This window comes from Haemophilus sp. SZY H56, assembly GCF_054332415.1.
Genome location: NZ_JBTGNX010000003.1, coordinates 115,344 through 173,014, shown reverse-complemented (window position 1 = coordinate 173,014; position 57,671 = coordinate 115,344). Strand labels below are relative to the sequence as shown.

The window sequence follows — 57,671 nt, the reverse complement described above, 5'->3', positions numbered from 1 at the left end:
CCGAAATTTGATCCACAAAACGATCTTCAAAGCCTTCTAAGTCAACCAACTCTAAGGCTTCTTTTACACGTTTAGTGCGCTCTTCTTTTCCCACACCTTGCATACGTAAACCATAGCCTACGTTATCACCGATACTCATATGCGGGAACAACGCATAAGATTGGAATACGATACAAATATCACGGTTTTGAATAGAGGATTTAGTTACATCTTCACCATCGATAAAAATCTGACCTGAAGTTGGATTTTCTAAGCCTGCCACTAAACGTAACACAGTGGTTTTACCACAACCGGATGGACCTAATAAGGTCACCATAGTGCCACGTTTAATGGTTAAATCTAAATTATCAATGACTGTGGATTTACCAAAAGATTTAGTGATATTTTTTAATACTAAGAAATCATTATTACTCATACTATTTACCTACAACTTAACGAGTTAATTCATTTTTTTCGCTTTAGAACGGGAAATTCGGGTATCACCCACAATCCAGTCAAAGAATAAAATAATGGCCATCATCACGATGATTAAAATCGAACCGTATGCAATCGCAACACCATATTCACCATCTTCTACACGGTTTAAAATATAGGCTGTTGCCACACGTGTATCAGCGGTGACTAAGAAGATAATCGCACTCACGGTAGTCATCGCACGAACGAAGCTGGTGACCAATGCAGAAAGTAAAGCTGGTTTTAACAATGGTAAAACGATAAACCACAAGGTTTTCCATGAGCTACCTTTTAAAGAAAGAGACGCTTCATCGAGTGATTTATCTAATTGACCAAGACCTGCAATGGCTGCACGCATACCGATTGGTAAATCACGCATGACCATTGAGATGATCACGATGATGCTAGTACCCGTAATGTAAAGCGGTGCATTGTTAAAGGCTAAAATATAAGATACCCCAGCTACTGTTCCTGGTACGGCAAAGCAAAGCATGGTTAAGAACTCAAGAGATTTTTTACCTTGGAAATCTTTACGCACCACAATATACGCAATTAATAAACCGAAAAGTGCGGTCAATGGCGCGGCAATTCCTGCGTAAATTAAGGTATTAATCAATGATGGCCATGCCCCATCACTTAAGCCTTGTCCGAATAACATCGCATAGTTTTTGAAGGTTAAAGTGTAATCCACGCCCCAGTTCACAGTAAAACTACCATAGAAAATACTGCCGTATAACGCTAAGTTAAAGAGTACCCAGAAACCAAGCATACCGATGATGGTGTATTTCAAGCCGGTTGGTAAATCTTGCACGTCACCACGATAGGATTTGCCTGAAACGGTCACATAAGAGCGGTTACCAATCCAAATATATTGGATGATAAATACCGCTAATGAGAAGATTAAAAGCATCGAACCTAAGGTACTTGCTGAAGCATAATCTAATTGTGAGCCTGCGATATAGAAGTAGATTTGTGTCGCGATGACGTCAAAGCTACCACCTAATACTAATGGGTTACTAAAGTCCGCTAAGGATTGGATAAATACGATTAAGAATGAGTTTGCCAATGCCGGACGTAGTAATGGGAAGATGATATTGAAGAAAGTTTGGTAACGATTTGCACGTAAGGTATAAGACGCTTCTTCAATTGATGGGTGAACAGATTTTAATGCCCCATCTAAAATCATGAATGAAATCGGCGCAAAAGCAAGAATCTGCGCAATGGCAATTCCGTTAAAACCATATAACCAGTTGTGGTTCTCAAATCCAAATGTGGAGGATAAAAACTCAGTCACATAACCAGAACGACCAAGCATCAATGTTACCCCTAAGCCCACAACAAATGGTGGTGTAACGATTGGTAAAATAGAGAAAATTTTACCAATAAATGCCGTTCTACGAGCAATACGGGTGGTATAAAGTGCAAAAGCCAAACCGAAAATTGTTGATACGATACCCACAAAGCCAGATAAGAATAACGAGTTACTAATCACACGTACAATATAGCTTTGAGTTAAAATTCGCATCACTTGTTGTGGCGCAAAGGTATCACCGTCATAGAACATTGAAACAAAGATGGCCAATGTTGGATAAACGATGAAGAAGAAAATTAATAAGATAATGCAAAGTAAAGAGGCAATAATAAATTTATCCCCTTGCATTACTTTCAATTTCGCGAAAGAAAACGTCGCCAATGCGGTTAAACTCGCGATTAATACAACCACAGAATAACCCATGCTGATTTTATAAATTGTCGCACTGATAAAGATAAACAACGTCGCAGTGGCAATAAGATAAAGCTCAGCTTTCGCTTGCGTATCCTTCGGTAATTTAAGAAGTGGCATCAATCCGTATAAAATAACCGGTAAAAACCATAATGCCGTAATATTTAACGAAGACCAACCCATTGCACCTAGGTATTCATCGCTTGTGCTTTCAAACAAGCCATAATCTAAAGCGTGGGAAGGCAGAAGAAGAAATGCAATAACAGCAAGAATTATCCAAAAATTGGCTGATTGGATAATAGGACGTTTATTTGCGTTCATACAACCTCGCATAAAAGAAAAAAGCGAAATAATATAATAGCTATTATTTCGCTATGTATACATCATTATTTTGCTAATTTAACATCATCAACCCATTTGGTGATCAAACGTTTACGTAAATCACTTGAGCCATATTTGTCAAAATCATAATTAATTAAATTAATGGATTTAAAATCGAGCGCATAAGGCGATTGCTCAGCGGTGCTATTGGTTAAAATAGAATACGCTTCCCCTTTTTTCCAGGTTAACTCTTGGGCTTCTTTTGATAACGCCCAATCCACAAATAATTTCGCATTTTCAAGGTTTCTTGCACCTTTAATCACGCTCACGCCGCCGATTTCATAACCGGTACCTTCACAAGGTACGACTAATTCTACAGGGGCACCTTTTGCTTTCTCTAAAGAATATTCATGTAAAAAACCAATTCCGATTGCGGTTTCGCCACGTGCCGTATTACGGGTTGCGGTATTACCTGATTTGGTATATTGGGAAACGTTTTTATTGAGTTCTTTGAGATATTTGAACGCTTCATCTTCACCCCAAAGTTGGATATAGGTCGCTAACTGAGTATAACCTGTTCCAGAACTTTGTGGATCGGCTGCTTGGATCTCATTACGATACGCAGGATTGGCGAGATCTTTCCAACATTTTGGTGTCGGTAAATTGAGTTTTTTCAAACGTTCTGGATTGATACCAAAGCCTAATGCACCGAGATAAATCGCGGAGGAATAGTTTCCTTTAATTTTAGCGGGGTCTCTAAACTGTTCAGGAATTTGTGCAAGATTTGGTGACTTATACGCTTCAAGTAAGCCCATTTCACCCGCTTGAGAATGAGGATCAAGCGTACCGCCATACCACACATCCCCTTGAGGGTTGTCTTTTTCTGCATCAATTTTGGCTAAAATTGTGCCCGTACCGCCACGAATAAAACTGGTTTTGATACCATATTTTTTCTCAAAAGCCATGGTCTCTTGCTCACACATCGTATTTTGCGCACTGCAATAAACCACTAAACGCCCTTCTGCAGCAGATGCGTGAGAGCTCAGTAACACGCCACCAAATACAACACCAGAAAGTGCTAAAGCAACGTTAGACATTTTCATTGATTCACTCCTGTGTCTTTATAAGAATAAGATGAGTTGGCACTCATCGTAGTAACCCATCTTGTGGGTTTAAAATGCAAAGTGCGGTCAAAAAATCTCATGTTTTTCAACCGCACTTTAAGTACTATTTCGCTAATTTAACGTCTTGAACCCATTTTTCAATTAAGGCTTTGCGTTGTTCGGTCGCACCGTATTTTTCAAAGTCATAATTGATCAGGTTAAGTTTGTTTGGATCAAACGCTGTTGGAGATTGTTCCGCGGTGGTGTTAGTTAAGATTTGCAAAGAGTCACCTTGTTTCCATGCTAACTCTTGACCTTCTTTAGATAATGCCCAATCCACGAATAATTTTGCGTTATCAATGTTACGCGCACCTTTTAAGATACTTACGCCACCTAACTCATAGCCGGTACCTTCACAAGGCACCACTAATTCCAACGGCGCACCTTGACGTTTTTCAAGTGCATAATCGTGTAAAAAACCAACCCCTATAGTGGCTTCTCCACGTGCTGTATTACGAGATGGCGTGATACCTGATTTTGTATATTGAGAGACATTTGGATGTAATGCTTTTAAGAAATCAAAGGCTTTATCTTCGCCCCAAAGTTGAACGAAAGTCGCTAATGCGGTGTATGCTGTACCCGCACTTTGTGGATCAGCAATTTGGACTTCGCCTTTTAAGCGAGGATCGGTTAAATCTTTCCAGCATTTTGGTACTTCTTTAATCCCTAATTTTGCTAAACGCTCAGTATTCACACCAAAGCCTAAGATACCCATGTAGATAGATGACACATAGTGACCTTTGGTTTTCGCTGGATCACGAAAACGTTCCACGATTTCATCAATGTGTTTAGATTTATAAGGTTCGATTAAACCCAACTCTGCAGCTTGTGCTTGAGGGTCAAACGTACCGCCAAACCACACGTCTGCTTGTGGGTTATTTTTTTCTGCTTCAACTTTTGCAAAAGTACTACCTGAACCATTACGAATAAATGAAGTTTTCACATCATATTTTTCGCCAAAGGCTTTCGTTGTCGTTTCACACAGAATATTGGTTGCACTACAATATACCACCAAACGCCCTTGAGCATTAACAGCGGATGATGTTATGAAACCTGCAGCTAAAAGTGCGGTTGAAATAGAGAGAGAAATTTTATTCTTTTTCATCTTACACTCCTTATAAATAACACAGATGAAATAAGGGAAGCGAATGAATGTTAAATGAAAATGGAAAAAATTTCCGTGAAGCGCTTCACAAATTTGAAAAAATATAAGAAAAAGAAAGATGAATTTAAACGGATTTTTCTTTATAATTTCCTTTAGTTCTTACCTTTCTAAATTTTAGTTTTTTTTATGTCAAACTCATCTTGCATCATTATTGCCATTACCGGCGCATCGGCTTCAGGCAAAAGTTCTATTGCTTCTACTGTTCATAAAGAGCTTTGTAACGATTTAGGTTGCGAAGAAATCGGAATTATTGCTGAAGACAGCTACTATAAAGATCAAAGCCATTTGGAGATGAGTGTTCGAGTCAAAACCAACTATGACCACCCCAATTCAATGGATAGAGAGTTACTCATTCAACACTTAAAAGATTTAAAAAATGGAAAGGCTGTCGATATTCCGGTCTATAGTTATGTTGATCACACTAGAACAGACGAAGCCAAACACTTCACCCCGAAAAAAATTGTGATTTTAGAAGGGATTTTATTGCTCACTGATGAGCGAGTTCGCCAATTGGCTGATATTTCTGTTTTCGTAGATACCCCATTAGACATTTGTTTTATCCGTCGTTTACAACGGGATATGGAAGAACGTGGTCGTTCATTACAATCTGTAATTGACCAATACCGCGCAACCGTTCGTCCAATGTTCTTACAATTTATTGAGCCATCCAAACAATATGCGGATATCGTGATTCCTCGTGGCGGCAAGAACCGTATTGCGATTAATATGTTAAAAGCTCAAATTCTGCATTTATTAAACGAAAAATAGGAAAAATCATGCGTCTTTGCGATACCGATATCGAACGCTATTTGGATAATGGTCTTATTTCGTTAACGCCTCGTCCTGATAACGACAAAATCAATGGTGCAACCATTGATGTGCGTTTAGGCAATTCATTTCGCGTATTTCGTGAACATTCTGCCCCTTACATTGATTTAAGTGGCCCGAAAGAAGAAGTCTCAGCTCAACTTGAATCAGTCATGAGTGATGAAATTATTATTGGAGATGATGAGGCCTTCTTCTTACACCCTGGTGTATTAGCCTTAGCAACCACATTAGAGTCGGTGAAACTCCCTGCCAATATTATCGGTTGGTTAGATGGTCGTTCCTCTCTTGCCCGTTTAGGCTTAATGGTGCATGTTACCGCTCATCGTATCGACCCAGGTTGGGAAGGTAAAATTGTGTTGGAATTCTACAATTCTGGCAAATTACCTTTAGCATTGCGTCCTAATATGGTGATTGGCGCATTGAGTTTCGAAGTGTTAAGCGGCTCGGCAGCGCGCCCTTACACTAGCCGTAAAGATGCCAAATATAAACATCAGCAAAATGCGGTAGCGAGTCGAATTAATGAGGACTAATCAATGAAAAAGATCGCAATTAGCCTGTCGATCGTACTGTTTGCGATCTTTTTCTTTTTTTATCTTCAACTTCAACAAGCAAAAACACTGGTTGTCGAACAATTTGCAAGACGTGATATAAAACTTGAAGCAGTTAGTCTTAGCTTCTTTCCTCATCTCTCTATTTCCTTAGAACAAGTTAAATACCACGCTGTTTCTGCAAAAAAAATTGAAGGAAAATTATCCTTTTTTTCATTTATTTTTGGCAATCCGATGCTTGATGAAATTCAAATTCAGCAAGCTAGTTTTACCGAGAATGCGCTAAATTCAGCCAATATTCGCATGGCATTTTCGGATTTTCCACTCAAACAATTTTTAAGAAAAGATCTTATTTTAAATGGTACCCATCACGTTTGGGTAACACTTGAAAAGCCAGTTTATGGCAATGCCACCACATTTGATTTTATTTTTAACAAAGGCAATATAGCCCTTCGTCAAAAAGGGGAATCTCTTATTCAATTTGATGATGTTCAACTTAATCAGCAAAAATTGGGTTATATTGAAATTCATGCAGATCTAACAAAACCACAAAAACTGGCCATTGCTTACATTCGACCGATATGCGCCACGAATTGCCTTGCCATACTTAAATTTAATAGCTATCTACAAAAAAGCGTGGTTAATTTTTCTGGTAAAAATTTTCCTTTAAAGCAGTTGTTAGCTTTACTCAATTTTCCACAAACCATGACAGGCACGAGTGATTTTAACACTCAATTAGCCTTTACAAATTCAGAATTAATCGAAGGGAAATTTGATTTTAATGCACGTGATGGCGAGCTTTTAGGATTGAATTTATTAGATATGGCAGCACAGTATTTACCAATTAATTATAACAGTGATTTAACTGCGAGCAGAAATATGAATACGCCTTACGAGCGTTTTGAATCAAATCTTTCGCTTGAAAACCACTTACTCAAAGTAGATAAAATAAGCTTAAAAACAACCGCACTTTTAGGTGAAGGTTCTGGAGCCATTGATTTAGATAATGTACAATGCGACGTCAATTTAACTTTAAGATCGACTAACGAAAAATACAAAAAACTTGCGTTACCTATTCGTTTTTTCGATAGCTGTTACGCCCCACAATATAAGTTAAATATTGATAAAAATTTCCGCCATCAACTTAAGGAATTAATTAAAGAGAAATTAAAATAATGTCGTTTTACCAAAAAGCAGAAAAAACTCAATTTTGGCGCGTAGTTATCATGGCTTGCGCCGCTTTTATTTTTAATACTACGGAATTTGTGCCCGTTGCGTTACTCACCGATATTGGGCAAAGCTTTAATATGCAAACCTCTGATGTCGGATTAATGATGACCATTTATGCGTGGACTGTTCTCATCATGTCCCTGCCCGCAATGCTCGCCACAGGAAAAATGGAACGTAAAAGCTTACTCGTTAAGCTTTTCATCATTTTTATCATCGGGCATATTCTTTCTGTAATTGCATGGAATTATTGGATTCTTCTTATTGCCCGTATGTGTATTGCGTTGGCCCATTCCGTATTCTGGTCCATCACTGCCTCTTTAGTGATGCGCGTTGCGCCTAAAAATAAAAAGACACAAGCCATTGGTATGTTAGCCATTGGTACATCACTGGCTACGATTCTCGGTTTGCCACTGGGACGACTAGTCGGTCAACTTGTGGGATGGCGCGTTACCTTTGCGATTATTGGTATATTAGCTTTGATGATAATGTTCTTGATTATTCGTTTATTACCAATGTTACCGAGTAAAAATGCCGGCTCACTCTCTAGTCTGCCGATTTTGGCAAAACGTCCATTACTTATTGGACTTTATGCAACCACGGTAATTATTATTTCGGCCCACTTTACAGCCTACACCTACATTGAGCCATTTATGATTCAAATTGGACAGATGGATCCTAATCTAGCCACAATGATTCTCTTGGTCTTTGGTATTTCAGGTGTAACAGCGAGTGTGATTTTTAATCGATTATACCGTTTAGGTGCCGCACAATTTATTATCCATGCGATACTGTTATTAGCGCTTTCTTTAGGATTTATGCTTACTTCAGCTGGCTATACCGCAACAATGTTTGCCTTATCCTTTATTTGGGGAATTGGCATCTCCTGCATTGGTTTAGCACTACAAATGCGTGTATTGCAACTTGCCCCCGATGCCACTGATGTAGCAACAGCCATTTTCTCGGGTATTTTTAATGCGGGGATTGGTGCGGGAGCGCTCTTCGGGAATCAAATTATGCGACATGTAGGACTTGAATACATTGGCTTTAGTGGTGCAGCGTTAGCCATTATTGCACTCGGTATCTTCGTCTTCTTTAATTTCCGCTATCGTTCTCAAAATATCTAAAAAAATGACCGCACTTACTCAAGTGCGGTCATTTTCTTTTATCTTTTCTAATCGAGATGGAAGCAAGCAATGAGCTTATCATCAGGATATTTTTCCAATTTAGGCTGCTCATTTCGACATTTATCCGTTGCTTTCCAACAACGCGGATTAAATGCACAACCTTTTGGCGGATTAATTGGACTTGGCAATTCTCCGGTTAATTTAATCCGTTGACGACGTAATTCAGGTGACAATCTTGGCGTTGCCGAAAGTAACGCTTGCGTATAAGGATGCTGTGGATTTTTAAAGATCTGCTCTTTTGTGCCCATTTCAACACAACGACCTAAATACATCACCATCACTTCATCAGCAATATGTTCAACCACCGAAAGATCATGGGAAATAAACACATAAGATAAACCAAGCTCAACTTGTAAATCCATCATCAAATTCAGCACTTGCGCACGAACAGATACGTCTAACGCTGAAACTGGTTCATCCGCTACAACCACGTCAGGATCAAGCATTAAACCTCGAGCAATCGCAATACGCTGGCGTTGTCCGCCCGAAAACATATGTGGATAGCGATCATAAAACTCTGCTCGCAATCCTACTTTTTCCATCATGGACAATACTTTTTCTTTACGTTCTTTAGCCGATAGATTGGTATTAATGACTAAAGGTTCTTCCAAAATTGTGCCGATTTTCTTACGCGGATTTAGTGATGCATAAGGGTTTTGAAACACGATTTGGATTTTCTGACGGCGCAATGCTTTCGTTTCGTGATCATTCTCTAAGAAATTTTGTCCGTTATAATATAACTCGCCTTCTGTCGGTTCTTCTATCATCGTCAAAAGACGACCAAGTGTCGATTTACCACAACCAGACTCACCCACTACGGCAAGGGTTTTACCTCGCTCTAAGGAAAAAGACACGCCATCTAATGCTTTCACTTGCTGTGTTTTCGCAAACATGCCTCTTTTCACAGGATAATATTTTTTCAGCCCAATGGCATTGAGCAATGGTGCATTTTCTTGTGCGACATCAAACATTGCTTGGTTCTCCTTGAGCATTTAATGGGGTGTGACATTTAACTTGTCGATTTCCTACTTGGCGTAATTCAGGTTCCACACTTCGACAAAGATCCGTTGCATACGGACAACGTGGATTTAACAAACAGCCTTGTGGGCGATCGTATTTACCTGGCACCACTCCGGGTAAAGATTGCAAACGAGATTTACCTTCTGCAAACTCCGGTAAAGAACGCAATAACGCTTGAGTGTAAGGATGTTTTGGTTCACGGAAAATATCTTCTGCTCGTCCTTCTTCCACTACTTGTCCTGCATACATCACAATAATACGATGCGCCGCTTCTGCGACTAACGCAAGATCGTGCGTAATCAGAATCAACGACATACATTCTTTTTGCTGTAACTCAAGCAACAAATCTACAATTTGAGCTTGAATGGTCACATCCAGTGCGGTGGTTGGTTCATCTGCAATGAGCAATCTCGGTTTACATGCAATCGCCATAGCAATCATAACGCGTTGGCTCATCCCGCCAGAAAGCTGATGCGGATAGACATCAATACGTGATTCAGGATCAGGAATACCGACTAAACGTAATAGCTCTAAGGTGCGCTCACGGCGCTCTTTTTTGCTGCCACCCTGATGCGCTTTAATGGCTTCCATAATCTGGAAACCCACCGTATAAGCCGGATTTAAGCTTGTCATTGGATCTTGGAAGATCATGGCAATATCTGCGCCAACTAATTTCCGCTTTTCTTTTGGCGGTAAGCTTAAAAGATCTTTTCCTCCAAATTCTAGGCCTTTCGCTGAAACACGCCCTGGAAAATCAATTAAGCCCATCACAGCAAGGGAACTTACTGATTTTCCTGAACCTGACTCGCCGACAATACCTAACACTTCGCCTTGATTAACTTGGTAGCTAATACGATCCACCGCTTTAAAAGGTGCTTTTTCATCACCAAAATGAACAGAAAGCTCTTTTACATCTAATAATGCCATTCTGCCCCCTATTGTTTTAATTTTGGATCGAGCGCATCACGCAACCCGTCGCCCATTAAGTTAAATGCTAAAACAAGCGATAAAATCACTAAACCCGGAATGGTAACCAACCAGTTTGCAGCCTGCATAAAGCTACGTGATTCAGATAACATAGTACCCAATTCTGGTGTGGGTGGTTTTGCGCCGATACCTAAGAAACCTAAAGTCGCTAATTCTAAAATGGCGTTAGAAATCCCCATCGTCATTTGTACAATGAGAGGTGCTAGGCAATTCGGCAAAATGACAATAAACATTAAACGTAATACGCTTGCTCCCGCTACGCGAGAAGAGGTGACATAATCTCTGTTTTTCTCATTTAATACTGCCGCACGTGTTAAGCGCACATAACTTGGAATCGAAACCACGGCAATCGCCAACGTCGCATTCGTTAAAGAAGGCTCTAAAATTGACACCACCACAATGGTTAAAAGCAAGTTTGGGATAGCCAACATAATGTCAATAAAACGAACAATTAATGTATCTAATGCCCCGCCATAATAGCCGGCAAGTAAGCCAAGACTCGTCCCTAAAATGCAAGATAAAATCACAATAATGAAACCCGCAAAAACAGAAATGCGCGTACCATAAATAATGCGAGAAAGAATATCTCGACCAATGTCATCTGTACCCAGTAAATAAGCAGAATTACCACCGTCATACCAAGCTGGTGGTAGCAATAAAGCTGAACGATTTTGTTCGATAGGATCAAAAGGTGCTATCCAAGGGGCAAAAATACTGATTAATGCCAAAGCAAGGATAAAAGTGAGTCCAATCACCGCCCCTTTATTTTGTTTGAAATAAAACCAAAACTCCTGCAACGGTGTTCGAGGAGCAAAGGTTTCAATAGATAAAGTTTGTTCCGTCATTAATAAGGCTCCTTATTGATGGCGAATACGTGGGTTTACCACGCCATAAAGTAAATCGATCGTCAAATTAACCACAATAATAATTGTAGCAATAATCAACACGGCGCCTTGTAAGACGGGATAATCGCGATTGGTAATCGCATCAATGATCCATTTACCAATGCCCGGCCATGAGAAAATCGTTTCGGTTAAAACCGCACCAGATAATAACTGTCCTACAATCAAGCCCACAACGGTCACTACGGGAATAAGTGCATTGCGTAGCGCATGAAAAATGACAATTCGGGTATAACTTAAGCCTTTCGCTTTTGCAGTGCGAATATAATCTTCGCCTAACACTTCCAACATTGAAGAACGTGTCATTCGAGTAATTACTGCAAGTGGAATAGTACCTAATACAATAGCGGGTAGAATCAATGACTTAACTGCATTTTCAAAAGCGCCTGGCACACCTGAAAGCCAAGTATCGATTAACATAAAACCGGTTGGTGTATCGATCCAGAAACTATCTTCTAAACGTCCCCCTTGTGGCAAACCAAACCAAGGTGAAACATATAAGATCAAAATCAATCCCCACCAGAAAATTGGCATGGAATAACCGGTTAAGGACATCGCTGTTACGGTATGAGAAATCCAGCTATCTTTCTTGACGGCAGCAATCGTTCCGAGCGTAATACCCGCAATTAACGACCAAAATAGCGCAAAGAAAGCTAATTCAAACGTCGCAGGAAAGAGTGTGAAAAACTCAGTCAGTACAGGTTGTCGAGTACGGAATGATTCACCAAAGTCGCCTTGTATCACATTGCCAATATAGTTGAAATATTGCTGATACAACGGTAAATCCAGACCAAGTTGCTTCATCATTTGTTGATGAACTTCGGGCGTTAAACCTCGCTCTCCCATCATAATCTCCACAGGATCACCCGGAATAAAATGAATGAGAGCAAAAGTCACAAAAGTAATGGCGATAAAGGTAGGAATCACCATTAAAATACGTTTTAAAATAAATTTAAACATCTACTTCCCACATGATAAAAGTGCGGTCGTTTCTGCGAACGTTTTCGCACTGGCATATTGAATATGAACACTAATATTCATACTCGTTGCAATAAAATCCTCCCGATTCTACCGCACTTTTTCTAATTTTGCCAAATGCGCAATCAGCCACTTAATGCCTTGAGCTTGGAAAGCAATTTGTAAACGAGTGTTATTATCTGAGCCTTCAACGTTTATGACAGTGCCAAAACCAAACTTTTCATGTTTCACTTTTTGCCCCATTTTCCATTCATTTTCTGGCAAACTCATGCTTAAACTCCCTACTTTCGCTTGGTTTAATACTCGAGTCACCGTTCCTCGCAAACGGATTTCTTGAATACACTCTGGTGGCAATTCTGTGATAAATCGTGAAGGCAAATGGCGTTCTTCTTTCGTGTAAACACGACGACTTTCAGCATAACAAATGGTGAGTTTTTGCTTAGCTCGAGTAATGCCCACATAAGCAAGACGACGTTCCTCCTCCAAACGACCAGGCTCTTCAAATGAACGGAAACTTGGGAATACCCCCTCTTCTACCCCCACCATAAATACGCGCGGGAACTCCAAGCCTTTTGCAGAGTGTAAGGTCATCATTTCTACACAAGATTGATGCGGCGAAGCCTGCTCTTCTCCCGCTTCTAAAGAAGCATGAGTTAAAAAGGCGGTAAGTTCGGTCATATCCTCTGCTTCATCAGGTTTGATAAATTCTCGGGTTGCCGTCACCAATTCTTCTAAGTTTTCAATACGCACTTCACCTTTCTCGCCTTTTTCTTGTTTATACATATCGTATAAACCAGAATGTTTAATCACGAAATCAGTCTTTGCAAACAGTGGCATCTCGGCTGTATCCACCTGTAAAGAATTAATCAACTCTTGGAAGCGTAACAAGGCGGTTGAAGCACGTCCCGTTAGCATATTTTCTTGTGTGGCCACTTGCACAGCTTGCCATAAGGTAATTTGACGTTCACGGGTTAAATTTCGTAACACATCTAAAGTACGATCACCAATACCGCGTGTAGGCGTATTAATCACACGTTCAAACGCGGCATCATCTTGACGATTATTAATTAAACGTAAATATGCCAATGCATCTTTAATTTCTTGGCGCTCGAAGAATCGCATCCCACCGTAAATACGATAAGGAATTTGACAACGAATCAACGCTTCTTCAATGACACGAGATTGGCTATTACTACGATATAAAACAGCACAATCATCTAATTTCCCACCTTCATCTACCCAATTTTGGATTTGAGAAGCCACAAATTTCGCCTCATCTAACTCATTAAATGCCGCATAAATACCCACTGGCTCACCCATTTCACCGTCGGTCCATAAATTCTTACCGAGGCGATCACTATTATTCGAAATAAGTTGGTTGGCACTTTTTAGAATATTGCCGGTAGAACGATAGTTTTGCTCCAAACGAATAGTTTCAGCGTTGAAATCTTTTAGGAATTTTTGAATATTTTCGATCTGTGCACCACGCCAACCATAAATGGATTGGTCATCATCGCCCACAATCATCACTTTGCTCGTATTACCAGCAAGAATTTTGATCCAGGCATATTGGATTTTATTGGTATCTTGAAACTCATCCACCAAAATATGCTGAAAACGTTGCTGATAGCGTTGCAAAATCACAGGCTTTTTAGCAAATAATTCATACGCACGAATTAACAATTCAGCAAAATCCACCAAGCCCGCACGATCACAAGTATCTTGATAAATTTGATAAATCTTAATCCACTCTTTTTCCTGGCGATCACCAAAATCATTAATATCTTGCGGTCTTAAACCTTCATCTTTTTTATTATTGATATACCAGCACGCTTGTTTCGGTGGAAATGCTTTATCATCATAATTGTGCAATTTCATCAAGCGTTTTACTAAACGAAGTTGGTCTTCAGAATCCAAAATCTGGAAATCTTGTGGCAAGTTTACATCTAAATGGTGAGCGCGTAATAATCGATGGGCAATGCTATGGAATGTGCCAATCCACATACCAAATAGATTCGATTGAGCATGTTTGGATAAGGTATCTTGAATACGATGGCGCATTTCAGCAGCGGCTTTATTCGTAAAAGTAACTGCCATAATGCTGCCTTCAGAAATATTTTCTACAGCAATCAACCAAGCAATACGATGAGTCAAGACGCGAGTTTTACCACTTCCTGCACCTGCAAGCACAAGGTAATTGTCAAGCGGTGCAGCCACTGCTTCACGTTGTTTATCATTCAAGCCATCAAGTAATTCTGAAATATCCATTGCTCTATTTTAATCTGGTTAAATTTACAGGGATTATAGTGGGAATTATATTTTTAAACAACCTAATATTTACAAATTTACTCCGCCCCTTTATATTAGCAATATCAAATAATTACTAAACATTGACGAAGTTAAAGGAGACACAATGTCAATTAAAACAACGCTAAAATTAACCGCACTTTCAGCCCTAACCGCCCTCGCGTACACTTCTCACGCACAGGCTGAAGGAAAACTCACTGTTTATTGCAGCGTACAAAACGTTGTATGCGAAAAAGTCACGCAAGCCTTTAGTAAAAAATACAATGTAGATACACAATTTGTACGTAATAGTACAGGCGTCGTATTAGGCAAAATTAAAGCTGAAAAAGAAAACCCACAAGCTGACTTCTGGTTTGGTGGCACAATTGAACCCCATCTTCAAGCTGCAGAATTAGGCTTACTTGAATCCTATCGCTCCCCATTACAAAAAGACATCATGCCGCAGTTTAAATCTTTAATGGAGCAACGCGGCAATTTCACCTCTGCAATTTACTTAATGGAACTTGGCATTGGGGTCAATACTAAAAAATTAAAAGAATTGAATATTCCTGCACCAAAATGTTATGCAGATCTACTAAAACCTGAATATCAAGGGCAAATTCAATATCCGGATCCACGTGTTTCCGGCACGGGTTACTCACTTATCAGTACTTTTTCCACATTATGGGGAGAAGAAAAAGCCTTTGATTATCTGAAAAAACTAGAACCCAATCTCATGCAACATACCAAAACAGGCCTAGCAAGCAATTATTTGGCTAACGGTACCGTGGCGATTGATTTAGGTTTTATGCTGGTTTACCCGCGTGAGAAGAAAAATGGTGCGCCAGTTGAAGGCATTTTACCATGCGAAGGCGTAGGCTATTCTTTAGGCGGGGCAAGCATCATTAAAGGATCGAGAAACCTTGATAATGCCAAACTGTTTATGGATTTCGTGCTAAGCAAAGAAGCACAAGAAATTCCGTGGAAAGAATCAGACTCTTATCAACTTCCAACCAATATCCATGCAGAACCTGCACCTGGTTTCTTACCAGCTAGCAAATTAAAATTGGTGGATATTGATTTTATGAAATTTGGTACAGATCAAGAAGGCAAACGCCTTACCCAACGTTGGGTTGCTGAAGTACTCTTAGAGGGTAAATCGCCAAAAGAATAACAGAAATACACAAAGTGCGATCAAAAATTATGATATTTTGACCGCACTTGTTTTCAACATATGAAACTAAACTAAAACCAACCGCTCTTTCCCTGCATAGATATTCGCTTTTCCAGGGCGAGCAAAGCCGATAAGGGAGAGATTGTGTTGTTCGGCCATATTGACAGCAAGATCTGTTGCGGCAGAAATCGCGACAAGTAATTCGATACCACAAGCCACCGATTTTTGCACCATTTCATAACTGGCTCGACTTGAAACAAGGATGAATCCCTGAGGTTGGTTCTGTTTAGCATGCCAACCGATTAATTTATCTAGCGCTACATGCCGCCCGACATCCTCTCGAATCGCCAGTAAATGACCAGATAAATCAAAAAAGGCGGCTGCATGCGTTGCTCCCGTTTCTTTTCCGAGTGCTTGATTAGCTTGTAATTGTTCTAAACAGCCATCTAATAAATTTAAATTAAACTGGAAAGTATGGTCTAATTTCGGCAATTTTTTATAGACTTGTGAGATTTGTTCTGTGCCGCAAATACCACATCCTGTTCTTCCCGTTAAAGTACGACGATGATCTTTTAATGCCACAAATTGACGGCTAGATAATTCAATTTGCACTTCAATGCCATTGCATACTTCCACCACATCAATACCATAAATGTCTGCTTTGTTCTCAATAATACCTTCTGCGAGTGAAAAACCTAAAGCAAAATCCTCTAAATCTTGCGGAGAGCACATCATGACGGTATGTGCAATACCATTATAAACAAGTGAAACGGGGACTTCAGCAGCTAAATTATCTTGTTTTTCGCAACAAAGTGCGGTCTGATTTTCTGATGTTTTTTTAAAGAAACTGATCGTTTTTTGAATTACCCAGTGCATGATGTTATTCCAATAAAATGGCCTCATCAAAAATGTTACGTTTTCTTAACAAATAACGTTCATTTTGTGATCTAGCTCAATTTTTTAAGCCATTATAACAAGGATTGATTATAGCTTTTCGGTTAAAAAATAGTTAAAATTATCTCCGTTTAAATTGGTCATTGTTATAACCGATTTAATGGCTGATACGTTATTTTAACAAAATCAAATAAATTATCTATACGAATTTATACTATCAAAATATCTTAACGGTTCGCCGTTATGAAGGAGTGATTATGCAGGTCTCTAGACGTAAGTTCTTTAAGATCTGTGCAGGTGGTATGGCGGGGACGTCTGCGGCAATGTTGGGGTTTGCCCCTTCATCGGTTTTGGCAGCGCCACGCGAATATAAACTATTACGAGCATTTGAATCTCGTAACACCTGTACATATTGTGCTGTAAGCTGTGGTATGTTGTTATATAGCACAGGTAAACCTTACGATTCCTTAAGTAGCCATACAGGCACCAATACCCGTTCTAAATTATTCCACCTTGAAGGTGACCCAGACCATCCGGTAAGCCGTGGGGCATTATGTCCTAAAGGTGCTGGCGCGTTGGACTATGTTAATAGTGAAAGCCGTGCATTATACCCTGAATACCGCGCACCGGGTTCTGACAAATGGGTTCGTCTTTCTTGGGAAGAAGCAATCAAACGCGTTTCTCGTTTACTTAAAGATGACCGTGATGCTAACTTTGTTGAAAAAGATGCAAGTGGCAAAACCGTTAACCGTTGGACATCTACAGGTATTATGACCGCCTCCGCCATGAGCAACGAGGCCGCACTTCTTACTCATAAATGGGTGCGGATGTTGGGCATGGTGCCGATGTGTAACCAAGCGAATACTTGACACGGACCAACGGTAGCAAGTCTTGCTCCATCATTTGGTCGCGGTGCCATGACAAACAACTGGGTTGACATCAAAAACGCCAATCTTATTATTGTTCAAGGTGGTAACCCTGCTGAAGCTCACCCTGTTGGCTTCCGTTGGGCGATCGAAGCGAAGAAAAACGGTGCAAAAATCATCGTAGTTGACCCTCGCTTTAACCGTACAGCATCTGTAGCTGACCTTCATGCGCCAATTCGTTCCGGTTCTGATATCGCATTCTTAATGGGTGTGATCCATTATTTATTGGAAACGAATCAAATTCAACACGAATACGTTAAACACTATACCAATGCTTCATTCTTAGTTGATGAAGGCTTCAAATTTGAAGATGGTTTATTCGTAGGTTTTGATGAAGAAAAACGTGCTTACGATAAATCAAAATGGAATTATCAATTTGATGAGAATGGTTTTGCTAAACGTGATATGACTTTACAAAATCCACGTTGTGTGATTAATATCTTGAAAGATCATGTTTCTCGCTATACCCCAGAAATGGTTGAACGTATCACAGGCGTCAAACAAAAAACCTTCTTACAAATCTGTGAAGAAATTGGTAAAACCTCTGCACCGAATAAAACCATGACGCACTTATATGCGTTAGGCTTTACCGAGCATACAATTGGTACACAAAACATCCGCTCAATGGCAATGATCCAATTACTCTTAGGTAACATGGGTATGCCAGGCGGTGGTATTAATGCATTGCGTGGACACTCAAACGTACAAGGTACAACAGATATGGGCTTATTGCCGATGTCTTTACCGGGTTATATGCGTTTACCGAATGACAAAGATACGTCTTACGAGCAATACATTAATGCGATTACGCCAAAAGATATCGTACCAAACCAAACAAACTACTATCGTCATACATCGAAATTCTTCGTCAGTATGATGAAAACGTTCTATGGCGATAAAGCAACCAAAGAGAATGGTTGGGGTTTCGATTTCTTACCAAAAGCAGATCGTTTATACGATCCTATCACTCATGTTAAGTTAATGAATGATGGCAAATTGAACGGTTGGATTTTACAAGGTTTCAACGTATTAAACTCATTACCGAACAAAAACAAAACTGTTGCAGGTATGAGTAAATTGAAATTCTTAATCGTAATGGATCCGCTTCAAACTGAATCTTCTGAATTCTGGAAAAACTTTGGGGAATCAAACGATGTAAACCCAGCAGATATTCAAACTGAAGTATTCCGTTTACCAACTACTTGTTTCGCAGAAGAAGATGGCTCTATTGCCAACTCTGGTCGTTGGGCACAATGGCACTGGAAAGGCTGTGACCAACCAGGTGAAGCACTACCAGATGTTGAAATTCTTTCTATGATTCGTGAAGAAATGCACCATCTTTATCAAAAAGAAAGTGGTCGTGGTATTGAATCTTTCGAAGCGATGACTTGGAACTATGCACAACCGCATGCACCAAGCTCCACAGAGTTAGCAAAAGAATTAAATGGTTATGCCCTTGAAGATCTTTTAGATGCAAACGGTAATGTGGTTTATAAGAAAGGTCAATTACTTAACGGATTCGCTCACTTACGTGATGATGGTACAACCTCTGCAGGTAACTGGATATACGTAGGCCAATGGACTGAAAAAGGTAACCAAATGGCAAACCGTGACAATTCTGACCCTTCAGGTTTAGGTTGTACATTAGGTTGGGGCTTCGCATGGCCAGCAAACCGCCGTGTCCTTTATAGCCGTGCTTCACTTGATATTAACGGTAATCCTTGGGATAAACACCGTCAATTAATCAAATGGAACGGTAAAAACTGGAACTGGCATGATGTGGCTGACTATGGTACACAACCACCAGGTTCTGATGCGGGTCCATTCATTATGTCTGCAGAAGGTGTAGGCCGTTTATTTGCAGTAGATAAAATTGCAAATGGTCCAGTGCCTGAGCACTATGAACCAATTGAAAGCCCAATTGATACTAACCCACTGCATCCAAAAGTAGTCTCTGATCCGACAATTCGTATCTATAAAGAAGACCGCGAATTTATCGGCTCAAACAAAGACTTCCCGTATGTGGCAACGACCTATCGTTTGACCGAGCACTTCCACAGTTGGACAGCTCAATCTGCGTTAAATATCATCGCTCAACCACAACAATTCGTGGAAATCGGTGAAAAATTAGCGGCAGAAAAAGGCATCCAAAAAGGTGATATGGTGAAAATTACTTCTCGCCGTGGCTATATTAAAGCTGTTGCTGTCGTAACGAAACGTTTGAAAGATTTAGAAATCGACGGACGTACTGTACACCATGTGGGTCTTCCAATTCACTGGAATATGAAAGCCTTAAATGGTAAAGGTAACCGTGGTTTCTCCACTAATACCTTAACACCATCCTGGGGTGAATCGGTTACACAAACACCAGAATATAAAACATTCTTGGTAAATATCGAGAAGGCGGAGGCATAATATGGCAGGAAATGGTCAAGGCGTTCAATCGCAAGACATTATCAAGGTCTCCGCTACGTCTGGCTTTACGCCGGCACCTCAAGCGCGAGATCATAAAGTTGAAGTAGCAAAATTAATCGACGTATCCACCTGTATCGGTTGTAAAGCCTGTCAGGTGGGCTGTTCAGAATGGAATGATATCCGCTCTGACGTCAATGCAAAATGTGTGGGGATCTACGATAACCCTGTAGATCTCAATGCAAAAGCGTGGACGGTAATGCGCTTTAACGAAGTAGAAGAAAATGATCGTTTAGAATGGTTAATCCGTAAAGATGGTTGTATGCACTGTTCAGAACCAGGCTGTTTAAAAGCTTGTCCTGCACCAGGTGCAATCATCCAATATGCGAACGGTATCGTGGATTTCCAATCTGATAAATGTATCGGTTGTGGTTACTGTATTGCAGGTTGTCCGTTCAACATTCCACGTATGAACCCAGACGACAACCGCGTGTACAAATGTACCCTTTGTGTGGATCGTGTTTCTGTAGGCCAAGAACCGGCTTGCGTGAAAACATGTCCAACTGGTGCAATTCGTTTTGGTTCTAAAGAAGAAATGAAACTCTACGCAGAACAACGTGTTGCTGACTTAAAATCACGTGGTTACGAAAACGCAGGTATCTACGACCCTGAAGGCGTGGGCGGTACACACGTAATGTATGTATTACACCATGCTGATAAACCTGAGCTTTATTCCGGTCTTCCTAAAGATCCACAAATTGACCTCTCTGTCACTGTGTGGAAAGATATCTTGAAACCGGTAGCAGCTGTGGCAATGGGTGGTTTAGCACTTGCTGAAATTGGCCACTACTTAACTGTAGGTCCAAACGTAGAAGAAGATGTGGAAGATCATCACCACGAATTTGAAGAAGAAGATAGAAAAGGGGGCAAAGATGAGTAAGATTGAGATTAGCAATGATACTCGAATCATTCGTCATAGAACGCCTGCTCGTTTTAGCCACTGGCTACTCGTAATCTGCTTCTTTATGACGATGTTCACTGGTGTGGCTTTCTTCTTCCCAGATTTTGCGTGGTTAACTGAGATTTTAGGTACTCCGCAACTAGCGCGAGCAATTCACCCGTTCACCGGTATCATTATGTTCGTAGCCTTTATTTTCCTTGGCTATCTTTACTGGGATCACAATATTCCAGAGAAAAACGATATCCGCTGGTTAAAAGGCATGCTTGAAGTATTGAAAGGAAATGAACACGCTGTTGCTTATAACGGTAAGTATAACCTTGGTCAAAAAATGTTATTCTGGACATTGAACTTGGCGATGGTTACCTTGCTTGTAACAGGCATCATTATGTGGCGTCAATATTTCTCACTCTACTTCTCTATCCCAGTGTTGCGTTTTGCGATTTTACTTCACTCACTAAGTGCATTCATGTTGTTCACCGGTATCTTGGTACACATGTACATGGCATTCTGGGTGAAAGGCTCCATTCGTGGTATCGTGGAAGGTTGGGTAACCGTTCGCTGGGCGAAAAAACACCACCCTAAATGGTATAACGACGAAGTACTTCCTAAGCTAGAAGAAGATCTTAAAAACGAAGCTGAAGGTAAAAAAGTAAAAACCAAGGCATTGTTCAAAGGTATCAATGGCTAAAATCAAAAAGTGCGGTTAAAATGACCGCACTTTTTCTTATCAATACTTAAGAGACTATTATGAGTATCAAAATCTTATCTGCAGACGAAATCAAACAAAAAACGAATTCATACGATATTCCGCCTGTGCTATTTGCTAACCCTAAAAATCTTTATCAACGTCGTGCAAAACGTTTAAGAGAATTAGCAAAAGATCATCCATTGGCTGATTATTTACTCTTTGCTGCAGATGTTGTGGAAAGCCAATTAAGCGTATTTGAAAAAAATCCATTAGAAAAACAGCATTTCGATAATTTAGATGAACTTGAACCGTTAAATACTAAAACGTTTAAACGCTCAAGCATTTGGATTGAATATCTCAAAGAAATTTTACATAACATTAAACCCAAAGCAAATGAACAGGTTCTTGCTACCATTGAAAATCTTGAAAAAGCCTCAGAGAAAGAGCTTGAAGAGATGGCTAGCCATCTTTTAAGCCAAGAATTTAATTTGGTGAGCACCGATAAAGCTGTCTTTATCTGGGCGGCACTTTCTCTTTATTGGTTACAATTGGCTCAACAAATTCCGCATAACAGCCGCCAAGAAGGCACAGATAACCTACATTACTGCCCTGTTTGTGGTTCTGCACCTGTGTCAAGTGTTGTTCATATCGGTACTTCACAAGGTTTACGCTATTTGCACTGCAATCTCTGTGAAAGTGAATGGAATTTAGTGCGCGCACAATGCACAAACTGCAATGAACACAAAAATCTTGAAATGTGGTCATTAAATGAAGAGCTTGCTCTTGTTCGTGCTGAAACCTGTGGCGATTGCCAAAGCTATTTAAAAATCATGTTCCAAGAAAAAGATCCGAATGTTGAAGCGGTAGCGGATGATTTAGCATCAATTTTCTTAGATATTGAAATGGAAGAAAAAGGCTTTGCTCGCAGTGGATTAAATCCATTTGTCTTCCCTGCAGAAGAAGTGTAACGTCTTATTTTTCAGATAAACAAAGTGCGGTCAACATTGACCGCACTTTTGCATTCTAGAGATAACATGCCATCACGACAGCATTTTCTCGTCCACCATCTGGTTTGGGATAATAATTCTTACGAATATCAACCTCATTAAACCCTAACTTTTCATAAAGAAAACGAGCAGGATTCGATTCACGTACTTCAAGCCAAAGCGTTTGAATGCCTTTCTCTTTAAGTTTATCCATTAAACCTTGCAATAAAAACGAACCGTAGCCCTTTCCTTGTTGAGCGGGGTCAATCGCAATATTAAATAATGTGGCTTCATCTAATACCATTTGGCAAATAGCAAAACCAAGCACTCGCTCTTTCTCCACTAATTTCAAATTGAAATAACGCTCGCCGACATTATTTTTCAATGTTCCCAAGGACCAAGGCACTAAATGTGCAGCTTGTTCAATTTCATATAAGCGATCCATATCGCATTCTTCAATAGGAAAAAGAGAAGGCATAATGATTAAATTTGTTGGATTTGTTGCCAAAGCTCACGCTTAGCTTGGCTATCTTGTTGGAATTGTTGCCAATCAACAGAGCGATAAACACGCTCTGCGTTTAAGCAATAAGGCAAAGTGCGGTCGATTTCATCAGTATTTTCAGCCAATAACCAATACCGCACCGAATGCTGTAATGTGATATGTTGAATTTGATCAAAACTCAAGCAAAGGCAATCTTCTTTTTTGAGCTCTAGCGCAAGTCGAATATCTGCAAAAAGCGGTGAACTCGAGAGATTATCATTAGTCACCACAATAAATTTCACTTGTTCAGACACTCTCACACCAACCGCCCCTTGCAATACTTCGGGGCGATAGAGCTGCCAACGGGTTATCCCCATTTCATTTAAAAGAAGATTGCGTCTATCCATAGATTAACGAGCGATAGTATCTAACGGATAATCTCTTAAACCTTTAACAATCGCTTTTTCTTGCGCTTCGGTTGGTTTTTCTTGATACGCTCTTAAACTACGGAAAGAAAGAATGTTTTTCGCTTGATAAATCACGGCGATAAAACGTTGGAAATCTTTACCATCACAAGCATAGTAAACATCTGAAGCGTTACCAATTGTTTTTAACTCACATACTTTTTTGTTTGCATCAAGATATTTTGTCGTTAATGCAGGAACATGAGAAACATCTTTTAAATAATAGGTTTCGCTCATAATGAATTTACGATTGCTACGATCTACATTCGCCGCTCCACTTAAGAAACGCGGATCTTCTGATTTATCAAAGGCTTTCGTTTGTTTATAGAATTTCTCGCCGTTGAATGTCACTTCTTGGTTACCTTTTTTAATGCGCTCAAACTGCGCATCTAAGCTTTGCGCTTGTGCAGCAGGTAATTCAACTTTTGAGCTTGTTGTTGGTAAGGTTGAAGTTTTTTGTTTGCTACCTTGAAGTTGTTCGATTAATTGACAGCCAGACAATAAACTTGCCATTGCGACTGCGGTGATGATTTTTTTCATAAATAATTCCTTAATAAATACGTTTAAATCGTTTTCTTTTGTTAGAATAACACGTAATTTTAACCAATAAACCACAGGATTTAAAGCGTGATTTCTCTCGAAAGCGAAGTTTTACAACGCCATCTTCCCCTTTTTAGCGGTAAATCAATTCTTCTTGCCGGCGGCATTAATGATGATTTTCCTCAAATATTGCAAAAACATTGCCAATCTGTGCAGGTTTGGAGTTGGTATTTTGATTATGCCAAAACCCAAAGTGCGGTCAATTTTGAGGTTGAATTTCAGCCGCAATCTGATTTGATTATTTATTATTGGACGAAGAATAAACAAGAAGTGAATTTTCAGCTGATGCAACTACTCGCCAAAAGTAAAATTGGTCAAGAAGTGTTGATTATCGGTGAAAATCGTTGTGGCGTCCGTTCAGCTGAAAAATTGCTTGAACCTTATGGTGAAATTGGCAAAATCGACTCAGCGCGTCGTTGCGGTTTATACCATTTTTCCTTACAAAAACAACCGCACTTTGATCTTCAATCTTATTGGAAATGCTACCAAAATGATGCGTTAGGTGATCTCCGTATTTTCAGTTTGCCAGGTGTATTCAGTGCTAATGAACTTGATAGTGGCACGTCACTTCTACTTTCTACCTTAACGTCACCAATTCAAGGCAAAGTGTTAGATATTGGTTGTGGGGCGGGTGTCATTGGTTCCATGATCAAAAAACATCATCCTAAAGCGGATGTTACAATGACTGATATTCATGCAATGGCAATTCAATCTGCTCGTCAAACGCTTGCTGAAAATCAGCTTGAAGGTCAGGTTATCGCAAGCGATATTTTTTCCCATATTGAAGGGAAATTTAATCTGATTATTTCAAACCCGCCTTTCCACGATGGAATCGACACTGCTTATCGTGCGGTGAAAGAACTTATTCAACAGGCTAAATGGCATTTGACGGCAGGTGGAGAACTGCGTATCGTTGCTAATGCATTTCTTCCCTATCCCGATTTATTAGCACAACATTTCGGGAAATTTGAAGTCCTTGCTCAAACCACCAAATTTAAAGTGTATTCCGTGAGAAATTAAGGAGAAAACAATGTTTGTAACCAGTTCAGCCATTCAAAATGGTGCCTTTGAAGATAAATATGGTAAACGCGGCACACAATTTAGCCCAAATGGTATGCCAACCTACTCTATCCCGTTTGAAATTCATGATGCACCTCAAGGCACTAAATCCTTTGCAGTTGTCTTAGAAGATAAAGACGCAATTACGGCGAGTGGCTTTGTGTGGATTCATTGGCTTATTGCAGATCTTGAACGTACAGTTATTCAAGAAAATGAAAGCCAAACCGCAACAGATTATGTGCAAGGTGCAAACACTTGGGCGAGTAAATTAGGTCAATTTGATATTGAAGAAGCCTCATTCTATGGCGGTATGGCACCACCAAACTGTTTACATCGTTACGAACTTATTGTGTATGCGCTCGATACTAAACTAAACCTCAAACCAGGATTCCGTTTTAATGATCTACATTTTGCGATGCAAGGGCATATTTTAGATCAAGCTGTAGTAATAGGCACCTATGATGTTTAATCATTTATAGATCATCCTAAAAATGCCATAAAAAATGACCGCACTTCGATAAAGTGCGGTCATTTCTTTTAGGATTTTATAATGTAATTTTATTTGTATCTTTTACTAATTTCGCATGCGCTTTTTTCTGCTCTTTCATTTTCGCGCTCACTTCTCGACGTTGAGTAGAAAGATCCGCATTACGAATATTATAGTCATCAACACGGCCTTCATAGTCATCACGCATATTTTCGATAATCGCACGAACATCTTCAATGCTCATATCATCATGGATATATTGATTTAAGTTATCTAACAATAAGACACGTTTTTGGTTATCACGAATTTTGCGGTTGTTGTCTTCTATGTCGCGTTTAAGTTTATTTTTTAAACGATATAAACGCACATACTCTAATACTTCTTGGAAGGATTTATTTACATTTCCCATGATTAACTCTCTAAAAATTAAAAAACAAACTCAACGTAATGTATCGTTTTTTTTTCTGTCCGTCAAAAGCTTAACGTAAAATTGATGGGTTAGATCAAAAAACACTGTGATTTAGTTGATTATCCTATTTGGTAGTGGTAAAAAAGAAAAATACATTTCAATAAAATAAGGAAACACAATGTCAAAAGTCTTTAATTTTAGCGCGGGTCCAGCCATGATTTTTCCTGAGGTACTACAAAAAGCACAAGCTGAGTTAACCAACTGGCTTGGTCAAGGTGTATCGGTAATGGAAGTCAGTCACCGTGGCAAATACTTTATGGAATTGATTGCTCAAGCAGAAAAAGATCTACGTGAGGTATATCACATTCCAGATAACTATCGTGTGTTATTCCTACAAGGTGGGGCTCGTGGTCAATTCGCGGCATTACCAATGAACCTAATTGGTGAGAAAGGCAAAGCACTTTACTTAAATAGCGGTCACTGGTCTGCAACTGCAGCGAAAGAAGCACGTAATTTTGCTGAAATTGATGAAATTACCATTGTGGAAAATGGTGAGCACACACACATCACCAATCTTGATTTCAGCGAAATCGCTGAACAATACGATTACGTTCACTATTGTCCAAATGAAACCATCAGTGGTGTGGAAATTTTTGATGTACCAAATGTGGGTGATGCTATTCTCGTGGCAGATATGTCATCTAATATTCTTTCTCGTGAAATTGATATTAGCAAATTTGGTGTCATTTATGCGGGTGCGCAAAAAAATCTTGGTCCGGCAGGAATTACGCTTGTGATTATTCGCGATGATTTGATTGGTCATGCTCGCCAAGCTACCCCATCAATTTGGAATTATGCCACGCAGCGTGATGCGGATTCTATGATCAATACCCCACCAACATTTGCTTGGTATCTCTGTTCATTGGTCTTTAAACATATTCAAGCAATCGGCGGCTTAAAAGAAATTGCAAAACGTAACGCAGTGAAAGCACAAACCCTTTATGACTACATTGATAGTAGCAAACTCTATCGTAACGTAGTGGCTAAAGAAAACCGTTCAACCATGAATGTGACATTCGTAACAGGTAATCCAGAGCTTGATGCTAAATTTGTCGCAGAATCTACAGCTGCCGGTCTTCAAGCTTTAAAAGGTCACAAAGTGCTAGGTGGTATGCGCGCCTCTATCTATAACGCGATGCCATTAGAAGGCGTGCAAGCGCTTATTGAATTCATGAAAAAATTTGAAGCTGAAAATAGCTAATTATCTGATTCATTAAACTCAACGTGCGGGCTGAAAGGCCCGCTCGTTTTTATAAGGAAAGCATATGCAATATATCAACGTCGCCAATCAAGGCGTAAAATCTCTGTCGCCTTACCAAGCAGGAAAACCGCTCGAAGAACTTGAACGCGAATTAGGTATTACAAGTATCGTTAAACTTGCCTCGAATGAAAACCCTTTTGGGTTTCCTGAATGTGCGAAAAAAGCCATTCAAGCCCAACTTGATCATTTAACTCGCTACCCTGATGCGAATGGTTTTGAACTTAAAGCAGCTATTGCGAAAAAATTTGGTGTGCAACCAAACCAAATCACCCTTGGCAATGGTTCTAACGATTTATTAGAGCTCTTTGCCCACACCTTTGCGGGTGAACACGATGAAGTGATTTATTCCCAATATGCTTTTATTGTTTACCCTTTAGTGACCAAAGCCATTAACGCCATTGCTAAAGAAATTCCAGCTAAAGACTGGGGACATGATTTGGACGGATTTTTGACCGCACTTTCAGATAAAACCAAGCTGATTTTTATTGCCAATCCAAACAATCCAACGGGGAATTTCTTAACGGAAGCAGAATTAGATGCTTTCTTGGCCAAAGTACCTGAAAATGTGATTGTGGTACTAGATGAAGCTTATACTGAATTTACTCATCCAAGCGAACGCGTTAATTCTTTTGCATTACTGGAAAAATACCCGAACCTTATCGTTTCTCGTTCTCTATCAAAAGCTTATGGATTGGCGGGGTTACGTATTGGCTACGCAGTCTCTAATTCTGAAATTGCAGATTTATTAAACCGTGTTCGTCAACCGTTTAACTGTAATAGTCTAGCTTTAACCAGTGCGGTTGCGGTGATGAACGATGATACTTTTATTGAAAAAGTAGCTGAGAATAATCGCCAAGAAATGAAACGTTATGAAGCCTTCTGTCAGCAATATGGTTTAGACTTTATTCCGTCTAAAGGTAACTTTATTACCATTAATTTTAAACAACCTGCCAAACCAATTTATGATACATTATTGCACGAAGGCATTATTGTTCGCCCGATTGTAGGTTATGGCATGCCAAATCACTTACGTATCAGCATTGGCTTGCCACAAGAAAATGACAAATTTTTTACTGCACTTAAAAAAGTGCTTAATTTAAGCAATAAAAAATAGGAGCTTTTATGACCCAAGTAACAATGATGGGTAATCCCATTGAAGTAAGCGGCAACTTTCCCCAAAAAGGAGAGAAAGTGACCGCACTTACACTCACCAATAAAGAACTCGCTGACGTCACGCTTGATACTTATGCAGGAAAACGCAAAGTTTTAAATATTTTTCCAAGTATTGATACAGGTGTATGTGCAACTTCGGTTCGCAAATTCAATCAACAAGCAGCTAATTTAAAAAATGCTGTGGTACTTTGCATTTCAGCTGATTTACCTTTTGCACAAACACGATTCTGCGGTGCAGAAGGTATTGGGAACGTAGAAACGCTTTCTACTTTCCGTCATAAAGAAGTCCATGAAAACTTAGGGGTAAACATCACAACAGGTCCAATCGCAGGTTTAACTGCTCGTTCAGTGATTGTCTTAGATGAAAACAATAACGTGTTATATAGTGAATTGGTGTCTGAAATTAAAGATGAGCCAAATTATGAAGCTGCGCTAGCCGCACTATAATGAATAAGGCGCTTTTTCATAAAAAGCGCCTTTTATTTATTCAGGAAAGATTTCATTCAATATCAATGCAATCCCATCATCATTATGCGAAGCGGTGACACGATTGGCGGCCCGTTTAATCTCATCCGGTGCATTGCCCATTGCCACGCCTAATCCCACGCTTTCTAGCATATCTAAATCGTTAAAGTTATCACCGAAAGCGACACATTCTTCCATCTTCACATGAAAGTAATCTTCGAGAAAACGTACTGCATTACCTTTTGTCGCCGATTTATGCATCACTTCAAGGAAATTCGCATGAGAACGGCAAATACTTAAATGTGGGAATTTCTCTTTCAAGATTTGCTCAATAGCAATCACTTCATCTGTTTCACCAATGATTTGAATTTTATGTGGAGAATAGACCGCACTTTCATCATAAGGATCAATCTGAATGCCTGTTACGCTACGCTCATAAATCACCCATTTATTATCCAAATCGCGAGCGACGCAATCATCATAAGTATAATAATTGACACCCAACGCAGGATGATCTGCTAATACTTGATTAATGGCTTGGATATCAGCGGAATCAATTTGTACCGAATAAATAGGTGTAGCTTTTTTATCTAAAATCAAGGCGCCACTAAATGCCACAATGATGTTGTAATTTTCAATGAGTTTTGCATAAGGCCAAATACCAAGCGGCGAACGAGCAGAGATTGGTATAAATGGAATACCTTGTTTTGTAATGCGTTGAATTGCATCTAAGGTTTTAGGCGAAATTCGATGATCCGACGTTAATAAAGTACCATCAAAATCGCTGAATACGGCTTTATACATAATTGCTCCAAATCGTCATTATTTTTCGGAAAGGTAAGGATCGGCAAAGCCTAAACTCTGCATAATTTCAGTTTCTAAACTTTCCATTTCTTCAGCTTCATCATCTTCAATATGATCATAACCAAGTAAATGTAAGCTACCATGCACTATCATGTGCGCCCAATGCTCCATTAAAGGCTTTTCTTGCTCGATAGCTTCACGCTCCACTACCTGGCGACAAATCACCAAATCGCCCAACAGCGGTAATTCCACTTCATCAGGACATTCAAAAGGGAAAGACAATACATTGGTTGGACGATCTTTTCCACGATAAGTCAAATTCAAGTCATGGCTTTCTGCTTCATCCACAATACGTACCGTCATTTCGACATTATCACTTTCTGGTTGCACTGCGGTGGTTGCCCATTGCAGAATTTGCGCTTCTGATGGCAAACCTTCTGTATTTTCACAGGCCAGTTGTAAATCGATAATCATATTGCCCATATTATTCTCCTAAATTCGTTTCATTTTCTGACCGCACTTTTTGCTCACGTTCAGCTCGACGCTGCGCTGCGATTCCTTGGCGACGAATTTCATCTTGAGCTTCCCATTCTTCGTAAGCTTGTACCACTTTTGCCACCACAGGATGTCGTACAATATCTTTACTTTCAAAGTAGTTAAAACTTAATTCAGACACTTTGCTTAACACTTCCATGGCGTGGCGTAAACCCGATTTTGTGCTGCGCGGTAAATCGATTTGGGTTACATCCCCTGTAATCACGGCTTTGGAATTAAACCCAATACGGGTTAAAAACATTTTCATTTGTTCGACCGTCGTATTTTGGCTTTCATCTAGAATGATAAAGCTATCATTGAGTGTACGCCCACGCATATAAGCTAATGGCGCAATTTCAATCACATTACGCTCCATCAATTTTTGTACGCGTTCAAAGCCAAGCATTTCAAATAACGCATCATAAAGTGGTCGTAAATAAGGTTCAATTTTCTGTCCTAAATCACCAGGCAGGAAACCTAATTTTTCGCCCGCTTCCACCGCAGGACGAGTCAGCAAAATGCGACGAATTTCTTGGCGTTCTAATGCCTCAACAGCCGCTGCTACGGCTAAAAAGGTTTTCCCCGTTCCAGCGGGTCCAATCCCAAAACTAATATCGTGCGTAAGAATATTGTGTAAATACTGAATTTGATTTTCACCACGCGGTTTAATCAAACCTCGCTTGGTTTTAATTGTGGTGCTATAGACGTGATTTTCACTGCATGACTCACTGCCTTCTTGCGATAACATTCTGCTCTCTTGCAAGGCAATATGCACATCTTCCAAATCAAGTTCTTTCACTTTCCCCTTAATTGGTGCTGTCTCTACATATAATGCCTGGATTAATTTAACCGCACGCTCAATTAATTGCTCATAATGAGGTTTCGGACTTTCATCGTTAGATTTCACCGTGAAAGTAAAATTATTGCGGGAAATATTGAGGTTAAATTCTTTCTCAATCAGTTTGATATTTTCATCGAATGCACCGCAAAGGGATTGCAGACAATCATTTTCTTGAGGTTCTAAGGTAAAAGCTGTCATTAAATTTCATTTTAGAATTGTTAATACTGTTTCCATTTTAGCCTAATTACGATGAATGTAAAACGGGCTTCACCAACTGATGAAGCCCGATAACTAAATTAAGGCAATTCAGGGAAAAGCATCTTAATTACATTCATTGTCAATCGTCGAGATTGTCCACTAAATGGGAAAATATGCATCATCATCATAGGATTAAAGTTTGCCTCAATCACACCCCACGAACGTAAACTCGGTTCTGCCGGCTGTTTCAAATCAGGAATGATTAAATCTACACCACAAACTGCCGCCCCCATTGCCTTGCTAATCCCTACCGCAATTTCTTTGTAACTGGCATGCATTTCATCCGTCATATCAATAGAATCACCGCCTGTACTAATATTAGAATTCGCACGTAATTGAACAAGTTGATCTTTTGCAGGAATAGAATTCACGGTTAATCCTTGCTCCTTAAGCTGCAACTGCTCAATATCTCCCAATGCAATTTTTTTCAATGGTGTACGACTGCCATCGCCCCGTAAAGGATGATCATTTTTAGCTGCAACTAATTCAGCAACGGTGTGTACACCATCTCCAATTACATTTGCAGGAACGCGTAATAAGACAGCTAACGTTTGATCACCCAACACAAAGAAACGATATTCGGTGCCAAGTAGATAATCTTCAACCATGATCTCTTTATCTTCACGGAAAGCAATTTCTACTGCTTTTGTAAAATCTTCTCTATTCGTTACACCCTGTTGGAAAATGCTGATCCCTAAACCAAAATTCGTTGATTTTGGCTTAATCACGACGGCTCGATTCTCAAAAAGTGGGAAATTTTCGACCGCACTTTTCACATCGGTAAATTCGATACTTTGCGGTACGTTAAAACCTGCTTTTGCTAACACTTTCTTCGTCACTACTTTATTTTCCATAATGAGTGGAGAAATATAGCTATCATGAGAAGTCATATTACCATTTTTCACATACTCCAAATGTTCGCCAAATTGAAGACTAATAAATTGATCACGTTCATCCAAAATCTCAATGTTTAATCCTTTTTGGATTGCATCAAACAATAACGCCTGTGTTGACAGTTCCATATTATCAAACGCACTTAATGCATAAAAACATTCAAAGGCTTTTGCTTTATTGGATTGCGCGATATCAGCCCCTAATTGTTGGTAACTGCCGACCTGTTCAATTGCCGAGACAACTTTTGCACAAAGCGTTTGGCTTGGATCAGCAAATTGTCCTAATTTGTCTTTAACAATGGTTTTAATCTCATCACTTACATTGAGTTGCTCAAGCATTTTAAGCATTTCAAGGAGGACTAATTCCCCTTCTACCGCATAAACACTTTGCTTTTTTGGATCTTCCCATGCCACTTCAGCAAGACGTGCTTTGCCTAATTTTACACCCTCTTGATCAGCGGTATCATCAAGCCATGCCATTAATAAAATAAAATAATGAATGAATTTCGCATCACTAAGTTCTATTCCGTAAGGTGCAAACGGATTGAGATCAAACAAGCGGAATTCCAAATATTGAATTCCATTTTTGAGTAAATCTCGCGCTTTTTTCGCACCGCGTAAACGTACGCTCGAGTAAAACTCTTTTTCAGCAATCAGATCACCTGATTTCACCCAGTGTTCTAACGTCTCAACATAGTCTTGCAAACTGTCATAAGAGACGTGGATCTTCGGATCATTCACATAACCATATTTTCCTGACCGTAAACTGCGCACATATTGATGCAATTTAAGGGGGGAATTACCTCTGAAATATTTTTCCTCTACCGTCGGTGTCGCAGAAAACAGATAAAGCAGAATCCATTGATAGCGTAAGAAGTTCTTCGCTATTTTTAGGTAAAAATCATTTCTAAAATCAACCGCACTTTGTGTTTCATTTTGCGCATAAAATAAGGCATCAATAAACTTAGGTTCAATCTGAAAATTATAATGAATACCACTGACCATTTGCTTGTATTTACCATAAGATTGAACTAAATGCTCACGATAAGCCACATCCTCTGAATTATCTAATTGAGCGACCTTAATCTGATCTTCCGGCGGTAAACCGGCTGGCATACTGAAAGGAAAAATAAATTCATTGTCGGGTAATGTTCGCAAGGTGACTTCATGAATTGCCGAGAGCCAACGTAATGTGTCCTCTAATTTTTTCATAGGCGGAGTCACCAGTTCCAACTGGCTTTCCGCAAAATCCGTTTGAATATAAGGATGAAAGCGACGATTACCAAAGGCTTTCGGATGTGGTGTTGTCACAATTGAGCCATTAGCATGTACACGTTGACTTTCCTTCTCTATGCCGAAAGAACCTTGTTGAAATAAGAGTTCCAAATGATGTTGCTTAATAATTTGCTGAATATTCATAGCCGTCCTTATTAGATATTTCTACTTCACATTATGTAAAAAAATCACTATAGAACAAAGGAAGAAAATGGAATGGGATATGAAATTTTGATATAAGAAAAAATACCTGATAATTATTTGCATTATCTATTTTAAGTGATTAGAATAGGGCAACTTTTATTTTCAGAAAATGGGCGATTTGCCCAATAACATAAGGAGTTTTCATGAAAATTAAGCACTTCCAAATTGCCGCACTAACTGGCTTAATGGCGTTTGCAGGATTCGCTTCTGCAGATATTACCGTTTACAACGGCCAACACAAAGAAGGTTCTCAAGCCGTTGCTGATGCATTTACAAAAGCAACGGGCATTAAAGTGACCTTAAACAGTGCGAAAAGCGATCAACTTGCAGGTCAATTAAAAGAAGAGGGCGATAAAACCCCTGCTGACGTATTCTTTTCTGAACAAACTGCACCTTTCGCTGCCCTGTCTGATGCAGGCTTATTAGAACCGCTTTCTGCAGATACTATTAAACAAACTGCACACAATGGCGTGCCTGTTGCACCGAAAAAAGACTGGGTCGCATTAAGCGGTCGTTCTCGTGTTGTGGTTTACGATCACACTAAATTATCTGAAAAAGACATGGAAAAATCCGTATTAGATTATGCAACACCAAAATGGAAAGATAAAATTGGTTACGTTCCAACTTCAGGCGCATTCTTAGAGCAAGTGGTTGCGATTACCAAATTGAAAGGTAAAGATGCCGCTCTTAAATGGTTAAAAGGCTTAAAAGAAAACGGTAAACTTTATGCGAAAAACAGCGTTGCTCTTCAAGCGGTTGAAAATGGTGAAGTACCCGCAGCGTTAATTAATAACTATTACTGGTATGCGATGGCAAAAGAAAAAGGTGCTGAAAACCTCAAAACTCGTCTTTACTTTATTCGTCATAAAGATCCTGGTGCGTTAGTAACTTATTCAGGGGCAGCTGTATTAAAAGGCTCTAAAAATAAAGAAGAAGCGAAAAAATTTGTCGATTTCTTAGCAAGTAAAGAAGGACAAGAAGCATTTGTTTCCGTACGTGCAGAATACCCACTTCGTACCGACGTAGTTTCTCCATTCAAAATGGAACCTTACTCAAAATTAGAAGCACCAGTTGTTTCAGCAACGACTTCTGAAGACAAAAACAATGCAAACAAACTTATTGAAGAAGCTGGCCTGAAATAATTTTTGATTTGCTATACAATATAGGGCGTGTAATACACGCCCTTTTACTATTTACTCTACTCTGATATTTTTTAAAGGATTTTTCTGTGTCTAATCGCCCACCTCGCTGGCTTATTGCCTTAATCGTGCTGATTAGTTTGCCATTATTACTCCCTTTTTTATATGTTATTGAGCGAGCAGCAAATGTCGGATTGGCTCGCAGCATTGAATTACTTTGGCGTCCAAGAATGTGGGAATTGCTCAGTAATACCTTACTTTTAATGGTATTTGTCACGCTTTTTGCCATTATCCTCGGCACGGCATGTGCTTTTTTATTGGAACGTTATCGCTTCTGGGGAAAAGGCTTTTTCCAAGTCGCCATGACGCTCCCCCTTTGTATCCCCGCTTTTGTGAGTTGTTTTACTTGGATCAGTCTCACTTTTAAAGTGGAAGGCTTTTGGGGAACGATTGGGATTATGACGCTAAGTTCTTTCCCGCTTGCCTATCTTCCCGTCGCTGCTACCTTAAAAAGACTTGACCGCTCTTTAGAAGAAGTGAGCCTTTCATTGGCTAAAAGCTATGCTTACACATTTTGGCATGCGATTTTTCCACAACTCAAACCCGCCATCGGTAGCAGCATATTATTAATTGCGCTTCATATGTTGGTAGAGTTTGGGGCAGTTTCTATTTTAAATTATCAAACCTTCACCACAGCTATTTTCCAAGAATATGAAATGGCCTTTAATAACAACACCGCTGCCTTACTTTCTGGTGTGTTAATGGTGATCTGTATCCTTGTTGTAATGGGTGAAATTCGTTTTAGAGGCACACAAACGCTCTATCAAAGCGGCAAAGGTGTAATACGTCCCTATCCGTTGAAAACGCTATCCGTAGGAAAACAAATTTTAATCGTGGGCTTCTTTACAACCATTTTTATGCTCAGTATTGGTGTACCGATTACTATGCTGATTTATTGGCTAAAAGTAGGAAGCTCTATTAAAAGTGCGGTCGATTTTGGAGAATTTTTTACCGCCTTCACAAATTCATTGACCATATCTATCCTTGGTGCAGCACTTACCGTTATTTGTGCTTTGCCGTTGGTATGGGCCGCAGTACGCTATCGCAGTAAATTAACAATTTGGCTTGATCGAATCCCTTATCTACTTCATGCTGTGCCAGGGCTTGTTATCGCATTATCGTTAGTTTTCTTTACCATCAACTATGCGTATTCCCTTTACCAAACCTTTGCCATGGTTATCGTCGCCTACTTTATGCTTTATCTTCCAATGGCACAAACGACCTTGCGTAGCTCACTTGAACAAATGTCTAGCAACATTGAAAAGGTAGGACAAAGTTTAGGCCGTAGCAACTTTTATATTTTCCGTACCTTAGTTATTCCAGCCATGTTGCCAGGGATTGCAGCCGCCTTTGCTTTAGTGTTCTTAAACTTAATGAAAGAACTCACCGCGACCCTATTGCTGACTCCAAATGACATTAAAACGCTTTCAACTGCGGTGTGGGAATATACGTCCGATGCACAATATGCGGCCGCTACCCCTTATGCCATTATGTTAGTGCTATTTTCAGGGATTCCTGTATTTTTACTGAAACGATACGGTTTTAAATAACGAAAGATAAAAATGACAATATTACTCGATATTAAAAATTTAAATAAATCCTTTAATGGGCACCAGGTTCTACATAACATCTCGCTACAATTAGAGAAAGGTGAAATTCTCTTTCTTCTTGGTGCATCTGGTTGTGGGAAGACAACCTTATTGCGTAGCATTGCTGGTTTTGAACAACCTACAAGTGGGGAGATTTGGTTAAAGAATCAACCTATTTTTAAAGAAAATCTGAATGTGCCAACTCAGCAACGCAAATTAGGCTATGTGGTACAAGAAGGCGTATTATTCCCTCATTTAAATGTTTACCGCAATATTGCTTATGGCTTAGGTGATGGTAAAGGGAAAACTGAAGAGGAAAAACAACGCATACAGGAAGTGATGAAACTGACGGGCATTAGCAGTTTAGCTGACCGTTTCCCTCATCAGCTTTCTGGTGGTCAACAGCAACGTGTTGCACTTGCTCGAGCTCTTGCACCAAGCCCTGAGTTAATCCTGTTTGATGAGCCATTTAGTGCATTAGATGAACATCTAAGAAATCAAATTCGTTACGATATGTTGCAAGTATTAAGAGAAAGTGGTTCCGCTGCCGTATTCGTGACCCATGATCGTGATGAAGCGCTATGCCATGCGGATAAAATTGCAGTGATTCAAGAAGGGAAAATTCTCCAGATTGCGACACCTAAAACGCTCTATTGGTCACCTCAGTATTTGTCTATTGCTAAATTTATTGGGGAAAACATTATTCTTCCTGCAACATTAAAAAACGAAGGCATCGCGACCTGTCAATTAGGTGAAATTGCCATCGAAAATAAAGGAAATAGCCATACGCAAGGTAAAGTTCTATTTCGCCCAGAGCAATTCTCTCTTGCGAAAAAAATCCAAGATCCGAGCGCTTCTTTTAACGGTGAGATTAAACGGATTGAATCAAGAGGACGAGCTATCAATATTTGTATTGATGTTAGCGGTTATAAATTGAATATCAATGAAGAGCTCATTAACGAATATCATACTGGCGAACAAGTCACGCTGTATTTATATGGGAAAGGCGTGTTCTATAATGACTAAAAAAGGCGGAACACATTGTTCCGCCTTTTTATATGATTTAATGACCAAGTGATTTTCGCATTTTGATGTTGAGCATTTCAACTACTGCTGAGAAGCCCATTGCAAAGTAAATGTAGCCTTTTGGAATATGAATATCCAAACTTTCAGCCATTAAACTTACGCCAACCAAAATTAAGAAGGCTAAGGCTAAAATCTTTAATGTTGGATGGGTATCAACAAAATCACCAATTGGTTTGGCCGCACACATCATTACACCTACTGCAATCATAATTGCCAATATCATCACTGGAAGGTGATTTGCCATCCCTACAGCTGTGATTACAGAGTCTAAAGAAAATACGATATCTAAAATCGCAATTTGGATTAGCACACCTAAATAGCTGACTTTCTTCTTATTATTCTCTTCTTCATGATGTGATTCAGGATGCATCGCTTCTTTGATTTCACCTGTACTTTTCACAATCAGAAATAAGCCCCCGAGGAATAAAATCAAATCACGACCTGAAATTTCCTGACCGACTAAAGTGAATAGCGGTTCCGTTAATTTCATCATCCAAGAAAGAGAAATAAGAAGTAAAATACGGGTAATCATCGCTAATCCAAGACCGATAATGCGACCAGATTGGCGTTGATTCGCCGGTAAACGTCCCACTAAAATACTAATAAAAATAATGTTATCGATACCCAAGACGATTTCAAGTGCGGTCAAAGTAAGCAATGAAATCCATGCTTCAGGATCAACAAGCCATTCAAACATAATATGTTCCTATAATAAAATCCGAAAGGTTGGATCATAGACAGTTCGCATAGAAAATCAAGGTTTTTCCTAACTTTTTAAGGTCTCGAAAATCTTTTCTGCTAACGCTTTAGAAATACCGGGTACAGAGGCGATCTCATCCAACGTGGCATTTTTCACACCTTGCAATCCCCCTAAATATTTCAGCAAGGCTTGACGTCGTTTAGCGCCCACCCCTTCAATGGTTTCTAATCCACTTTGGGTAAAGGCTTTTTGGCGTTTTTGACGATGACCGCTAATCGCATGATTATGGCTTTCATCTCGAATATGTTGGATTAAATGCAGCGCAAGACTATCATCCGGCAAATGGATTTCACGATCTTGTTTGCTGATAATCAACACCTCTTGTCCTGCTCGACGATCCACTCCTTTTGCCACACCAATTAAGTGCGGTCGATTTTTATCCCATTTTACGTTGAGGTGATGAAAAACCGCTAAGGCACGATTAAGCTGCCCTTTACCACCATCAATAAAAATAATATCGGGGATTTTATCTTCCTCAAGATCGCGGTCGTAACGTTTCTTTAAGGCTTGCTCCATCGCGGCATAATCATCGCCACCAGTAATGCCTTCAATATTAAAACGGCGATAATCTGATTTCAGTGGGCCTTCTTGATTAAATACCACGCAAGATGCGACGGTTTGATTCCCCATCGTATGACTAATATCAAAACATTCCATACGTTTAATTTCAGGCATATCGAGCAATTCACAAAGCGCCTGATAACGTTCATGCATTCTGGAAGATTGTTTAAGTTGAGTCGCTAAAGCCGCTTTGGCATTAATTTGTGCGAGTTGTAGATATTTACCTTTATCACCTTTAGCAGATTCTTGTATCACAACTTTTCGGCCAGCTTGTTCAGTTAATAAGGCCTCAAGCTCCGCTTTTTCATCTAATTTATGATCCACAATAATACTATTAGGAATACTTCTGCCCTGATGACCTTGCAAATAGAATTGCCCAACAAAAGTGGCTGCGAGTTCAGATAAATCTGTATTAGCAGGCACTTTCGGAAAATAACTGCGATTGCCTAATACTTTACCTTGACGAATAAACATCACTTGAACACAAGCTAAACCGTGCTGATACGCAATAGACATAATATCCATATCGTCCAAACGTTCATTGGAAACAAATTGTTTTTCGATAACCGCACGAACCGCTTGAATTTGATCACGATAGCGTGCAGCTCCTTCAAAATCTAAATCTCGGCTCGCCTGTTCCATTTTACCAATGAGATAATCTAATACTTGCTGATCTTTTCCTTGTAAAAATAGTCGTGCTAATTCAACTTGTTGGTTATATTCTTCATCGCTCACATAACCTGCCACACAAGGTGCAGAACAACGCCCGATTTGATATTGCAAACAAGGGCGGGAACGATTGTTATAAACTGAATTTTCACATTGACGAACAGGGAATAATTTTTGCATTAACGACAAGGTTTCACGCACGGCACCCGCATGAGGATAAGGTCCGAAATACTCGCCTGCAATTTTTTTTGTTCCACGATAAGAAGTTATACGAGGATGACGTTCTTTCGTCAATAAAATAAAAGGATAGGATTTATCATCTCGCAATAATACGTTATAACGAGGTTGATAAAGCTTAATGAAATTATGCTCAAGCAATAATGCTTCTGTTTCTGAAGAGGTAATCGTCGTATCAATATGATGAATTGACGACACCAAGGCTTCTGTTTTTTTGCTGCTTAAGTTTTTTCGGAAATAGCTGGAAAGGCGCTTTTTAAGATCTTTCGCTTTACCCACATAAATAACCTGATCTTTATCGTCATACATACGATACACACCAGGTTTATGAGAAACATCGGATAGAAACTTTTTGGAATCAAACATGAATAAGATTTTTGAAATAAGATGAATCCATAACCTCAAGAAAATTCACTATAAATTATACTGAGTTTAACAATTCAACACTGAAAGAATATTGTAAGAACAACCAAATCAATCTCTACAAGGAAGAGTCAATTTATCATTTCATGACATATGACTCCATAATAGTTAATGTTATTATTGCTAGAAAATTGCTTCTAATCGTACAAATGCACCAAGATGATGATTACGACCCTGACTTCGGTCATTATAGTAATTTAGTTCAGGTTGAATAAACAGCCATTTTCGCCAAATTGGCTGACGCCAGCTTATAAATGGTCCGTATTGGTTTATATCAAATTTATTATGATCTAAATCACCACCAATAAAAATACCGTAACTTAAGCGTTTATCATTTGCAAAATCATGCTGTTGATAAATACTATTTCCCCATGAAATATCTTCGTCGATGTCATGCTCATATTGCAGGTATAAGTTGTTGCCGATAAATGTGTTTACTGAACGGCTATAAGTTGTTTCAAAATTAGTACGAACGTAATGTTTACTATTGCTGCCATAGCGGTAAATTTGTTCTAGCCTAGTCGCAAGATCATCATTAATCTGCCATCCTTTTTCAGCTTTAAAGCGAACATAAACATCCGCTCCTGAGCGAATACCAAGATCCAGATGAGTATCAATGCCTAATTTTTTAATACCATCAGACCAGCGTAAACCAATAGAGGCATTATCGTTACGTGCCTGACTACGATTGTAACTTTTATTGTTATCTAAGGGTTTTTTATACACATTGCCGACATGGTTTTTATCACTAGCCTGGTTTTCCAAATCTTCATCCCCGAATACTAAACTTAATCGCTTCTTCAAACTCGGTAAACGAATTTTACCACGGACCCGCGGTTTAAATGAAAAATGGTCATAATGATTCCATTGGCTATCCATTATTACACGTAATCCTGCCTTAGCTGAATGTTCTGGATCAGGATCGCTTATCCAGCTGTCAATACTTTTTGCCCAACTATTCAACGTAGTTTTAACATTAATATGTTGTTTATCAACCCAAGTATTTTCCTGTTCTTCCGCTTGAGCAAGTTGAGGTATCTGAGTCATACAGAGACATGTCATCAATAAGTTAAATTTTTTCATTTTCTTGTTATCTCTCTTCAATATAGTTCAATCATATAGCAGACATTTTTTCAGCGACCAATTTATTTAAATAGCATCTGATTTATTCAAAGTACATCAAGTGATAGATTGCAGAAGAATCCTTACTTTTTCTAAATCTTCTGCTGTATCCACACCAACAGCTGGGACTTCTTTCGCCAATTCCACATGGATACGCTCACCGTACCACAATACACGGAGTTGCTCTAATTTCTCTAAATTTTCTAACTGCGTTGGTGTCCATTGCACATATTGTTTAATAAAACCTGCACGATAAGCATAAATACCAATATGGCGAAGATACGCATCAGCCAGTTGAGCCTTGGAGGTATCCGCTAATTGCATAAATTGATCACGATCGTAAGGCATCACTGAACGGGAAAAATACAACACATAGCCATCTTTATCCGTAACAACTTTCACCGCGTTTGGGTTAAATAACTCTTCCGCTTCGTGAATTTTCACTGCAAGCGTCGCCATATTCACATTAAATTTCGCTAAATTCTCTGCCACTTGACTCACAATAACGGGAGGAATTAGCGGCTCATCCCCTTGGATGTTTACAATAATTTCATCATCAGCAATACCAAGCTTACTCACTACTTCCGCTAAACGCTCAGTACCAGAATTATGTGCTTCTGATGTCATACACACTTCTGCCCCAAAAGCTTTTGCTGCCTTTTCAACTTGTTCCTTATCTGTCGCAATAATGACTCGGCTCGCGCCTGATTGTTGAGCTTTCTCAAAAACATGTTGAATCATGGGTTTACCGGCAATATCAGCTAAAGGTTTACCTGGTAAGCGACTCGATGCAAAACGAGCAGGGATAATAACTGTAAATGACATAAGTATTCCTTATTCTTTTAATGTTTCGGCTTTTTCTGCCAACAAAACCGGCACGCCGTTTTCAATAGGATACGCCACTTGCTCAAAAGGGCAAATGAGCCGTTGATTTTCTTGATCGTATTTCAATCTTGCCAAACATCGCGGGCAAGCAATCACTTCTAATAATCGAGGATTAAGTTTCTCACGCATATTTCACTCGAATAGAGTTAAACTAAATGACGGATTTTTTCCCACAATTGTGGAAGTTTTTGGCCTTGGTTTTCAACTTCCACAATCTCCGCATCAACCGGAACATACCACCAATTCTCTTTAGCAAAAGCTTGGCATTTTACTGCGTCCTTTTCGGTCATAAAGAGCGGTTGGTTTTCAGCAAGTTTTTCTAATAATTGCGGCTCAAAATGTTGATGATCTTGAAAAGCTTTCGTATTTTCTAAACGAATATTTAAATTTTCCAACATTGTAAAAAAACGTTGAGGATTGCCAATTCCCGCGATGGCTGAACCTTGAGTAAATTCACTTAACAAGCGTTTTTCTGCCGTCACTAAATTAATCGCATAATGAGGAACGAGCGTCATAACCGCATCAGAATAAGCATTTTTTCCGCCATTAGTAATCACAAAGTCCACATTTTTTAAACGACTTGGTAACTCACGCAAAGGCCCTGCAGGTAGCACAAATCCGTTCCCTAAAGCGCGTTCTGCGTCCATCACCACAATTTCAATGTCACGTTGCAACTTATAATGTTGTAATCCATCATCCGAAATAATCAGATCGTAATCCTGTGTTTTCAAAAGTAATTCAATAGCTTGTTGACGATTCGGTGAAATCACCACAGGCACACCTGTTCTTTTAGCAATTAAGACAGGTTCATCGCCCCCTTGAACAGGGTCTGTTTCAGGTGTGACAAGTAAAGGATAGGTTTTAGATTGGCTACCATAGCCACGAGAAATCACGCCTACACGTAATCCTTGTTTTTGTAACGCTTCAACTAGCCACACAACGACAGGTGTTTTACCATTTCCACCAACAGAAAGATTACCAACAATAATGACGGGTTTCGGGGATTTATAAGAGGATAAGATATTAAGAGAAAATAATGCTCGGCGAATTTGGCTAATCAACCAAAATAGCAGTGAAAAAGGAAGGAGCAACCAAGCTAGCTGTGAATTAGAGTACCAAAAAGGCATTTCATTTATCCTATATTGATTTTGGGCGAACACATTGGTTCGCCCTTATTATTTTATCCGCTAAACTGCATACTGTGTAATTGTTTATACACACCATCAAGCGCTAATAAATCTTGATGCGTACCACGTTCTTTAATTTCACCGTGTTCAATGACTAAGATTTCATCGGCATTTTCAATGGTTGATAAACGATGCGCAATCACCAATACCGTACGATCTTTTTTCAGTTCTTCTAATGCAGACTGGATCGCACGTTCAGATTCGGTATCGAGTGCAGAAGTCGCTTCATCTAAAATTAAGACGGGTGAATTACGTAGTAATGCACGAGCAATGGCTAAACGCTGGCGTTGACCACCAGAAAGACTTGCGCCATTCTCACCAATAACGGTATCAAAACCTTGTGGAAGTTTCTCGATAAACTCTAGGGCATAAGCCGCTTTTGCTGCTTCGATAATTTGCTCACGGCTGTATTTATCTTCTGCCGCATAGGCGATATTATTGGCAATCATATCATTAAATAAATGCACTTGTTGAGAAACAACAGAACAATTCTCACGTAAATTAGATAAACGATAATCTTGAATTCTCACGCCATCTAATAAAATCTCACCTTCATCAATATCGTAGAAGCGTGTGACTAGATTAGCAATGGTTGATTTACCCGAACCTGAACGCCCCACTAAAGCCACGGTTTTGCCTGCGGGCACATAGAAAGAGATATTATTTAAGGCTTTCTCTTCTTTACCCTTATAAGCAAAACTGACGTTTTTAAATTCTAAATCACCTTTTGCGGGTTCGGCTTTATATGTGCCATTATCTTTCTCTGTTTCCAAATCTAAGATCGCAAATAATGTCTGACAAGCTGCCATACCGCGTTGGAATTGTGAGTTTACATTCGTCAACGATTTTAATGGACGCATCATCGCTAACATAGAAGAAAAGACGACAGTGAAAGAACCCGCGGTTAAATTATCATCAGCAATTAACGGTGTCGTTGCTAAATAGAGTACTGCGGCTAATGCTAAAGATGCAATCACTTGAACAACTGGATCTGAAATGGCATCTGCCGTTACCATTTTCATGCCTTTACGACGCATATCGTTACTCACTTTATCGAAACGCTCTTCTTCCACTAACTGACCACCAAAAGAAAGCACCACTTTATGTCCTTTTAGCATTTGTTCCGTCGCAGAGGTTAATTCCCCCATAGAGTCTTGCATGTTTTTACTAAGCTTACGGAAGATCTTCGATACAAAACGAATAAGCACCGCAATAACTGGCCCAATGACAAAAAGAACCAAAGTCAGTTCCCAACTGGTGTAGAACATTACTACGAGCAATGAAATTAAATAGGCACCCTCACGTATAATGGTCACTAATGAATTAGAGGAAGAATTGGCAATCATTTCTGAATCGTAAGTAATACGAGAAAGCAATTTCCCCGTTGAATTACGATCAAAGAAGCTTACTGGCATGAACATTAAATGTTTAAACAAACGGCGGCGCATAATCATCACCACTTTGCCAGACACCCAAGCCAAGCAATAGCTGGAAATAAAGTTAGTCACACCACGCAACATAATCATACCAACCACAACAAACGCCATCAGTTTTAGGAAGGAATGATCTGCTTTCCCAAAACCATCATCGAGCAACGGTTTAAGCATATAAATCAGGCCAGAATCAGCTAATGCATTAAAAACGAGAGCGACGGCAGCAACAAATAAACCTGATTTAAAAGGTGAAATCATCGGCCATAAACGCTTAAAAGTTTGCGAGGTTGAAAAATCTTTATCTTGCATAGTTTGTTTTGCATCATATTATCTTAATAAAAATTGGCTGCATTGTACCTGTTATTTCGGGGATAATCCAATTACACGGGCAAACCAAGGTGAAAAATCTCCTCTCGCCTTTTCAATTTCAATGCCCTTTTCAGTAAAATTTAACCTTATATGACCTGAAATAGCGGTATTTTCGACCGCACTTTGATAACGATTTAATCGTTCAATGACGGTTGGATGAGGAAAATTCCACGCATTCCATCGCCCGCTTGAAATTAAGGCTAGATCAGGTTTTGTCTGTGCCAGTAAAATCTCGCCTGTTGAAGTTTTACTACCATGATGTCCTACCTGTAACACATTAATCTTGCCGAGGTTTTCAGCAAAAGATCTTTCTGTTGCCACATCCGCATCACCGGTTAACAGAATCTGATACTGTCCATCCGTGAATAAAATCACGCAAGATTGGGGATTCTCCGCCCTATCGGTTATTTGCGCGGGTGAAAGAATTTTAAAATCAAGCCCTTGCCACTGCCACTGTTTCTCCTGAAGACAAAAAGTGCGGTGCGTTTCGCCATAGTTTTTACGAGAAGGTGTAATCAGTTCAATCTCTGGATATGCGGCTAAAATCGCTTTGGCGCCGCCCGAATGATCATTATCATCATGGCTTAAAATCAAGGTTTCAAGTTCAATGCCTTCTCGTTGAAGATAAGGCAATATTTCCAATTCCACCATAGAAGAGCCACCTATTCCACTCTGCCAAGCAGGCCCTGTGTCATACAATACACCTTTCCCGTCTTTCACAATTAAGGTTGCTAAACCTTGTCCAACATCTAACGTATCTAACTGCCATTTGGGTTTCATGATATATCGATACCCAAGCGTGCCAATACAAAAACAAAAAATAAAAATGACACTACGAAGCGCTTGTTTATACTCTTCTGGTGATAAGATTTTTGTGCTGTTTAATGTGAAAAATCGACTTGATTTTAGCGGTGTGTTTTTTGTTTTCCTTTGAGATGCAAAATACAAACCATATAACATTCCGCCGAAAACAAGGCTTAAAAGTGTGGTCAGAATGAGAGATAAATTAATTGAAATCGGCATGTACCAGCCTTGGAAAAAACTAAGGCATTGTGTAATACCTTGAGCAATCGCATTTGAAAGATGCCAAGAAGAAAATGCACCATTCGTTAATACCGCAAAGAGAATTAAGGGTACAAGTAAGAAACTATACAAGGGCACTGCAATTAAATTTGCTAAGAATCCATTTAACGCCGTACCATTAAAAAAGAAAAGCTGAATAGGCGTGAATAAAATCAGCAGCCCCAACTGCAAATGAAACAAGCCTAAAATCCACCGCACTTTGTTGGATAATTTTTGATGTCGCCATTCAATGATTGATAAGGGAACATATCGGTACCACACAATCAGACAGGTAACGGCACCAATTGAAAGCCAAAAGCTCACCGAAAGCGGCATAAGCGGATCACAAAAAAGCAAAAATACTACCACCAAACACAGCATTTGCAAAGGTGTGTAATATCGCCGAGAAAATTGAAGGATGGCAATAAAAACCAATGCCATCATTGCACGGAAGGTTGGTAAACTAAATCCAGCTAAATAGGCATAACCTAAAGCAATCAATACACCAAAGCAAAGCGGAAACCAGGGCGAAATAAAGCGTGTAGGCAGTGCAAGTTGCAAGAATCGAGCAAAGAAAAAGCCTAAGCCCATTGCTAAACCGATATGGAGTCCTGAAATGGCAATTAAATGTGCTGTATTCGTTTGTTGGTAAATCAGCCACGTTTTATTATCCAGCCAAGCTCGCTCACCAAATGCCAATGCGATAAGTAAACCTTGTAAAGAAAGCCTTTCCGTCTGTTTGAGGCTATTTTGTAGAAAATGTGTGCGGAAAGAAAAATCTTCACCAATTTTGACCGCACTTTTCACATTCCCTACGGCAATAATTCTTTTGGAAAAATACCATTGTTGTCGATCAAACCCTCCATGATTTAATCTCGCCGAAATAGGACGAAGCTTTACATCAGCTCGCCAAACTTCGCCTAACTGTGGCTTTTCAGGTGTTTTCCAATTAATAAAAATCCGTTGTTCTTGCCCATCAAATAAGGACGTTCTTGCAACCAACGTTTGATAATCTTGCTGATGAAAAATTTCTGAGATGTGAAGATCTAAAGCGATTTTATTCGGTAAACTGGAGATTTTTTCTGCTTGAGTCAATAAGGACAAGGCTTGTGAATGCACGTAAGCTAAGGCAAGCAAAAAACAAATGCCGTTAATGCAAAAATTTCTGACTTTAAAATAATTGAACCAATGGAAACAAAATGCAGTCATAACCAACATTAAAATGCTCAGCCCCGCTCGTTGCCAGGTAAACAGTAAAAAATCAGGCACGATAAGCAAAGAAAAGGCTGAAATGATGAGCATGATGCACAGTTGAAATAACGTGAGTTTCATTTGGAGTGTGATCTATCGCGAGAAAATAAGGCAACCTAGCCTTAACCTCATAAATAAACAAATAATTACGCCATTTTTTGCGATCTCGATCGCAAAATTTAAATTTCCAGGTTAAATTTATTTGCTAAATAGATGAAGTTCTGCTATTTATATCGCCCTCAAAATAACAGGGGCTGATCTCAACTATTTTTTAGATGATGAGAACCCATCACAACAACAAGACAGGAAGTCGTAAAAATCTGTACCACAATTAGGAGTTATTATGTCTAAGGCGTCTCTAAGTTTGCTAGATTTAGCAGGTGTTAAACCCTATCAACTAAAGCCTGATGAAGAATACATGAATAAAGATCAAATTCTTCATTTCAGAAAAATTTTAACTGCATGGCACGAACAAATTGTAGAAGAAGCATCAAGAACCGTTGCTCATATGCAAGATGAAGCGTCTAACTTCCCTGATCCTGCAGATCGTGCGACACAAGAAGAAGAATTCAGTCTGGAATTACGCAACCGCGATCGCGAGCGTAAATTAATGAAAAAGATTGAATATACATTGAAAAAATTAGATACCGATGATTTCGGTTATTGCGATTCTTGTGGGGAAGAAATTGGCATCCGTCGTTTAGAAGCGCGCCCTACTGCTGATCTTTGTATTGATTGCAAAACTCTTGCTGAAATTCGTGAAAAACAAGTCGCAGGTTAATTGATTCAAATAACCCAACGAAAAAGTGCGGTCAAAAACAACCGCACTTTTCGTGTTTTTATCAAATGCGCATTTAACATAGAGAATGGAGTAAATTATTCTTACTTATATAAAAAATTTATTTGGTAAAAAAACTAAAAAAGAAACTGAAACCAATATAAATTCGCCTGTCCCCAAAACGGCGCCAAAAACTGAAAAACCAAACGTTTCAAAAACAGAGCGTTCACAACCCAAGATCGCCCCGTCCTCTTCTCACCACAAAAAAACGAACACCCAAGCGCATCGTCACGACAAACATATCGTTAAAGCCTCTTATTTTGGTATTAACCCACGTATGTTTAGCCGTAATGCCATTACCGTGGTAGAAAAATTGCAACGCCAAGGTTATGACGCTTATATCGTTGGTGGTTGTTTGCGTGATTTATTGTTGGGCAAACATCCAAAAGATTTTGATGTAGCAACAAATGCACGTCCCGACCAAATTCAAGCGGTATTCCAACGTCAATGTCGTTTAGTTGGTCGTCGTTTCCGTCTTGCGCATATTATGTTTGGTCGCGATGTGATCGAAGTGGCCACATTCCGTGCTAATCATTCAGATGCGCGCAGTGAAAATCAAGCGAAACAAAGTGATGAAGGGATGTTATTACGTGATAACGTGTATGGCACTATTGAACAAGATGCGGAGCGCCGTGACTTCACCGTAAACGCCCTTTACTACAATCCGCAAGATAATACGTTGCGTGATTACTTCAACGGAATTGATGACCTGAAAAACGGGAAATTACGTCTGATTGGCGATCCGGTTACCCGTTATCAAGAAGATCCTGTGCGTATGTTACGCTCTGTGCGCTTTATGGCGAAATTGGATATGTTCTTGGAAAAACCAAGTGAACAGCCAATTCGTGAGCTTGCACCATTGCTGAAAAATATTCCACCCGCACGTTTATTCGATGAAAGCTTAAAATTATTGCAGTCTGGCAATGGCGTAAAAACCTATAAATTGCTTCGTCAATATGGCTTATTTGAACAGCTTTTCCCGAGCTTAACGCCTTATTTCACCGAAAAAGAAGACAGCCTTGCGGAGCGCATGATTTTAACTTCGTTAAATTCAACTGATGAACGTATTGCCGATAAATTACGTATTAATCCAGCCTTTTTATTTGCGGCATTCTTCTGGTATCCATTACGCGAAAAAGTGGATGTGCTGAAAAATGAAGGTGGCTTAAACAATCACGATGCCTATGCCCTTGCAGGCAATGAAGTGCTTGATCAATTATGCCGATCATTAGCCGCACCTCGTCGTCATACATCCGTCATTCGTGATATTTGGATGTTGCAATTACAACTGCTTAAACGTACCGGTTCTCACCCTGCTCGCACGATGGAACATCAAAAATTCCGTGCAGCCTTTGATTTATTGGCGATGCGTGCTGAAGTGGAAGGCGGTGAAACCGTTGAACTCGCAAAATGGTGGCATGAGTACCAACTCAGCAATCAAGAACAACGTCGTCAATTGGTTCAAGAGCAACAAAAATTGCATCCAGCGCCGAAGAAAAAATATTACCGCAGACGTAAACCTAAGGCGGCTAACTAATGGTTCAAGTATATATCGCCCTTGGCAGCAATTTAAATACGCCGACAGAACAATTAAATTCCGCATTAGAGGCAATTTCTGCGCTGCCTAATACCGAATTACAATCGGTCAGCGGGTTTTATCAAAGCAAACCATTAGGCCCGCAAGATCAACCTGATTATGTGAATGCGGTAGCGATGATTGAAACCACTCGCCCACCTTTAGCTTTGCTCGATGAATTGCAACGCATTGAAAATAAACAAGGTCGCGTACGTTTACGTCGTTGGGGTGAGCGTACACTGGATTTGGATATTCTGCTATACGGCGATCAAATCATTCAAAATGAACGCTTAACCGTGCCTCATTACGATATGAAAAATCGCGAATTCGTGATTGTGCCGCTTAATGATATCGCACAAGATTTGGTTTTACCGGAAGGTGAAAAAGTCGCAGATTTGGTGAAAGCCTTTGAAAATCATCAAATGCATAAAATCAAAAATAGCGAAAAAATTGACCGCACTTAACTCAAAACAAAAGGGCTGATATTCACTATCAGCCCTTCTTTTTTACCTATCAATCTTGGAGGACTCATATAGATAGCGTACGCTTCCTAGCGTGTGCTGATATTTTTGGGAAAGGCACACGTTAAGAAACGTGCGCCATTGCGGAGGGAATCAGATTATTTCCTAAAAAGTTTGCTTAATCCGATGATGGTTTTTTTAGTTACTTTTTTCATTGGTTCGTCAAGCAACTTATGCGGTGAAAACAACGCTACCCCCTCACTCAAGCCATCACTAACAGTTTCGATTAAATCCTGATTTATCGGTTCGGGAGCACGAGAGCGAATTTCACGTGTAATCGCATCAACATTAAAAATTTTCACTTCATCTTTAATTTTGCAATAAACCGAAATCACCGGAATTAAATAAAGCGAAACATTGAATTCTAATTCCTCATCAAGAATTTTGTAATCTTTCTTATTTTTGTCGTCATAAGGTTTTGCATAAATACGCTCTTCTAAAAACTCAAAAACATCTTTTACGTAAAGTTTTTCAATAACTTGATCCAACGAATAACATTTATTCCATTTTGCAATTTTTTTATCTATATTTGCACTAATAATAGCCTCTTGATGTTTTTCTAAATACTTATTGAGTTTTTTATCTATGATATTATCCGGATATTCAAATATATACTCAAAATGCAATTCTTCCTCACCTTTCTCAATAACCGGGACCGTAACTATATTATTTTTTACTGTGAAATGAGCTTCTCCGACTTCCATCGTTAAAATCTTTGATTGATTTTCTAATGAAACAGCTATTTCTTTTTTCGTACTGAATTCAAATTTTACTTTGCGTGTAACATTAATTTTCCAAATTCCACAAAAATCGTGTTTTGTACTTTCCTTCGTAATATCTTCACGATTAACTTTATGAAAACGTTGTAAAATGCGGGGATTTGTGAGGCTTTCAATTACGGTATTTTTTGCCCGCTCATCACTTTCTTTTTGTTTATTGGTCACTTTGTAGATGTTGATGCCATGACGAAAATGACTCAATAATTGACCGCACTTGGTTACTTCTGCCATCGTTTCTCCTTAAATATTCAAATTTACGCCATCATAAATCAAATAATTCTTTCGTCTATTTTTAATTGAAGCGATAACGTCCTTTACTGGGCATTGATTATAGCTAAAATCCGCTTATCTGACACCTGATACTTCGTGCCTAATTGTTGCGCAAATAAACTCACACGCAATTCCTCAATCATATAACGAATTTCCGCAATTTCATCAGAAATTGGTTTAGATTTCGGCAGTTTAGCCAGTAATTGTTGGTAAGCCTGTTGTACTTGCTCTAAGCGTAGCATAGCCGCACGGTCTCGATTTATATCTTGAGCCAGTTTATCAATGCGTTTATCAACGGCTTGCAGATAGCGCTGTAAATCTGGTAGGCGATCATAACCGCTCTTTTGCACCAAACCTGGATAAATCAATCCGCCTAACTGCGCCTTAATATCAGAAAAGGCAAAGGCCATGGTGAAATCCATTTTGCCTTTTAAACGTTGGTTTAAGGCGTGATTGAGAGAGAGGATTTGTTCCACTTTCTGCGCGATATCCACGGTCACTTCATTCAGATTTTCTCGAACAAAATCACGCAATTTTTCAAAACCTGCTTCATCCCAAACAAACCCGCCAAAATCGGCAATCAGTTTATCCACCGCACAAGCGATACAGTCATCAATCAAATCCAACACGCGACCGAACGGAGTAAAATACAGACCTAATTTAGCCTTATTCGGCAATTTTTCATGCAGATATTTAATCGGTGACGGTACATTGAGCAACAATAAGCGGCGCAAACCTTGTTGCATCGCCACCGCTTGCTCAAATTCTGTTTCAAACAGTTTGATACCAACCGCATCTTTTTCATCTACGATGGCCGGGAACGCTTTGACGCTGAAACCACGTTGTTTTTGTTCGTAACATTGTGGCAGCTCTGCAAAGCTCCAAATATGCAGCCCGCTTTGTTCAATACCATCATCTGCCACAGCAGAAATACTTTCCTGTACGCGATCTTTTAAGTTGAATTTCAGCTCATCCAAATTCATGGATTCAGCGATTTTCTTGCCGTTTTCATCCACCACACGGAACGTCATTTTCAAATGGCTTGGAATTTGTTCCCAATTCCAATGTTCCGCTTCTACAGTAACGCCCGTCATACGACGTAATTCATAAATTAGCGTATCTAATAACGGTTTTTCCAATGGCACTGCTCGGCTTAAAAAAGCTTGGGCATAATTAGGTGCCGGCACGAAGTTACGGCGATAAGATTTCGGCAGCGATTTAATCAATGCAATCACCAGTTCTTCCCGCAAGCCCGGAATTTGCCAATCAAACCCCGTCATTTCCACTTGATTGAGCAACGGCAACGGAATATGCACAGTCACACCATCTGCATCGGTACCCGGTTCAAATTGATAAGTTAATTTGAGTTTCAAATTACCTTGATGCCAGAAATTCGGGAAATCCAGCTTGCTCACTTGTTCCGCATCATCATTAATTAAGAATGAACGTTCAAAATTAAGCAATTCAGGATCTTTTTGCTGCGCCTTTTTCCACCATGTATCAAAATGTTTTTGAGAAACCACTTCTGTGCCAATACGCTGATCGTAAAATTCAAAAAGCGTGCGATCATCCACCAAAATATCGCGGCGGCGGCTTTTGTGTTCCAACTCTTCCACTTCTCGAACGAGTCGTTGATTTTCTTTGAAGAATTTATGTTTGGTATTCCAATCCCCTTCCACTAAGGCAGATTGAATAAAGATCTCACGGCTTACCGTTGGATCGATAGAGCCGTAATTCACTGGTCGCGCAGCCACAATCGGCACTCCGTAAAGCGTCACTTTCTCATCTGCAATCACCGCCCCACGAGATTTTGACCAACGCGGTTCAGAATAGGATTTTTTAATTAAATGCTCGGCTAGTGGCTCGATCCATTCTGGCTCGATTTCTGCCACCATACGCCCCCAAAGTTTGGAGGTTTCCACTAACTCTGCCGCCATCACCCATTTCGGTTGTTTTTTGAAAAGTACAGAATTGGGGAAAATTGCAAAATGGGCATTACGTGCGCCAAGATATTGTTGTTTCTCTGCTTCTTTTAAACCGATATGAGAAAGCAAACCGCTTAAAAGTGCGGTATGAATTTGCTGATATTCTGCTTTTTCGGAATTAATCGGCAAACCCATTTCACGTACAGTTAAACGAATTTGATGATAAATATCCTGCCATTCACGAATACGTAAATAATTTAAGAAATCCTTTTGGCATTGGCGACGGAATTGGTTTTTACTCAATTCTTTTTGTTGTTCTTGTAGATAACGCCAAAGATTGAGGAAAGCCAAGAAATCTGATTTTTTATCGGCAAAACGACGATGTTTTTCATCAGAAGCTTGCTGTTTTTCTTGTGGACGCTCGCGCGGATCTTGAATGGATAACGCTGCAACAATAATCATTACTTCATGCAACGCATCTTGTGAAACAGCACTCAACAACATTTTCGCTAAACGTGGATCCACAGGGAATTGCGATAATTGACGACCTGCAGCCGTTAATTGACGCTTCTCTCCAGATTTGGTGCGAACGATTTCAAACGCACCCAATTCTTCCAACAATTTTATACCATCTTGAATATGGCGTTTATCTGGCGAATCCACAAATGGGAAGGCTTCAATATCATCCAAACCCAATGCCGTCATTTGCAAAATAACGGAGGCTAAATTGGTGCGCAGAATTTCAGGATCGGTAAACTCCGGACGAGAATTAAAATCCTCTTCCGAATATAAACGAATACAAATCCCTTCACTTACACGACCACAACGACCTTTACGCTGATTAGCAGATGCCTGTGAAATGGGTTCAATCGGTAAACGTTGTACTTTGGTGCGATAGCTATAACGGGAAATTCGCGCAGTACCTGGGTCAATTACATATTTAATGCCCGGCACGGTCAATGAGGTTTCTGCGACGTTGGTCGCCAACACGATGCGATTTAATCCGCTCGGATGGAAAATTTTATTTTGTTCTTGCGCAGACAAGCGTGCAAAGAGCGGTAGAATTTCCGTGTGTTTTAGGTTTTGTTTTTGTAAAGCTTCGGCGGTATCGCGAATTTCACGCTCACCGTTCATAAAGATCAAGATATCGCCCCGACCTTCTGCTTGCAGTTCATCCACTGCGTTGAGAATGCTTTGTAGCTGATCTTGATCGTCTTCTTCCACTACGGGACGATAACGCACTTCAACAGGATAGGTTCTACCTGAGACTTCAATAATCGGCGCATTGTTAAAGTGTTTAGAAAAGCGTTCCACATCAATGGTCGCGGATGTGATGATGAGTTTTAAATCACGACGACGTGGTAAAAGTTGTTTCAGATAACCGAGAATAAAATCGTTATTTAGGCTACGTTCGTGGGCTTCATCAATAATCAAACAAGAATATTGGTTGAGAAAACGATCGTTTTGAATTTCTGCTAACAGGATCCCGTCAGTCATCAACTTGATTTGCGTATCATCACTGATTTGATCGTTAAAACGAACCTTATAACCAACTAAATCGCCAAGCTCCGTTTCCAGTTCTTCCGCAATACGCGCCGCCACCGAACGAGCAGCAATACGGCGTGGTTGAGTATGACCAATCATGCCTAAATTGCCGAAACCTAATTCCAAACACATTTTCGGCAATTGAGTGGTTTTACCTGAACCGGTTTCCCCTGCCACCACGATGACCTGATGCTCAGAAAGCAGTTTTTGAATTTCGGCTTTGCGTTGGCTAACGGGCAAACTCTCTGGAAAAACAATCGGATTTTTGACCGCACTTTTACGATTTTCTACACGCAATTGAGCCTGTTCAATCTGCATCTGGATTTCTGCGGCAACGGCTTGCTGAGCCTCTTGGCTTTTAATTTTTCCAATACCATGAATGCGGGCGGATAAACGACGTTGATCCACCAGCATAATATCCTTGAGTTTCGAAAAGAGAGATTGTTGTATCGGATTTAATTCACGTTTGATTGATTTGTTCTTCATACTGATTTACTTTTAAAACCACCGTAAGCCAAGCAAAGCCAACCAATTAAAAAGAGCGTGCCTCCAATCGGTGTCACCCAAACGAGAAATTTGCCCGCACCAAGCGCAAGCGCATAAAGGCTACCGCTAAAGAGCAGAATACCGTACACCCAAGTCCCTGCAGCAAGATTAACTATTTTGTTTGCAACCAATGATTCACGGCATAATTGCAAAATGCCAATCGCTAAAATCGCAATGGTGTGGAACATTTGATATTTCACACCCGTTTCAATCCAGGCTAACTCTTTAGGTTCTAAAACCTTGCTTAATCCATGTGCCGCAAAAGCACCAATTGTCACACACAAAAAACCGCTCAATCCCGCGATAAATAACCATTTGTTTTTCATTTAAAATTTTCCTATTAATACAGCTAAAATCCCTGCGGCGATTAAAGGTCCCACTGGAATACCGCCTAAGAAAGACACACCAATAATCGTACCAATTAATAATCCTGTCACCAAAACAGGTTGTTCACTCATTAATGGCACCCCTTTCCCCGCAAGCCATGCGACGAATACCCCGGTTAAAATAGAAACGCCCATTTTCCAGTTTAAAAATGAACTGAGATCGGGCAGTTGGATTTTTCCCGACACTAACGGTGCTAGGACACCAATCGTTAAAATGATGATCCCGATTTTGACTCCGTATTGTTCGAGTATAGGAATGTATTTGGATAATAAGGTTTGCTGCATAATTAACAGCACGGCGGCTGAGATGGTAATCGCGCTATTTTGGCTAATTAAACCTAAAACAATTAAGAAAACCAATAACAACGCGACCATATTGAATTGTAATGTCATAATACCTCTAAAGTGCGGTCAAAAAACTGACCATTTTTATGCGTGTAAAGTTTTTGTAAATTATACCAATTTCTTGCTTTTCTGTGTTTTTTATTTAGTGAAAAAAGGCTAGAATACAAGTCAACTTTCTTCTCATACTCCCTGTTTTTACTAAGGTTTTTTGCCCTATGTCGAATGTCGTCAGCCCTGAATTAATTAAAACTGTTGTCCTGCTTGCTACCAGTGTCACTATCGTGCCGCTTTTTAAGCGTATTGGCTTAGGTAGCGTGTTGGGTTATTTAGTGGCAGGCTGTTTAATTGGTCCTTCCGTGTTCGGTGTAGTGAAAGATGCAGAATCGATTCTGCATATGGCCGAACTGGGCGTGGTGATGTTCTTATTTATTATCGGTTTGGAGATGCATCCAGAACGTTTATGGGCGATGCGAAAAGCGATCTTTGGACGGGGCTTTCTACAAGTCGGGCTATGTGGCGTTCTGCTTACCTTTGCAGGTATCTATATTTTAAATCTTCCTAAAGAGGTCGCATTTATTGCGGGTATGGGCTTTACGCTTTCTTCCACCGCTATTGTGATGCAGGTATTAGAAGAACGCGGGATTACGAATACACCAAAAGGCCAACGAGTTATTTCTACCTTAATTTTTGAAGATTTATCCATTGTGCCATTATTGGCATCTATTGCCTTTTTAACGCCTGAAACCAAACATATTGAACATCAAACCAACTGGACATCCATCGCTATTGCACTCGGCGCCGTTGTCGGTTTAGTCGTTGCGGGTAAATGGTTAATGAACCCAATTTTCCGTTTGATTTCCAAAGCTCATATTCGCGAAATGATGACAGCTGCCGCCTTACTTGTGGTGTTAGGTGCTGCATTGGCAATGGAAGCGAGCGGCCTTTCAATGGCGATGGGCGCATTCGTTGCAGGTGTAATGCTTTCAGAATCCGCATTCCGTCACCAATTA

At 39.7% G+C, this 57,671-nt stretch carries 51 protein-coding genes (2 of these 51 cut by a window edge); 21 read left to right on the top strand and 30 right to left on the bottom strand.

Translation table 11 applies throughout. From position 1 onward, the window contains the following. The 4 genes from fbpC to ACXVWP_RS03830 all read right to left on the bottom strand — a co-directional run. Positions 1 to 415, bottom strand: the 5' end (the start) of a protein-coding gene (gene fbpC / locus ACXVWP_RS03845; RefSeq protein ID WP_289901217.1) for a ferric ABC transporter ATP-binding protein. It extends 638 nt beyond the left edge of the window; the window shows 415 of its 1,053 coding nt (coding positions 1–415); its start codon is at positions 413 to 415; its stop codon lies beyond the left edge, outside the window. A gap of 24 nt (positions 416 to 439) precedes the next feature. Next, entirely contained in the window at positions 440 to 2,497 is a 2,058-nt protein-coding gene (locus ACXVWP_RS03840) for an ABC transporter permease (RefSeq protein WP_297569540.1), read from the bottom strand. A gap of 65 nt (positions 2,498 to 2,562) precedes the next feature. After that, positions 2,563 to 3,600, bottom strand: a complete 1,038-nt coding sequence (locus tag ACXVWP_RS03835) for an ABC transporter substrate-binding protein (protein ID WP_297569537.1) — start codon at positions 3,598 to 3,600, stop codon at positions 2,563 to 2,565. A 124-nt stretch (positions 3,601 to 3,724) separates the two neighbouring features. Further along, positions 3,725 to 4,765 carry an ABC transporter substrate-binding protein gene (locus ACXVWP_RS03830; protein WP_049355993.1) on the bottom strand — a complete coding sequence of 347 codons (1,041 nt, stop codon included), beginning with the start codon at positions 4,763 to 4,765 and terminating at the stop codon, positions 3,725 to 3,727. 186 nt (positions 4,766 to 4,951) lie between these two features. On the opposite strand from ACXVWP_RS03830, the gene udk reads away from it, so the two are divergent. The 4 genes from udk to ACXVWP_RS03810 are packed head-to-tail and all read left to right on the top strand — an operon-like array spanning position 4,952 to position 8,555. After that, positions 4,952 to 5,593: a uridine kinase gene (udk, locus tag ACXVWP_RS03825; RefSeq protein WP_126471031.1), complete on the top strand. Its 642-nt coding sequence runs from the start codon at positions 4,952 to 4,954 to the stop codon at positions 5,591 to 5,593. Positions 5,594 to 5,601: 8 nt separating this feature from the next. Continuing rightward, positions 5,602 to 6,183 (top strand): dCTP deaminase, encoded by a 582-nt coding sequence (gene dcd / locus ACXVWP_RS03820; protein WP_126471029.1) that lies wholly within the window; start codon positions 5,602 to 5,604, stop codon positions 6,181 to 6,183. Positions 6,184 to 6,186: 3 nt separating this feature from the next. Beyond that, positions 6,187 to 7,377: an AsmA-like C-terminal region-containing protein gene (locus ACXVWP_RS03815; protein ID WP_289901220.1), complete on the top strand. Its 1,191-nt coding sequence runs from the start codon at positions 6,187 to 6,189 to the stop codon at positions 7,375 to 7,377. After that, positions 7,377 to 8,555 carry a sugar transporter gene (locus tag ACXVWP_RS03810; RefSeq protein WP_297569531.1) on the top strand — a complete coding sequence of 393 codons (1,179 nt, stop codon included), beginning with the start codon at positions 7,377 to 7,379 and terminating at the stop codon, positions 8,553 to 8,555. Before ACXVWP_RS03815 ends, ACXVWP_RS03810 begins: the two co-directional genes overlap by 1 nt. A gap of 47 nt (positions 8,556 to 8,602) precedes the next feature. On the opposite strand, the gene ACXVWP_RS03805 is transcribed toward ACXVWP_RS03810, so the two are convergent. From ACXVWP_RS03805 to uvrD, 5 genes are all read right to left on the bottom strand, one after another. Then, positions 8,603 to 9,586, bottom strand: a complete 984-nt coding sequence (locus ACXVWP_RS03805; protein WP_289901222.1) for a peptide ABC transporter ATP-binding protein — start codon at positions 9,584 to 9,586, stop codon at positions 8,603 to 8,605. Next, positions 9,579 to 10,562 (bottom strand): dipeptide ABC transporter ATP-binding protein, encoded by a 984-nt coding sequence (gene dppD / locus ACXVWP_RS03800; protein WP_289901223.1) that lies wholly within the window; start codon positions 10,560 to 10,562, stop codon positions 9,579 to 9,581. The genes ACXVWP_RS03805 and dppD overlap by 8 nt, the downstream gene beginning before the upstream one ends. A gap of 8 nt (positions 10,563 to 10,570) precedes the next feature. Continuing rightward, positions 10,571 to 11,467, bottom strand: coding sequence for an ABC transporter permease subunit (locus ACXVWP_RS03795; RefSeq protein ID WP_049355979.1), 897 nt, complete (start codon positions 11,465 to 11,467; stop codon positions 10,571 to 10,573). Positions 11,468 to 11,479: 12 nt separating this feature from the next. Beyond that, positions 11,480 to 12,484, bottom strand: coding sequence for an ABC transporter permease subunit (locus tag ACXVWP_RS03790; protein WP_049355977.1), 1,005 nt, complete (start codon positions 12,482 to 12,484; stop codon positions 11,480 to 11,482). Between the two features lie 108 nt (positions 12,485 to 12,592). After that, positions 12,593 to 14,770: a DNA helicase II gene (gene uvrD / locus ACXVWP_RS03785; protein ID WP_297569526.1), complete on the bottom strand. Its 2,178-nt coding sequence runs from the start codon at positions 14,768 to 14,770 to the stop codon at positions 12,593 to 12,595. Positions 14,771 to 14,915: 145 nt separating this feature from the next. On the opposite strand from uvrD, the gene ACXVWP_RS03780 reads away from it, so the two are divergent. Continuing rightward, positions 14,916 to 15,962 carry an ABC transporter substrate-binding protein gene (locus ACXVWP_RS03780; protein ID WP_049355974.1) on the top strand — a complete coding sequence of 349 codons (1,047 nt, stop codon included), beginning with the start codon at positions 14,916 to 14,918 and terminating at the stop codon, positions 15,960 to 15,962. A 66-nt stretch (positions 15,963 to 16,028) separates the two neighbouring features. Here the strand turns inward: ACXVWP_RS03780 and fdhD are convergent, their stop codons facing one another. After that, entirely contained in the window at positions 16,029 to 16,838 is an 810-nt protein-coding gene (fdhD, locus tag ACXVWP_RS03775) for a formate dehydrogenase accessory sulfurtransferase FdhD (protein WP_128787511.1), read from the bottom strand. A gap of 275 nt (positions 16,839 to 17,113) precedes the next feature. Between fdhD and fdnG the strand changes: the two genes are divergently transcribed. From fdnG to fdhE, 4 genes are read left to right on the top strand one after another with little or no spacing between them, the layout of a single operon-like run. Continuing rightward, a complete protein-coding gene (gene fdnG / locus ACXVWP_RS03770) occupies positions 17,114 to 20,197 on the top strand; it encodes a formate dehydrogenase-N subunit alpha (protein ID WP_297569522.1) in 3,084 nt (1,027 codons plus the stop codon). Between the two features lies 1 nt (position 20,198). Then, entirely contained in the window at positions 20,199 to 21,134 is a 936-nt protein-coding gene (fdxH, locus tag ACXVWP_RS03765; protein ID WP_297569519.1) for a formate dehydrogenase subunit beta, read from the top strand. Continuing rightward, positions 21,127 to 21,843 carry a formate dehydrogenase subunit gamma gene (locus ACXVWP_RS03760; RefSeq protein WP_297569517.1) on the top strand — a complete coding sequence of 239 codons (717 nt, stop codon included), beginning with the start codon at positions 21,127 to 21,129 and terminating at the stop codon, positions 21,841 to 21,843. The genes fdxH and ACXVWP_RS03760 overlap by 8 nt, the downstream gene beginning before the upstream one ends. A 59-nt stretch (positions 21,844 to 21,902) precedes the next feature. Next, positions 21,903 to 22,811 (top strand): formate dehydrogenase accessory protein FdhE, encoded by a 909-nt coding sequence (gene fdhE, locus ACXVWP_RS03755; RefSeq protein WP_289901227.1) that lies wholly within the window; start codon positions 21,903 to 21,905, stop codon positions 22,809 to 22,811. A gap of 55 nt (positions 22,812 to 22,866) precedes the next feature. On the opposite strand, the gene rimI is transcribed toward fdhE, so the two are convergent. From rimI to ACXVWP_RS03740, 3 genes are read right to left on the bottom strand one after another with little or no spacing between them, the layout of a single operon-like run. Beyond that, positions 22,867 to 23,307 carry a ribosomal protein S18-alanine N-acetyltransferase gene (gene rimI / locus ACXVWP_RS03750; RefSeq protein WP_289901382.1) on the bottom strand — a complete coding sequence of 147 codons (441 nt, stop codon included), beginning with the start codon at positions 23,305 to 23,307 and terminating at the stop codon, positions 22,867 to 22,869. A gap of 5 nt (positions 23,308 to 23,312) precedes the next feature. Next, on the bottom strand, positions 23,313 to 23,717 hold the full coding sequence (locus ACXVWP_RS03745; RefSeq protein ID WP_289901228.1) for a DNA polymerase III subunit psi: 405 nt from the start codon (positions 23,715 to 23,717) through the stop codon (positions 23,313 to 23,315). Between the two features lie 3 nt (positions 23,718 to 23,720). Beyond that, the gene (locus ACXVWP_RS03740; RefSeq protein ID WP_289901229.1) at positions 23,721 to 24,314 is read right to left on the bottom strand and encodes a hypothetical protein; all 594 of its coding nucleotides are present in this window, start codon (positions 24,312 to 24,314) and stop codon (positions 23,721 to 23,723) included. Positions 24,315 to 24,401: 87 nt separating this feature from the next. On the opposite strand from ACXVWP_RS03740, the gene rsmC reads away from it, so the two are divergent. Beyond that, positions 24,402 to 25,394 (top strand): 16S rRNA (guanine(1207)-N(2))-methyltransferase RsmC, encoded by a 993-nt coding sequence (gene rsmC / locus ACXVWP_RS03735; protein WP_289901230.1) that lies wholly within the window; start codon positions 24,402 to 24,404, stop codon positions 25,392 to 25,394. 10 nt (positions 25,395 to 25,404) lie between these two features. Continuing rightward, positions 25,405 to 25,902 carry a YbhB/YbcL family Raf kinase inhibitor-like protein gene (locus tag ACXVWP_RS03730; RefSeq protein WP_049355953.1) on the top strand — a complete coding sequence of 166 codons (498 nt, stop codon included), beginning with the start codon at positions 25,405 to 25,407 and terminating at the stop codon, positions 25,900 to 25,902. Positions 25,903 to 25,978: 76 nt separating this feature from the next. Here the strand turns inward: ACXVWP_RS03730 and ACXVWP_RS03725 are convergent, their stop codons facing one another. Beyond that, a complete protein-coding gene (locus tag ACXVWP_RS03725; RefSeq protein ID WP_289901231.1) occupies positions 25,979 to 26,329 on the bottom strand; it encodes a DUF496 family protein in 351 nt (116 codons plus the stop codon). Between the two features lie 178 nt (positions 26,330 to 26,507). Between ACXVWP_RS03725 and serC the strand changes: the two genes are divergently transcribed. The 3 genes from serC to tpx all read left to right on the top strand — a co-directional run bounded on the left by serC (position 26,508) and on the right by tpx (position 29,270). Beyond that, positions 26,508 to 27,590, top strand: coding sequence for a 3-phosphoserine/phosphohydroxythreonine transaminase (serC, locus tag ACXVWP_RS03720; protein WP_289901232.1), 1,083 nt, complete (start codon positions 26,508 to 26,510; stop codon positions 27,588 to 27,590). Positions 27,591 to 27,654: 64 nt separating this feature from the next. Further along, the gene (gene hisC, locus ACXVWP_RS03715) at positions 27,655 to 28,764 is read left to right on the top strand and encodes a histidinol-phosphate transaminase (RefSeq protein ID WP_289901233.1); all 1,110 of its coding nucleotides are present in this window, start codon (positions 27,655 to 27,657) and stop codon (positions 28,762 to 28,764) included. Between the two features lie 8 nt (positions 28,765 to 28,772). Further along, a complete protein-coding gene (gene tpx, locus ACXVWP_RS03710; protein ID WP_289901234.1) occupies positions 28,773 to 29,270 on the top strand; it encodes a thiol peroxidase in 498 nt (165 codons plus the stop codon). A gap of 36 nt (positions 29,271 to 29,306) precedes the next feature. On the opposite strand, the gene ACXVWP_RS03705 is transcribed toward tpx, so the two are convergent. From ACXVWP_RS03705 to gshAB, 4 genes are all read right to left on the bottom strand, one after another. Next, the gene (locus tag ACXVWP_RS03705) at positions 29,307 to 30,092 is read right to left on the bottom strand and encodes a Cof-type HAD-IIB family hydrolase (protein WP_289901235.1); all 786 of its coding nucleotides are present in this window, start codon (positions 30,090 to 30,092) and stop codon (positions 29,307 to 29,309) included. A gap of 18 nt (positions 30,093 to 30,110) precedes the next feature. After that, positions 30,111 to 30,575 carry an rRNA maturation RNase YbeY gene (ybeY, locus tag ACXVWP_RS03700; RefSeq protein WP_289901236.1) on the bottom strand — a complete coding sequence of 155 codons (465 nt, stop codon included), beginning with the start codon at positions 30,573 to 30,575 and terminating at the stop codon, positions 30,111 to 30,113. Position 30,576: 1 nt separating this feature from the next. Continuing rightward, complete coding sequence (locus ACXVWP_RS03695) at positions 30,577 to 31,665, bottom strand: PhoH family protein (RefSeq protein WP_297568648.1); 1,089 nt, start codon at positions 31,663 to 31,665, stop codon at positions 30,577 to 30,579. A 98-nt stretch (positions 31,666 to 31,763) separates the two neighbouring features. Further along, positions 31,764 to 34,037, bottom strand: coding sequence for a bifunctional glutamate--cysteine ligase GshA/glutathione synthetase GshB (gene gshAB / locus ACXVWP_RS03690; RefSeq protein WP_297568645.1), 2,274 nt, complete (start codon positions 34,035 to 34,037; stop codon positions 31,764 to 31,766). 203 nt (positions 34,038 to 34,240) lie between these two features. On the opposite strand from gshAB, the gene ACXVWP_RS03685 reads away from it, so the two are divergent. From ACXVWP_RS03685 to ACXVWP_RS03675, 3 genes are all read left to right on the top strand, one after another. Next, a complete protein-coding gene (locus ACXVWP_RS03685) occupies positions 34,241 to 35,239 on the top strand; it encodes an iron ABC transporter substrate-binding protein (RefSeq protein WP_289901239.1) in 999 nt (332 codons plus the stop codon). 86 nt (positions 35,240 to 35,325) lie between these two features. Beyond that, positions 35,326 to 36,846: an ABC transporter permease gene (locus ACXVWP_RS03680; protein WP_289901240.1), complete on the top strand. Its 1,521-nt coding sequence runs from the start codon at positions 35,326 to 35,328 to the stop codon at positions 36,844 to 36,846. 12 nt (positions 36,847 to 36,858) lie between these two features. Beyond that, the gene (locus ACXVWP_RS03675) at positions 36,859 to 37,911 is read left to right on the top strand and encodes an ABC transporter ATP-binding protein (RefSeq protein WP_289901241.1); all 1,053 of its coding nucleotides are present in this window, start codon (positions 36,859 to 36,861) and stop codon (positions 37,909 to 37,911) included. A gap of 37 nt (positions 37,912 to 37,948) precedes the next feature. Here the strand turns inward: ACXVWP_RS03675 and ACXVWP_RS03670 are convergent, their stop codons facing one another. The 8 genes from ACXVWP_RS03670 to ACXVWP_RS03635 form a co-directional block, all read right to left on the bottom strand. After that, a complete protein-coding gene (locus ACXVWP_RS03670) occupies positions 37,949 to 38,668 on the bottom strand; it encodes a TerC family protein (RefSeq protein ID WP_289901242.1) in 720 nt (239 codons plus the stop codon). Positions 38,669 to 38,737: 69 nt separating this feature from the next. Continuing rightward, positions 38,738 to 40,564, bottom strand: coding sequence for an excinuclease ABC subunit UvrC (gene uvrC / locus ACXVWP_RS03665; protein WP_297568640.1), 1,827 nt, complete (start codon positions 40,562 to 40,564; stop codon positions 38,738 to 38,740). A gap of 180 nt (positions 40,565 to 40,744) precedes the next feature. Continuing rightward, positions 40,745 to 41,704 carry a hypothetical protein gene (locus ACXVWP_RS03660; RefSeq protein WP_289901244.1) on the bottom strand — a complete coding sequence of 320 codons (960 nt, stop codon included), beginning with the start codon at positions 41,702 to 41,704 and terminating at the stop codon, positions 40,745 to 40,747. Positions 41,705 to 41,800: 96 nt separating this feature from the next. Continuing rightward, entirely contained in the window at positions 41,801 to 42,568 is a 768-nt protein-coding gene (gene kdsB / locus ACXVWP_RS03655) for a 3-deoxy-manno-octulosonate cytidylyltransferase (RefSeq protein ID WP_297568637.1), read from the bottom strand. A gap of 9 nt (positions 42,569 to 42,577) precedes the next feature. After that, entirely contained in the window at positions 42,578 to 42,757 is a 180-nt protein-coding gene (locus ACXVWP_RS03650) for a Trm112 family protein (protein WP_005696424.1), read from the bottom strand. Between the two features lie 17 nt (positions 42,758 to 42,774). Beyond that, a complete protein-coding gene (lpxK, locus tag ACXVWP_RS03645) occupies positions 42,775 to 43,755 on the bottom strand; it encodes a tetraacyldisaccharide 4'-kinase (RefSeq protein WP_297568633.1) in 981 nt (326 codons plus the stop codon). A 53-nt stretch (positions 43,756 to 43,808) separates the two neighbouring features. Then, a complete protein-coding gene (gene msbA, locus ACXVWP_RS03640; protein ID WP_297568630.1) occupies positions 43,809 to 45,557 on the bottom strand; it encodes a lipid A ABC transporter ATP-binding protein/permease MsbA in 1,749 nt (582 codons plus the stop codon). Between the two features lie 51 nt (positions 45,558 to 45,608). Next, positions 45,609 to 48,011: a DNA internalization-related competence protein ComEC/Rec2 gene (locus tag ACXVWP_RS03635; protein WP_458473257.1), complete on the bottom strand. Its 2,403-nt coding sequence runs from the start codon at positions 48,009 to 48,011 to the stop codon at positions 45,609 to 45,611. A 262-nt stretch (positions 48,012 to 48,273) separates the two neighbouring features. Here ACXVWP_RS03635 and dksA point away from each other — a divergent pair, with 262 nt between their 5' ends. From dksA to folK, 3 genes are all read left to right on the top strand, one after another. Further along, on the top strand, positions 48,274 to 48,711 hold the full coding sequence (gene dksA, locus ACXVWP_RS03630; protein ID WP_128787527.1) for an RNA polymerase-binding protein DksA: 438 nt from the start codon (positions 48,274 to 48,276) through the stop codon (positions 48,709 to 48,711). 235 nt (positions 48,712 to 48,946) lie between these two features. Continuing rightward, on the top strand, positions 48,947 to 50,305 hold the full coding sequence (gene pcnB, locus ACXVWP_RS03625) for a polynucleotide adenylyltransferase PcnB (protein ID WP_297568656.1): 1,359 nt from the start codon (positions 48,947 to 48,949) through the stop codon (positions 50,303 to 50,305). Further along, positions 50,305 to 50,808 carry a 2-amino-4-hydroxy-6-hydroxymethyldihydropteridine diphosphokinase gene (folK, locus tag ACXVWP_RS03620; RefSeq protein ID WP_128787529.1) on the top strand — a complete coding sequence of 168 codons (504 nt, stop codon included), beginning with the start codon at positions 50,305 to 50,307 and terminating at the stop codon, positions 50,806 to 50,808. Before pcnB ends, folK begins: the two co-directional genes overlap by 1 nt. Before the next feature lie 155 nt (positions 50,809 to 50,963). Here folK and ACXVWP_RS03615 read toward each other — a convergent pair whose 3' ends face one another. From ACXVWP_RS03615 to ACXVWP_RS03600, 4 genes are all read right to left on the bottom strand, one after another. Beyond that, entirely contained in the window at positions 50,964 to 51,875 is a 912-nt protein-coding gene (locus tag ACXVWP_RS03615) for a hypothetical protein (protein ID WP_289901250.1), read from the bottom strand. Positions 51,876 to 51,958: 83 nt separating this feature from the next. Then, positions 51,959 to 55,870: an ATP-dependent RNA helicase HrpA gene (gene hrpA, locus ACXVWP_RS03610; RefSeq protein WP_297568620.1), complete on the bottom strand. Its 3,912-nt coding sequence runs from the start codon at positions 55,868 to 55,870 to the stop codon at positions 51,959 to 51,961. Further along, on the bottom strand, positions 55,867 to 56,256 hold the full coding sequence (locus ACXVWP_RS03605) for a DUF423 domain-containing protein (protein ID WP_128787532.1): 390 nt from the start codon (positions 56,254 to 56,256) through the stop codon (positions 55,867 to 55,869). Before ACXVWP_RS03605 ends, hrpA begins: the two co-directional genes overlap by 4 nt. After that, positions 56,257 to 56,709 (bottom strand): DUF441 domain-containing protein, encoded by a 453-nt coding sequence (locus ACXVWP_RS03600; protein WP_065243362.1) that lies wholly within the window; start codon positions 56,707 to 56,709, stop codon positions 56,257 to 56,259. It abuts the gene before it with no gap. Between the two features lie 167 nt (positions 56,710 to 56,876). Here ACXVWP_RS03600 and ACXVWP_RS03595 point away from each other — a divergent pair, with 167 nt between their 5' ends. Further along, positions 56,877 to 57,671, top strand: the start of a protein-coding gene (locus ACXVWP_RS03595) for a monovalent cation:proton antiporter-2 (CPA2) family protein (RefSeq protein WP_297568616.1). It continues 1,125 nt past the right edge of the window; only the first 795 of its 1,920 coding nucleotides appear in the window; its start codon is at positions 56,877 to 56,879; its stop codon lies off the right edge, out of view.

What these genes read in the sequence shown, in the direction of transcription:
- ACXVWP_RS03840 (WP_297569540.1), bottom strand. Translation starts at nt 2,497, where the DNA reads ATGAACGCAAATAAACGTCCTATTATCCAATCAGCCAATTTTTGGATA.
- ACXVWP_RS03835 (WP_297569537.1), bottom strand. Translation starts at nt 3,600, where the DNA reads ATGAAAATGTCTAACGTTGCTTTAGCACTTTCTGGTGTTGTATTTGGT.
- ACXVWP_RS03830 (WP_049355993.1), bottom strand. Translation starts at nt 4,765, where the DNA reads ATGAAAAAGAATAAAATTTCTCTCTCTATTTCAACCGCACTTTTAGCT.
- udk (WP_126471031.1), top strand. Translation starts at nt 4,952, where the DNA reads ATGTCAAACTCATCTTGCATCATTATTGCCATTACCGGCGCATCGGCT.
- dcd (WP_126471029.1), top strand. Translation starts at nt 5,602, where the DNA reads ATGCGTCTTTGCGATACCGATATCGAACGCTATTTGGATAATGGTCTT.
- ACXVWP_RS03815 (WP_289901220.1), top strand. Translation starts at nt 6,187, where the DNA reads ATGAAAAAGATCGCAATTAGCCTGTCGATCGTACTGTTTGCGATCTTT.
- ACXVWP_RS03810 (WP_297569531.1), top strand. Translation starts at nt 7,377, where the DNA reads ATGTCGTTTTACCAAAAAGCAGAAAAAACTCAATTTTGGCGCGTAGTT.
- ACXVWP_RS03805 (WP_289901222.1), bottom strand. Translation starts at nt 9,586, where the DNA reads ATGTTTGATGTCGCACAAGAAAATGCACCATTGCTCAATGCCATTGGG.
- dppD (WP_289901223.1), bottom strand. Translation starts at nt 10,562, where the DNA reads ATGGCATTATTAGATGTAAAAGAGCTTTCTGTTCATTTTGGTGATGAA.
- ACXVWP_RS03795 (WP_049355979.1), bottom strand. Translation starts at nt 11,467, where the DNA reads ATGACGGAACAAACTTTATCTATTGAAACCTTTGCTCCTCGAACACCG.
- ACXVWP_RS03790 (WP_049355977.1), bottom strand. Translation starts at nt 12,484, where the DNA reads ATGTTTAAATTTATTTTAAAACGTATTTTAATGGTGATTCCTACCTTT.
- uvrD (WP_297569526.1), bottom strand. Translation starts at nt 14,770, where the DNA reads ATGGATATTTCAGAATTACTTGATGGCTTGAATGATAAACAACGTGAA.
- ACXVWP_RS03780 (WP_049355974.1), top strand. Translation starts at nt 14,916, where the DNA reads ATGTCAATTAAAACAACGCTAAAATTAACCGCACTTTCAGCCCTAACC.
- fdhD (WP_128787511.1), bottom strand. Translation starts at nt 16,838, where the DNA reads ATGCACTGGGTAATTCAAAAAACGATCAGTTTCTTTAAAAAAACATCA.
- fdxH (WP_297569519.1), top strand. Translation starts at nt 20,199, where the DNA reads ATGGCAGGAAATGGTCAAGGCGTTCAATCGCAAGACATTATCAAGGTC.
- ACXVWP_RS03760 (WP_297569517.1), top strand. Translation starts at nt 21,127, where the DNA reads ATGAGTAAGATTGAGATTAGCAATGATACTCGAATCATTCGTCATAGA.
- fdhE (WP_289901227.1), top strand. Translation starts at nt 21,903, where the DNA reads ATGAGTATCAAAATCTTATCTGCAGACGAAATCAAACAAAAAACGAAT.
- rimI (WP_289901382.1), bottom strand. Translation starts at nt 23,307, where the DNA reads ATGCCTTCTCTTTTTCCTATTGAAGAATGCGATATGGATCGCTTATAT.
- ACXVWP_RS03745 (WP_289901228.1), bottom strand. Translation starts at nt 23,717, where the DNA reads ATGGATAGACGCAATCTTCTTTTAAATGAAATGGGGATAACCCGTTGG.
- ACXVWP_RS03740 (WP_289901229.1), bottom strand. Translation starts at nt 24,314, where the DNA reads ATGAAAAAAATCATCACCGCAGTCGCAATGGCAAGTTTATTGTCTGGC.
- ACXVWP_RS03730 (WP_049355953.1), top strand. Translation starts at nt 25,405, where the DNA reads ATGTTTGTAACCAGTTCAGCCATTCAAAATGGTGCCTTTGAAGATAAA.
- ACXVWP_RS03725 (WP_289901231.1), bottom strand. Translation starts at nt 26,329, where the DNA reads ATGGGAAATGTAAATAAATCCTTCCAAGAAGTATTAGAGTATGTGCGT.
- serC (WP_289901232.1), top strand. Translation starts at nt 26,508, where the DNA reads ATGTCAAAAGTCTTTAATTTTAGCGCGGGTCCAGCCATGATTTTTCCT.
- hisC (WP_289901233.1), top strand. Translation starts at nt 27,655, where the DNA reads ATGCAATATATCAACGTCGCCAATCAAGGCGTAAAATCTCTGTCGCCT.
- tpx (WP_289901234.1), top strand. Translation starts at nt 28,773, where the DNA reads ATGACCCAAGTAACAATGATGGGTAATCCCATTGAAGTAAGCGGCAAC.
- ACXVWP_RS03705 (WP_289901235.1), bottom strand. Translation starts at nt 30,092, where the DNA reads ATGTATAAAGCCGTATTCAGCGATTTTGATGGTACTTTATTAACGTCG.
- ybeY (WP_289901236.1), bottom strand. Translation starts at nt 30,575, where the DNA reads ATGGGCAATATGATTATCGATTTACAACTGGCCTGTGAAAATACAGAA.
- ACXVWP_RS03695 (WP_297568648.1), bottom strand. Translation starts at nt 31,665, where the DNA reads ATGACAGCTTTTACCTTAGAACCTCAAGAAAATGATTGTCTGCAATCC.
- gshAB (WP_297568645.1), bottom strand. Translation starts at nt 34,037, where the DNA reads ATGAATATTCAGCAAATTATTAAGCAACATCATTTGGAACTCTTATTT.
- ACXVWP_RS03685 (WP_289901239.1), top strand. Translation starts at nt 34,241, where the DNA reads ATGAAAATTAAGCACTTCCAAATTGCCGCACTAACTGGCTTAATGGCG.
- ACXVWP_RS03675 (WP_289901241.1), top strand. Translation starts at nt 36,859, where the DNA reads ATGACAATATTACTCGATATTAAAAATTTAAATAAATCCTTTAATGGG.
- ACXVWP_RS03670 (WP_289901242.1), bottom strand. Translation starts at nt 38,668, where the DNA reads ATGTTTGAATGGCTTGTTGATCCTGAAGCATGGATTTCATTGCTTACT.
- uvrC (WP_297568640.1), bottom strand. Translation starts at nt 40,564, where the DNA reads ATGTTTGATTCCAAAAAGTTTCTATCCGATGTTTCTCATAAACCTGGT.
- ACXVWP_RS03660 (WP_289901244.1), bottom strand. Translation starts at nt 41,704, where the DNA reads ATGAAAAAATTTAACTTATTGATGACATGTCTCTGTATGACTCAGATA.
- kdsB (WP_297568637.1), bottom strand. Translation starts at nt 42,568, where the DNA reads ATGTCATTTACAGTTATTATCCCTGCTCGTTTTGCATCGAGTCGCTTA.
- ACXVWP_RS03650 (WP_005696424.1), bottom strand. Translation starts at nt 42,757, where the DNA reads ATGCGTGAGAAACTTAATCCTCGATTATTAGAAGTGATTGCTTGCCCG.
- lpxK (WP_297568633.1), bottom strand. Translation starts at nt 43,755, where the DNA reads ATGCCTTTTTGGTACTCTAATTCACAGCTAGCTTGGTTGCTCCTTCCT.
- msbA (WP_297568630.1), bottom strand. Translation starts at nt 45,557, where the DNA reads ATGCAAGATAAAGATTTTTCAACCTCGCAAACTTTTAAGCGTTTATGG.
- ACXVWP_RS03635 (WP_458473257.1), bottom strand. Translation starts at nt 48,011, where the DNA reads ATGAAACTCACGTTATTTCAACTGTGCATCATGCTCATCATTTCAGCC.
- dksA (WP_128787527.1), top strand. Translation starts at nt 48,274, where the DNA reads ATGTCTAAGGCGTCTCTAAGTTTGCTAGATTTAGCAGGTGTTAAACCC.
- folK (WP_128787529.1), top strand. Translation starts at nt 50,305, where the DNA reads ATGGTTCAAGTATATATCGCCCTTGGCAGCAATTTAAATACGCCGACA.
- ACXVWP_RS03615 (WP_289901250.1), bottom strand. Translation starts at nt 51,875, where the DNA reads ATGGCAGAAGTAACCAAGTGCGGTCAATTATTGAGTCATTTTCGTCAT.
- hrpA (WP_297568620.1), bottom strand. Translation starts at nt 55,870, where the DNA reads ATGAAGAACAAATCAATCAAACGTGAATTAAATCCGATACAACAATCT.
- ACXVWP_RS03605 (WP_128787532.1), bottom strand. Translation starts at nt 56,256, where the DNA reads ATGAAAAACAAATGGTTATTTATCGCGGGATTGAGCGGTTTTTTGTGT.
- ACXVWP_RS03600 (WP_065243362.1), bottom strand. Translation starts at nt 56,709, where the DNA reads ATGACATTACAATTCAATATGGTCGCGTTGTTATTGGTTTTCTTAATT.